The sequence below is a fragment of the Knoellia altitudinis genome (genome assembly GCF_042666355.1).
Taxonomy (GTDB): domain Bacteria; phylum Actinomycetota; class Actinomycetes; order Actinomycetales; family Dermatophilaceae; genus Knoellia; species Knoellia altitudinis.
The window spans coordinates 170,886-226,402 of sequence record NZ_JBHTDK010000001.1 but is presented as its reverse complement, the minus strand read 5'-3'; the positions used below and the strand labels follow the sequence as shown (position 1 = coordinate 226,402).

Annotated in this window: 57 protein-coding genes (1 of these 57 only partly in view); 34 read left to right on the top strand and 23 right to left on the bottom strand. The window is 69.3% G+C overall.

Translation table 11 applies throughout. From position 1 onward, the window contains the following. The 5 genes from mreB to lpdA form a co-directional block, all read left to right on the top strand. Positions 1 to 629 carry the 3' portion of a rod shape-determining protein gene (mreB, locus tag ACFQW8_RS01085; RefSeq protein WP_380085131.1) on the top strand. 403 nt of this gene lie to the left of the window's left edge, so only the last 629 of its 1,032 coding nucleotides appear in the window; its start codon lies beyond the left edge, outside the window; its stop codon occupies positions 627 to 629. Then, the gene (gene mreC, locus ACFQW8_RS01080; protein ID WP_380085130.1) at positions 626 to 1,465 is read left to right on the top strand and encodes a rod shape-determining protein MreC; all 840 of its coding nucleotides are present in this window, start codon (positions 626 to 628) and stop codon (positions 1,463 to 1,465) included. The genes mreB and mreC overlap by 4 nt, the downstream gene beginning before the upstream one ends. Beyond that, positions 1,462 to 1,950 carry a rod shape-determining protein MreD gene (gene mreD, locus ACFQW8_RS01075; protein WP_380085129.1) on the top strand — a complete coding sequence of 163 codons (489 nt, stop codon included), beginning with the start codon at positions 1,462 to 1,464 and terminating at the stop codon, positions 1,948 to 1,950. Before mreC ends, mreD begins: the two co-directional genes overlap by 4 nt. Then, positions 1,947 to 3,974: a penicillin-binding protein 2 gene (gene mrdA / locus ACFQW8_RS01070; RefSeq protein ID WP_380085128.1), complete on the top strand. Its 2,028-nt coding sequence runs from the start codon at positions 1,947 to 1,949 to the stop codon at positions 3,972 to 3,974. The genes mreD and mrdA overlap by 4 nt, the downstream gene beginning before the upstream one ends. A gap of 73 nt (positions 3,975 to 4,047) precedes the next feature. Further along, positions 4,048 to 5,445, top strand: a complete 1,398-nt coding sequence (lpdA, locus tag ACFQW8_RS01065) for a dihydrolipoyl dehydrogenase (RefSeq protein WP_380085127.1) — start codon at positions 4,048 to 4,050, stop codon at positions 5,443 to 5,445. Positions 5,446 to 5,596: 151 nt separating this feature from the next. On the opposite strand, the gene ACFQW8_RS01060 is transcribed toward lpdA, so the two are convergent. Both ACFQW8_RS01060 and ACFQW8_RS01055 read right to left on the bottom strand, forming a co-directional pair. Further along, positions 5,597 to 5,995: a VOC family protein gene (locus ACFQW8_RS01060; protein ID WP_380085126.1), complete on the bottom strand. Its 399-nt coding sequence runs from the start codon at positions 5,993 to 5,995 to the stop codon at positions 5,597 to 5,599. 138 nt (positions 5,996 to 6,133) lie between these two features. Next, on the bottom strand, positions 6,134 to 6,442 hold the full coding sequence (locus ACFQW8_RS01055; RefSeq protein ID WP_380085125.1) for a helix-turn-helix transcriptional regulator: 309 nt from the start codon (positions 6,440 to 6,442) through the stop codon (positions 6,134 to 6,136). A 64-nt stretch (positions 6,443 to 6,506) separates the two neighbouring features. Here ACFQW8_RS01055 and map point away from each other — a divergent pair, with 64 nt between their 5' ends. Next, the gene (gene map, locus ACFQW8_RS01050) at positions 6,507 to 7,280 is read left to right on the top strand and encodes a type I methionyl aminopeptidase (RefSeq protein WP_380085124.1); all 774 of its coding nucleotides are present in this window, start codon (positions 6,507 to 6,509) and stop codon (positions 7,278 to 7,280) included. Here map and ACFQW8_RS01045 read toward each other — a convergent pair. Then, the gene (locus tag ACFQW8_RS01045) at positions 7,261 to 7,722 is read right to left on the bottom strand and encodes an SRPBCC family protein (protein WP_380085123.1); all 462 of its coding nucleotides are present in this window, start codon (positions 7,720 to 7,722) and stop codon (positions 7,261 to 7,263) included. The genes map and ACFQW8_RS01045 overlap by 20 nt on opposite strands. Continuing rightward, positions 7,719 to 8,072, bottom strand: a complete 354-nt coding sequence (locus ACFQW8_RS01040) for an ArsR/SmtB family transcription factor (protein ID WP_380085122.1) — start codon at positions 8,070 to 8,072, stop codon at positions 7,719 to 7,721. Before ACFQW8_RS01040 ends, ACFQW8_RS01045 begins: the two co-directional genes overlap by 4 nt. Before the next feature lie 179 nt (positions 8,073 to 8,251). Here ACFQW8_RS01040 and ACFQW8_RS01035 point away from each other — a divergent pair, with 179 nt between their 5' ends. From ACFQW8_RS01035 to tviB, 3 genes are all read left to right on the top strand, one after another. Next, positions 8,252 to 9,766, top strand: a complete 1,515-nt coding sequence (locus ACFQW8_RS01035; RefSeq protein ID WP_380085121.1) for an amidohydrolase — start codon at positions 8,252 to 8,254, stop codon at positions 9,764 to 9,766. A 154-nt stretch (positions 9,767 to 9,920) separates the two neighbouring features. Next, complete coding sequence (locus ACFQW8_RS01030; RefSeq protein WP_380085119.1) at positions 9,921 to 11,726, top strand: polysaccharide biosynthesis protein; 1,806 nt, start codon at positions 9,921 to 9,923, stop codon at positions 11,724 to 11,726. Continuing rightward, the gene (tviB, locus tag ACFQW8_RS01025) at positions 11,723 to 13,048 is read left to right on the top strand and encodes a Vi polysaccharide biosynthesis UDP-N-acetylglucosamine C-6 dehydrogenase TviB (RefSeq protein WP_380085118.1); all 1,326 of its coding nucleotides are present in this window, start codon (positions 11,723 to 11,725) and stop codon (positions 13,046 to 13,048) included. The genes ACFQW8_RS01030 and tviB overlap by 4 nt, the downstream gene beginning before the upstream one ends. A 102-nt stretch (positions 13,049 to 13,150) precedes the next feature. Here tviB and ACFQW8_RS01020 read toward each other — a convergent pair whose 3' ends face one another. From ACFQW8_RS01020 to ACFQW8_RS01010, 3 genes are all read right to left on the bottom strand, one after another. Then, on the bottom strand, positions 13,151 to 14,239 hold the full coding sequence (locus tag ACFQW8_RS01020) for a glycosyltransferase family 2 protein (protein WP_380085117.1): 1,089 nt from the start codon (positions 14,237 to 14,239) through the stop codon (positions 13,151 to 13,153). Then, positions 14,236 to 15,195, bottom strand: coding sequence for a glycosyltransferase (locus ACFQW8_RS01015; RefSeq protein WP_380085116.1), 960 nt, complete (start codon positions 15,193 to 15,195; stop codon positions 14,236 to 14,238). The genes ACFQW8_RS01020 and ACFQW8_RS01015 overlap by 4 nt, the downstream gene beginning before the upstream one ends. A gap of 295 nt (positions 15,196 to 15,490) precedes the next feature. After that, positions 15,491 to 16,417 carry a glycosyltransferase gene (locus tag ACFQW8_RS01010; RefSeq protein ID WP_380085115.1) on the bottom strand — a complete coding sequence of 309 codons (927 nt, stop codon included), beginning with the start codon at positions 16,415 to 16,417 and terminating at the stop codon, positions 15,491 to 15,493. Between the two features lie 147 nt (positions 16,418 to 16,564). Between ACFQW8_RS01010 and ACFQW8_RS01005 the strand changes: the two genes are divergently transcribed. Beyond that, a complete protein-coding gene (locus ACFQW8_RS01005) occupies positions 16,565 to 17,347 on the top strand; it encodes a class I SAM-dependent methyltransferase (protein ID WP_380085114.1) in 783 nt (260 codons plus the stop codon). Here ACFQW8_RS01005 and ACFQW8_RS01000 read toward each other — a convergent pair. From ACFQW8_RS01000 to ACFQW8_RS00990, 3 genes are all read right to left on the bottom strand, one after another. Next, a complete protein-coding gene (locus ACFQW8_RS01000) occupies positions 17,314 to 19,059 on the bottom strand; it encodes an ABC transporter ATP-binding protein (RefSeq protein WP_380085113.1) in 1,746 nt (581 codons plus the stop codon). The genes ACFQW8_RS01005 and ACFQW8_RS01000 overlap by 34 nt on opposite strands. 213 nt (positions 19,060 to 19,272) lie before the next feature. Continuing rightward, on the bottom strand, positions 19,273 to 20,274 hold the full coding sequence (locus ACFQW8_RS00995; RefSeq protein ID WP_380085112.1) for a glycosyltransferase family 2 protein: 1,002 nt from the start codon (positions 20,272 to 20,274) through the stop codon (positions 19,273 to 19,275). After that, positions 20,271 to 21,425 carry a glycosyltransferase family 4 protein gene (locus ACFQW8_RS00990; RefSeq protein WP_380085111.1) on the bottom strand — a complete coding sequence of 385 codons (1,155 nt, stop codon included), beginning with the start codon at positions 21,423 to 21,425 and terminating at the stop codon, positions 20,271 to 20,273. The genes ACFQW8_RS00995 and ACFQW8_RS00990 overlap by 4 nt, the downstream gene beginning before the upstream one ends. 195 nt (positions 21,426 to 21,620) lie before the next feature. Here ACFQW8_RS00990 and ACFQW8_RS00985 point away from each other — a divergent pair, with 195 nt between their 5' ends. The 3 genes from ACFQW8_RS00985 to ACFQW8_RS00975 are packed head-to-tail and all read left to right on the top strand — an operon-like array spanning position 21,621 to position 25,351. Continuing rightward, on the top strand, positions 21,621 to 23,204 hold the full coding sequence (locus tag ACFQW8_RS00985) for an AAA family ATPase (RefSeq protein WP_380085110.1): 1,584 nt from the start codon (positions 21,621 to 21,623) through the stop codon (positions 23,202 to 23,204). A gap of 7 nt (positions 23,205 to 23,211) precedes the next feature. Then, a complete protein-coding gene (locus ACFQW8_RS00980) occupies positions 23,212 to 24,552 on the top strand; it encodes a hypothetical protein (RefSeq protein ID WP_380085109.1) in 1,341 nt (446 codons plus the stop codon). Next, the gene (locus tag ACFQW8_RS00975) at positions 24,539 to 25,351 is read left to right on the top strand and encodes a polysaccharide deacetylase family protein (protein WP_380085108.1); all 813 of its coding nucleotides are present in this window, start codon (positions 24,539 to 24,541) and stop codon (positions 25,349 to 25,351) included. The genes ACFQW8_RS00980 and ACFQW8_RS00975 overlap by 14 nt, the downstream gene beginning before the upstream one ends. Position 25,352: 1 nt before the next feature. On the opposite strand, the gene ACFQW8_RS00970 is transcribed toward ACFQW8_RS00975, so the two are convergent. Continuing rightward, positions 25,353 to 26,525: a glycosyltransferase gene (locus tag ACFQW8_RS00970; RefSeq protein ID WP_380085107.1), complete on the bottom strand. Its 1,173-nt coding sequence runs from the start codon at positions 26,523 to 26,525 to the stop codon at positions 25,353 to 25,355. A gap of 85 nt (positions 26,526 to 26,610) precedes the next feature. Here ACFQW8_RS00970 and ACFQW8_RS00965 point away from each other — a divergent pair, with 85 nt between their 5' ends. Further along, positions 26,611 to 27,591 (top strand): GNAT family N-acetyltransferase, encoded by a 981-nt coding sequence (locus ACFQW8_RS00965; protein ID WP_380085106.1) that lies wholly within the window; start codon positions 26,611 to 26,613, stop codon positions 27,589 to 27,591. Here the strand turns inward: ACFQW8_RS00965 and ACFQW8_RS00960 are convergent. Together ACFQW8_RS00960 and ACFQW8_RS00955 are read right to left on the bottom strand one after the other, a co-directional pair. Continuing rightward, positions 27,498 to 28,634: an O-antigen ligase family protein gene (locus ACFQW8_RS00960; protein ID WP_380085105.1), complete on the bottom strand. Its 1,137-nt coding sequence runs from the start codon at positions 28,632 to 28,634 to the stop codon at positions 27,498 to 27,500. The genes ACFQW8_RS00965 and ACFQW8_RS00960 overlap by 94 nt on opposite strands. Positions 28,635 to 28,647: 13 nt before the next feature. Then, entirely contained in the window at positions 28,648 to 29,592 is a 945-nt protein-coding gene (locus tag ACFQW8_RS00955; protein ID WP_380085104.1) for an NAD-dependent epimerase/dehydratase family protein, read from the bottom strand. Between the two features lie 103 nt (positions 29,593 to 29,695). Here ACFQW8_RS00955 and ACFQW8_RS00950 point away from each other — a divergent pair, with 103 nt between their 5' ends. The 3 genes from ACFQW8_RS00950 (at position 29,696) to ACFQW8_RS00940 (ending at position 31,672) form a co-directional block, all read left to right on the top strand. Further along, positions 29,696 to 30,571 (top strand): nucleotidyltransferase family protein, encoded by an 876-nt coding sequence (locus ACFQW8_RS00950; RefSeq protein WP_380085103.1) that lies wholly within the window; start codon positions 29,696 to 29,698, stop codon positions 30,569 to 30,571. Continuing rightward, positions 30,568 to 30,843, top strand: a complete 276-nt coding sequence (locus ACFQW8_RS00945; protein WP_380085101.1) for a hypothetical protein — start codon at positions 30,568 to 30,570, stop codon at positions 30,841 to 30,843. Before ACFQW8_RS00950 ends, ACFQW8_RS00945 begins: the two co-directional genes overlap by 4 nt. A gap of 151 nt (positions 30,844 to 30,994) precedes the next feature. Then, complete coding sequence (locus ACFQW8_RS00940) at positions 30,995 to 31,672, top strand: hypothetical protein (RefSeq protein ID WP_380085100.1); 678 nt, start codon at positions 30,995 to 30,997, stop codon at positions 31,670 to 31,672. A 6-nt stretch (positions 31,673 to 31,678) separates the two neighbouring features. On the opposite strand, the gene ACFQW8_RS00935 is transcribed toward ACFQW8_RS00940, so the two are convergent. Next, entirely contained in the window at positions 31,679 to 31,939 is a 261-nt protein-coding gene (locus ACFQW8_RS00935) for a hypothetical protein (RefSeq protein WP_380085099.1), read from the bottom strand. Beyond that, positions 31,936 to 32,700 carry a hypothetical protein gene (locus tag ACFQW8_RS00930; RefSeq protein ID WP_380085098.1) on the bottom strand — a complete coding sequence of 255 codons (765 nt, stop codon included), beginning with the start codon at positions 32,698 to 32,700 and terminating at the stop codon, positions 31,936 to 31,938. Before ACFQW8_RS00930 ends, ACFQW8_RS00935 begins: the two co-directional genes overlap by 4 nt. 108 nt (positions 32,701 to 32,808) lie before the next feature. Here ACFQW8_RS00930 and ACFQW8_RS00925 point away from each other — a divergent pair, with 108 nt between their 5' ends. After that, a complete protein-coding gene (locus ACFQW8_RS00925) occupies positions 32,809 to 33,381 on the top strand; it encodes an arsenate-mycothiol transferase ArsC (protein ID WP_380085097.1) in 573 nt (190 codons plus the stop codon). Between the two features lie 24 nt (positions 33,382 to 33,405). Here ACFQW8_RS00925 and ACFQW8_RS00920 read toward each other — a convergent pair whose 3' ends face one another. Then, entirely contained in the window at positions 33,406 to 34,860 is a 1,455-nt protein-coding gene (locus ACFQW8_RS00920; RefSeq protein ID WP_380085096.1) for a M16 family metallopeptidase, read from the bottom strand. Between the two features lie 174 nt (positions 34,861 to 35,034). Between ACFQW8_RS00920 and rpsO the strand changes: the two genes are divergently transcribed. From rpsO to ACFQW8_RS00900, 4 genes are all read left to right on the top strand, one after another. Beyond that, on the top strand, positions 35,035 to 35,304 hold the full coding sequence (gene rpsO, locus ACFQW8_RS00915) for a 30S ribosomal protein S15 (protein ID WP_380085095.1): 270 nt from the start codon (positions 35,035 to 35,037) through the stop codon (positions 35,302 to 35,304). A 153-nt stretch (positions 35,305 to 35,457) separates the two neighbouring features. Then, positions 35,458 to 37,896, top strand: coding sequence for a polyribonucleotide nucleotidyltransferase (locus ACFQW8_RS00910; RefSeq protein ID WP_380085094.1), 2,439 nt, complete (start codon positions 35,458 to 35,460; stop codon positions 37,894 to 37,896). A 119-nt stretch (positions 37,897 to 38,015) separates the two neighbouring features. Further along, entirely contained in the window at positions 38,016 to 38,858 is an 843-nt protein-coding gene (locus tag ACFQW8_RS00905; protein ID WP_380085093.1) for a glycosyltransferase family 2 protein, read from the top strand. A gap of 73 nt (positions 38,859 to 38,931) precedes the next feature. Beyond that, positions 38,932 to 40,557, top strand: coding sequence for a serine/threonine-protein kinase (locus ACFQW8_RS00900; protein ID WP_380085092.1), 1,626 nt, complete (start codon positions 38,932 to 38,934; stop codon positions 40,555 to 40,557). Positions 40,558 to 40,634: 77 nt separating this feature from the next. Here ACFQW8_RS00900 and ACFQW8_RS00895 read toward each other — a convergent pair whose 3' ends face one another. Beyond that, entirely contained in the window at positions 40,635 to 40,775 is a 141-nt protein-coding gene (locus tag ACFQW8_RS00895; protein ID WP_380085091.1) for a hypothetical protein, read from the bottom strand. A gap of 176 nt (positions 40,776 to 40,951) precedes the next feature. On the opposite strand from ACFQW8_RS00895, the gene ACFQW8_RS00890 reads away from it, so the two are divergent. Genes ACFQW8_RS00890 through dapB form a run of 5 tightly spaced genes read left to right on the top strand, consistent with a single transcriptional unit; the run spans position 40,952 to position 44,030 of the window. Continuing rightward, the gene (locus tag ACFQW8_RS00890) at positions 40,952 to 41,749 is read left to right on the top strand and encodes a hypothetical protein (RefSeq protein WP_380085090.1); all 798 of its coding nucleotides are present in this window, start codon (positions 40,952 to 40,954) and stop codon (positions 41,747 to 41,749) included. A gap of 34 nt (positions 41,750 to 41,783) precedes the next feature. Further along, positions 41,784 to 42,104 (top strand): hypothetical protein, encoded by a 321-nt coding sequence (locus tag ACFQW8_RS00885; RefSeq protein ID WP_380085089.1) that lies wholly within the window; start codon positions 41,784 to 41,786, stop codon positions 42,102 to 42,104. A gap of 10 nt (positions 42,105 to 42,114) precedes the next feature. Next, complete coding sequence (locus tag ACFQW8_RS00880) at positions 42,115 to 42,831, top strand: hypothetical protein (protein ID WP_380085088.1); 717 nt, start codon at positions 42,115 to 42,117, stop codon at positions 42,829 to 42,831. Then, positions 42,828 to 43,274 carry a hypothetical protein gene (locus tag ACFQW8_RS00875; RefSeq protein ID WP_380085087.1) on the top strand — a complete coding sequence of 149 codons (447 nt, stop codon included), beginning with the start codon at positions 42,828 to 42,830 and terminating at the stop codon, positions 43,272 to 43,274. The genes ACFQW8_RS00880 and ACFQW8_RS00875 overlap by 4 nt, the downstream gene beginning before the upstream one ends. A gap of 9 nt (positions 43,275 to 43,283) precedes the next feature. Further along, the gene (gene dapB / locus ACFQW8_RS00870) at positions 43,284 to 44,030 is read left to right on the top strand and encodes a 4-hydroxy-tetrahydrodipicolinate reductase (protein ID WP_380085086.1); all 747 of its coding nucleotides are present in this window, start codon (positions 43,284 to 43,286) and stop codon (positions 44,028 to 44,030) included. A 4-nt stretch (positions 44,031 to 44,034) separates the two neighbouring features. Here the strand turns inward: dapB and ACFQW8_RS00865 are convergent, their stop codons facing one another. Genes ACFQW8_RS00865 through ACFQW8_RS00850 form a run of 4 tightly spaced genes read right to left on the bottom strand, consistent with a single transcriptional unit; the run spans position 44,035 to position 46,461 of the window. Next, on the bottom strand, positions 44,035 to 44,349 hold the full coding sequence (locus ACFQW8_RS00865; protein ID WP_380085085.1) for an AzlD domain-containing protein: 315 nt from the start codon (positions 44,347 to 44,349) through the stop codon (positions 44,035 to 44,037). Then, positions 44,346 to 45,119, bottom strand: coding sequence for an AzlC family ABC transporter permease (locus ACFQW8_RS00860; protein ID WP_380085084.1), 774 nt, complete (start codon positions 45,117 to 45,119; stop codon positions 44,346 to 44,348). Before ACFQW8_RS00860 ends, ACFQW8_RS00865 begins: the two co-directional genes overlap by 4 nt. Continuing rightward, positions 45,116 to 45,736 carry a GNAT family N-acetyltransferase gene (locus ACFQW8_RS00855; RefSeq protein ID WP_380085083.1) on the bottom strand — a complete coding sequence of 207 codons (621 nt, stop codon included), beginning with the start codon at positions 45,734 to 45,736 and terminating at the stop codon, positions 45,116 to 45,118. Before ACFQW8_RS00855 ends, ACFQW8_RS00860 begins: the two co-directional genes overlap by 4 nt. After that, positions 45,733 to 46,461: an enoyl-CoA hydratase-related protein gene (locus ACFQW8_RS00850; RefSeq protein WP_380085082.1), complete on the bottom strand. Its 729-nt coding sequence runs from the start codon at positions 46,459 to 46,461 to the stop codon at positions 45,733 to 45,735. Before ACFQW8_RS00850 ends, ACFQW8_RS00855 begins: the two co-directional genes overlap by 4 nt. A gap of 33 nt (positions 46,462 to 46,494) precedes the next feature. Between ACFQW8_RS00850 and ACFQW8_RS00845 the strand changes: the two genes are divergently transcribed. Next, on the top strand, positions 46,495 to 47,304 hold the full coding sequence (locus tag ACFQW8_RS00845; protein ID WP_380085081.1) for an FAD-binding oxidoreductase: 810 nt from the start codon (positions 46,495 to 46,497) through the stop codon (positions 47,302 to 47,304). A gap of 74 nt (positions 47,305 to 47,378) precedes the next feature. Then, positions 47,379 to 47,762 (top strand): VOC family protein, encoded by a 384-nt coding sequence (locus ACFQW8_RS00840; RefSeq protein WP_380085080.1) that lies wholly within the window; start codon positions 47,379 to 47,381, stop codon positions 47,760 to 47,762. Between the two features lie 40 nt (positions 47,763 to 47,802). Here ACFQW8_RS00840 and ACFQW8_RS00835 read toward each other — a convergent pair whose 3' ends face one another. Further along, positions 47,803 to 48,276: a dihydrofolate reductase gene (locus ACFQW8_RS00835; RefSeq protein ID WP_380085079.1), complete on the bottom strand. Its 474-nt coding sequence runs from the start codon at positions 48,274 to 48,276 to the stop codon at positions 47,803 to 47,805. A 103-nt stretch (positions 48,277 to 48,379) separates the two neighbouring features. Continuing rightward, a complete protein-coding gene (locus ACFQW8_RS00830) occupies positions 48,380 to 49,171 on the bottom strand; it encodes a thymidylate synthase (RefSeq protein WP_380085078.1) in 792 nt (263 codons plus the stop codon). Between the two features lie 83 nt (positions 49,172 to 49,254). On the opposite strand from ACFQW8_RS00830, the gene dapA reads away from it, so the two are divergent. The 5 genes from dapA to ACFQW8_RS00805 all read left to right on the top strand — a co-directional run bounded on the left by dapA (position 49,255) and on the right by ACFQW8_RS00805 (position 55,342). Beyond that, positions 49,255 to 50,142: a 4-hydroxy-tetrahydrodipicolinate synthase gene (dapA, locus tag ACFQW8_RS00825; protein ID WP_380085077.1), complete on the top strand. Its 888-nt coding sequence runs from the start codon at positions 49,255 to 49,257 to the stop codon at positions 50,140 to 50,142. After that, positions 50,139 to 51,824: a ribonuclease J gene (locus ACFQW8_RS00820; RefSeq protein WP_380085076.1), complete on the top strand. Its 1,686-nt coding sequence runs from the start codon at positions 50,139 to 50,141 to the stop codon at positions 51,822 to 51,824. Before dapA ends, ACFQW8_RS00820 begins: the two co-directional genes overlap by 4 nt. 82 nt (positions 51,825 to 51,906) lie before the next feature. Then, positions 51,907 to 52,704, top strand: coding sequence for a hypothetical protein (locus ACFQW8_RS00815; protein ID WP_380085075.1), 798 nt, complete (start codon positions 51,907 to 51,909; stop codon positions 52,702 to 52,704). Further along, a complete protein-coding gene (locus ACFQW8_RS00810) occupies positions 52,704 to 54,569 on the top strand; it encodes a fumarate reductase/succinate dehydrogenase flavoprotein subunit (protein WP_449274528.1) in 1,866 nt (621 codons plus the stop codon). The genes ACFQW8_RS00815 and ACFQW8_RS00810 overlap by 1 nt, the downstream gene beginning before the upstream one ends. Beyond that, the gene (locus ACFQW8_RS00805) at positions 54,566 to 55,342 is read left to right on the top strand and encodes a succinate dehydrogenase/fumarate reductase iron-sulfur subunit (RefSeq protein ID WP_380085074.1); all 777 of its coding nucleotides are present in this window, start codon (positions 54,566 to 54,568) and stop codon (positions 55,340 to 55,342) included. The genes ACFQW8_RS00810 and ACFQW8_RS00805 overlap by 4 nt, the downstream gene beginning before the upstream one ends. Positions 55,343 to 55,517 lie beyond the last annotated feature (175 nt).

The following is a 55,517-nucleotide window of genomic DNA, read 5'->3' as shown; positions in this document are numbered from 1 at the left end:
TCGAGGAGCCCATGGCGGCGGCCATCGGAGCCGGACTGCCCATCGAGGAGACGATGGCCTCGATGGTCGTGGACCTCGGCGGCGGGACCACCAACGTCGCCGTCATCAGCCTCGGCGGCATCGTCACGTCGCGCTCGATCCGCACCGGCGGCGACGAGGTCGACGAGGCGATCATCGCCCACGTGAAGTCCGAGTACTCCCTGCTCCTCGGTGAGCGCAGCGCCGAGCAGATCAAGGTCGCGGTCGGGTCGGCGTTCCCGATGCGCCAGGAGCTCAGTGAGCGGGTGCGCGGTCGCGACCTCGTGACCGGCCTGCCCAAGACCGTGTCGATCTCGTCGGTCGAGGTCCGTCGCGCCATCGAGGCACCGGTCCTGCAGATGGTCGAGCTGGCCCGGGCCGTCCTCGACGTCTGCCCGCCCGAGCTCGCCGGCGACATCCTCGAGCGCGGCATCACCCTCACCGGCGGTGGGGCCCTGTTGCGCGGGCTCGCCGAACGGATGCACCACGAGCTGGGCGTCCCCGTCACCGTGGCCGACGACCCGCTGCGGGCCGTCGCCAGGGGTGCCGGCAAGTGCGTCGAGGAGTTCGACACCCTCCACCGCGTCCTCGTCGACAACCGACGGCCGTGAGGGGAGACGCGGCCGACCGCCGACGGCGTCGCCTCGTCGCGCTCGCGGTGCTCGTCACCCTGGCCCTCGTGGTCGTGGACCTCGTGGGAGGCCCCGGCACAGGGCTGCTCCGGCGCGGAGCCGCGACCGTCCTCGGTCCGCTCGAGCGGGTTCTCGCCCCGGCAGGTCGCCCCGGCGAGGACGAGCTCCGTCGCGAGAACGACCGGTTGGCGAGCGAGCTGCGTGAGGCCCGGCTGGCGCGGGAGGGTGGGGCCTCGCTCACGACCCTGCTCGCCTCCGCCTCGACCGCGGGGGCGCGGGTGGTGCCGGCCCGAGTCGTCGGAGTCGGCGCACCCGGACCGCAGGGCATCGTCCGCATCACCATCGACGTCGGCAGCCGCGACGGGGTCAGCGCCGACCGCACCGTCGTCTCGGGCGACGGGCTCGTCGGACGCGTGGAGGCCGTGGCCCCATGGACGTCCGACGTCCTCGTCGTCGGCGGGCCGGACGTCACCGTCGGTGCCACGGTCGGGACGTCGGGTGCCCTGGCGACCGTCGGTGGGTCGGCTGCCCCGGCAGCCGAGCGCGCCCCGGGCGAGCTCGGCCTCACGCTCGTCCAGAGCGGCACGCTCCGTGTCGGAGACCAGGTGCGCACCCTGGGAAGCGTCGGAGGCCGCCCGTTCGTCGCTGGTGTCCTCGTCGGGACGGTGAGCGAGGTCGAGCCCCGTCGCGGACGCCTCGCACCGACGGGCACCGTGCGACCTGCCGTGGACGTGGGTCGGCTGTCGGTCGTCGGTGTCCTCCTCACCGGGCCTCGGACCACCCCACGACCGAACGTCACCGGGGGAGCGTCATGACCGTGCCGGGCGCGGTCCTGCGTGGCGCCCTCCTGCTCGTCGGGGCCGTCCTCGTGGTGACGCTGGGCGCCCGTCACCTCGCTCCGCTGCCCGACCTCGTCCTCGTGGTCGTCGCGTCGGCGGCGCTACGCGCCGGACCACGTGCCGGCCTCCTCACCGGCCTGGCCGGCGGATGGCTCCTCGACCTGCTCCCGCCCGGTTCGGCGGTGCTCGGCACCCAGGCCCTTCTGTATGCCGTGTGCGGCTTCGCCGTCGGGCTCGCCCGTCGCCCCGGTCGGGTGTCGCTCGTCTGGGTCGTCGCCGTGATCGCGGTCGCCGGCTGCGGACTGGAAGCGGTGCGGGCCCTGCTCGCCCTGGCGCAGGGTGTCCCGGTCGATGTCGGCTCCTCGCTGGGTCGCGTGCTGGCCACCGCGACCGTCGGACTCCTGCTGGTACCCCTGTTCAACGTCGTCGAGCGGCACGCAGAGCACCGGAGGTTCGCGTGACCGACATCGGCATCCGACCCAGGGACGGGTCGGCGCACCAGGGCCGGTTCCTGGCCGCCGGCGCGGTGGTCGCGCTGCTCTTCGTCGCGCTCTTCGGTCGGCTGGGCCAGGTGCAGCTCACCGAGCACTCCGACTACACCGCCGCAGCTGCAGCTCTCAACACGCGCGAGATCATCGTCCCCGCGGTGCGTGGTCGCATCCTCGACCGCACCGGGAAACCGTTGGCGGACAACACGTCCGTCACCGTGGTGACGCTCGAGCGGCGCGTCGTCGCCGAGAGCGACGACGCGGCTCGTGGCCTGCTCACGCGGGTGGCCCAGACCCTCGGGCGCCCCCTGGACGAGCTCCTGGCCCGCACGCACCTGTGCGGCGAGGAGGGCGCTCCTCCAGCGCCGGCGTGCTGGTCCGGGTCGCCCCAGGTGCCCATCCCGATCGCGAGCGGCGTCGATGCGCAGCGCGCCCTCAGCCTCGTCGAGAGGCCGGACCTCTTCCCCGGAGTGTCCGTCGAAGCGGTGCCGGTGCGGCGCTACCCCGCGCCCCTGGGCGTCAACGCGGCCCACCTGCTCGGCTACCTCGGCCGGGCCACCGACAAGGAGGTCGCGGCGACCGAGGCAGGCGCCGGCGTGATCACCGCGGACGACCTCGTGGGGCGCGCGGGACTCGAGCAGCAGTACGACACGGCCCTGCGCGGCACCCCCGGTCGCACCACCGTGTCCGTCGACCCACGCGGTCTCGTCACGGGTGTCGTGTCGCGGGTCGACCCGGTGCCGGGGCGCGACCTGGTGACGAGCATCGACGCGTCCGTCCAGGCCGCCACCGAGAAGGCGTTGGCTCGTGAGATGGCTGCGGCGCGCACGCGCGGGCAACCTGCCGACTCGGGGGGTGCGGTCGTGCTGGACGTCACGTCCGGGCAGGTGCTGGCCTCGGCGAGCGCCCCGACCTATGACCCCAACGTGTGGACAGGGGGCATCTCGGCCAAGGAGTACGCCGCGCTCACCGCACCCACGGCCGGGACGCCGCTCCTCTCGCGGGTGACCGGGTCGGCGACTGCTCCGGCGTCGACCCTCAAGGCGCTGAGCGTGCCTGCGGCAGTGGCTGCCGGGAGGCCTTTGTCGGGGACCTACGAGTGCGGGTCGAGCTATCGGATCGGCAATCGGGAGTTCAGGAACTTCGAGTCGCGTGCCTATGGCCCGATCAGCTTCCACAGGGCCATCGAGGTCTCCTGCGACACGGTCTTCTATGACGTCGCCTACCGGTCGTGGCTCGCTCTCGGGGGACTCAGGGGGGCAGACGCCAAGGACCCGTTCATCACGACGGTCCGGGACTTCGGGCTCGGCAAGCGGTCGGGCATCGACCTCCCCGACGAGAGCGCGGGCCGTATCCCGGACCGCACCTGGAAGCGTGCCGTCTGGGACGACACCAAGGACGGGACCTGCAGGCGGGCGAAGTCCGGCTACCCCGAGGTGGCGCGCGACGATCCGGCGCGGGCGGCATACCTCAAGGCGTTAGCCGGCGAGAACTGCACCTCGGGTGCCCTGTTCCGGGCCGGTGATGCCGCGAACTTCTCGATCGGCCAGGGCGACGTCGCGACGACGCCCCTGCAGATGGGCGTGGCGTATGCCGCGGTCGCCGGGGGCGGAGTCGTGCGCACCCCGCGTGTGGGCGTGAGGGTCGTCGACCCTGTCTCCGGTGTGGCACAGGCCATTCCGCCGGGACCGGTCCATCGGGCCGCGCTTCCCGAGGCGGTGGCGACCTATGTGCACTCTGCCCTTCGCGCGGTCGTCGTGTCCGGCACCGGTGCGCCGGCGTTCACGGGCATGCCGGCGGACTGGCCTGTCTCGGGCAAGACGGGGACGGCGGAGGTCTTCGGCAAGTCGGACACGTCGTGGTTCGTGTCCTACGCCCCGACGAACAGGCCCCGGTATGCCGTGTCCGTCGCCGTGAGCCAGGGCGGCCACGGCAGCGACACGGCCGCGCCGATCTCACGCTCGATCCACGAGGCCCTGCGGCTGCTGCCCCGCTGAGCGAGTCACCGACCTGTTGCGAGTGGCGGGGGAGCGCGACGGGAGCGGACGGCATACAACTAGTCTTTGTCCCATGGCTGATTTCGATGTTGTCGTCCTTGGTGCCGGTCCCGGCGGATACGTCGCGGCGATCCGCGCCTCGCAGCTGGGTCTCAAGGCCGCTGTCGTGGAGTCCAAGTACTGGGGCGGCGTCTGCCTCAACGTCGGGTGCATCCCGTCCAAGGCGCTGATCAAGAACGCCGAGCTCGCGCACACGCTGCAGCATGACAAGGCGAAGTTCGGCATCGAGGGTGACGCGACGATGTCCTACGGCCCGACGCACAAGCGCTCGCGCCAGGTCTCGTCCGGCATCGTCAAGGGTGTCCACTTCCTCATGAAGAAGAACAAGATCGAGGAGATCGACGGCTGGGGCACGCTCACCAGCCCTACGTCGATGGACATCGCGCTCAACTCGGGTGACAAGCGCACGGTCACCTTCGACAAGCTCATCATCGCGGCTGGCGCCGTGACCCGCATGCTCCCCGGCATGGAGGTCTCCAAGAACGTCGTGACCTACGAGGAGCAGATCCTCGACGAGAACTTGCCCGGCTCGATCGTCATCGCCGGCTCGGGTGCCATCGGCGTCGAGTTCGCCTACGTCATGAAGAACTTCGGCGTCGACGTGACGATCGTGGAGTTCCTCGACCGGATGGTCCCGACCGAGGACGCCGACGTCTCCAAGGAGCTGCTCAAGCACTACAAGAAGCTCGGCGTGAAGGTGATGCTCTCGACCAAGGTCGACGGCGTCGAGGACACCGGCTCCGGGGTCAAGGTCACCGTGGCCCCGGCCGCCGGCGGCGACTCGCAGGTGCTCGAGGCCGACAAGTTCATGTCGGCGATCGGGTTCGCCCCGCGCACCGAGGGCTACGGCCTCGAAGCCATCGGGGTCAAGCTCACCGACCGCGGCGCCGTCGAGATCGACGACTACTGCCGCACCAACGTCGAGAACGTCTATGCCATCGGCGACTGCACCGCCAAGCTGATGCTCGCCCACGTCGCGGAGGCCCAGGGCATCGTCGCCGCCGAGACCATCGCCGGTGCCGAGACCATGCCGATCGAGTACGACTTCATCCCGCGAGCGACCTACTGCCACCCGCAGATCGGCTCGTTCGGCTACTCCGAGGCCCAGGCCAGGGAGAAGGGCTACGACGTCAAGACCGCGACGTTCCCCTTCAGCGCCAACGGCAAGGCGATGGGGCTCGGCGACGCCGTCGGCTTCGTCAAGATCGTCGCCGACGCCAAGCACAACGAGATCCTCGGCGCGCACATGATCGGCCCTGACGTCACCGAGCTGCTGCCCGTCCTCAACCTCGCGCAGAAGTGGGACCTCACCGCCGACGAGGTCGCCCGCAACGTCTTCGCCCACCCGACGCTGTCCGAGGCCGTCAAGGAGTCGGTCCACGGCATCGCCGGCCACATGATCAACCTCTGAGGCCACAGCAACGTGACGCACGGGCGAAAGCCTGTGTGCCGTTCGCCGCTGGCTGGGCCTGGCGGGAGCGCGGAGTGCGGTCTACGCGCGCAGCGCGGATGGGACTGCGGCGAACGGCATACAGGCGTGGAGCCGACGGCGAGGCGACAGATCAGGGCATGCCGGTGCCGAGGTTGAGGATGTTGCCGTCGGGGTCCGTGAACCACACGCTCTTGAAGGTGCTTTCGCCGTCGCCAGAGGTGGCGACTCCGTCGTCCCATTCCATGCCGTCGACGTCGAAGGTCTGGAACGTCACGCCCTTCGAGCGCAGCTCGGTCACGGCTGTGTCGAACTCGTCTTCGGGCAGCTCGAACATCATCGCCGTCGCCTTGTTCGTGCCTGCGAACTCGGACGTGTAGACGAAGAAGGCGCCGGAGCCCGACTGGTAGGTGATGCCCTGGTCCATCATCTCGGTCCCGGGTGAGAGGCCCAGAGTGCCTTCATAGAACTCGCGAGCCCGCGCAAGATCCGAGACGCCGAGGGTGGTGACGGGGGTGTGGTCGCCGATCATGTCTTCTCCCTGGGCGGACCGGACGACCCTCGCTCGATCGGCCCACTCGAGCGTAGGGGTGCTGCCCCCGCCCGGGCAATGGCCGATCCGGCCACCGCGCGGGTTTCGGGTGGGCCAACCCCCGGGCCTCGCGACGCGCTAGGACGCCAGGCGTCCGCGCGCCCGATGGGACGGTCGGCCCGGTCCCGGGGCCACCTCGGTGCCGGCCGGGTTGATCTCGGCCCACACCACGTCGAGAGAGAGGCCGAGGACCTCGGAGATGGCGGCGATGGTCGGGAAGGCGGGAGTGGCGACGCGCCCGGACTCGATCTTGCGGAGGGTCTCGGGCGAGATGCCCGCGTCGAGGGCGATGTCGAGCATCGGACGCTCGCCCCTCGCGTCGCGCAGCAAGGCGCCGAGGCGCTGTCCGCGCTCGATCTCGGCGGGGGTGAGTGGAAGCCTGACCATGCTCGCACTCTAGCCGGGATAGTCTTACCGGGATAGTTATTGGTTCCAGGCCGGGAGGCACTGCATGATCGAGATCCTGAACACCACCGAGCTGGCCCGGGCCCGAGGGGCCGGTGCCCTGGTCGCCGACATCCTGCAGTCGCTCAAGAAGCGCGCCACCGTCGGGACGAACCTCCTCGAGATCGACCAGTGGGCCAAGACGATGATGCTCGAGGCGGGAGCCGAGTCCTGCTACGTCGACTACGCGCCGTCCTTCGGGCGGGGCCCCTTCGGCCACTACATCTGCACCTCTGTGAATGACGCCGTCCTGCACGGCCTCCCGCACGACTACGCGTTGGCGGACGGCGACCTGCTCTCGCTCGACCTCGCAGTCTCCCTCCGCGGCGTCGTCGCCGACTCGGCGATCAGCTTCGTCGTGGGCGACTCACCCTCGGCCGCGGACCTCGCGATGATCGACGCGACCGAGCGGGCGTTGCGGGCCGGGATCGCTGCCGCCCGGCCGGGCGCGAGGGTGGGGGACATCTCCCACGCGATCGGCGTCGTCCTCACAGAGGCGGGCTACCCGATCAACCTCCAGTTCGGTGGCCATGGCGTCGGGTCGACGATGCACCAGGACCCGCACGTCTCCAACACGGGGCAGCCCGGGCGCGGCTACAAGCTGCGGTCGGGGCTGCTCCTCGCCCTGGAACCCTGGGTCATGGCCGACACCGACGAGCTCGTCACCGATGACGACGGCTGGACGCTGCGGAGCGCGACGGGGTGCCGGACGGCCCACAGCGAGCACACGATCGCCATCACCGACGGTGGAGCGGAGATCCTCACCCTGTCGACGGCTTGAGGGTCGCCGGGGGCAGCGGTGAGCCGGTCTCGAGCAGCGACTTGAGCGAGTCGAGGACCCAGACCCACCCGTCGCGGACGTTCTCCGACGTGCGGGGGCTGTCCTCGAGCGCGCTGTGGGTCAGGCGCAGGTGGGTCATCCCCTCGCCGGCCCGGGTCAGGACCCAGGCCACCCGGCTGGCCGGCTCTGCGGCGAGGTCATCGTCATAGACCGGGTGCCAGGTGTGGACGAGACGGTGGGGCGGCTCGACCTCCTGGACGACGCCCTCGACCGCGACGCGACCGTCGGGGAGGTGGGTCCGGAAGGCCTCGCCGACGACCGGCGGCGACGCCCAGTGCGTGGCGTGGAAGTACAGGCGCGTCGACTCCGGGTCGGTGAGGGCGTGCCAGACCTCCTCGATCTCGGCGCGGATGTAGAGCTGGTAGACGTGCTGGGTGGTCATGGCCGCTCCTCGGTGGGTGCGTGGGACGTGTGGTGGTTCTCCGCCGCGCCCTTGAGGTCGAGGAGCGTGCGGGTGAACGGTTGCGCGTACTTGCTGACCCAGCGGTCGGCGATCTGCGCGATGGGCACGGGGTTGAGGTGGTGTCGCTTCTCTCGGCCGACCTTCTCGGTGGCGACGAGGTCTGCCTCCTCGAGGAGGGTGAGGTGCTTCATCACCGCAAACCGGGTGACGCGGGGAAAGAGCGCGACGAGCTGACCGACGCTCTGGCCGTCGTCGTTGAAGAGGGCGTCGAGGATGGCTCGTCGGGTCGGGTCGGCCAGCGCCCGGAAGACGGCCTGCTCCGCGTTCACAGCTCCAGTATGTGACCAAATGGTCACATGTCAACCGTGCGAACGCCTCCTCATTCCGCACCGCCCGGTATGCCGTGACGATCGCCTCCGGGGGTCGAGTCCGCCGCTTTCCCCGACCGACGGCTGGAGCGCCAGAGGCACCGTCGGACGGGGCCCGGCCGTCCTCCTAGGATCGCCCCGTGAGCTCGTTGTGCATTCGTCAGGCCCGAGTCGTCCCCGTCGCAGGTCGGCCCGCCCCTGCCGGCGTCGTCGACCTGCGCGTCGTCGCAGACCGCGTCGTCGAGATGGCCCCGCGCCTGAGCTCGAGCGCGGACGACGAGGTGCTGGACGCCGAGGGGCGCTGGCTCCTCCCAGGTCTGTGGGACCAGCACGTCCACCTCGGCCAGTGGGCCGCGACGGCGGCTCGGCTCGACCTCTCGTCCACGACGAGTCCCGAGGACGCCGTCCGCCTCGTCGAGGCCGCTGTCGGCGCACGCCGCGGGGGAGCACCTGACACGGTGATCCAGGGCTTCGGTCACCGTGCGGCCGCTTGGGACCGCCAGCCCACCGTTGCCGAGCTAGACACAGTGAGCGGCGACATCCCGGTCGTCCTGATCAGCGGCGACGCCCACCATGGCTGGCTCAACTCGGCGGCACTGCGCCTGCTTGACGTCCCACCGCGTGACGGCGTCGTCGAGGAGAACGAGTGGTTCCCGCTCTTCGCGCGGCTCGACGAGGTGACGATGACTGCGGAAGGCAGGCGGACGGCATACGCCAAAGTTCTCGACGCCGCCGTGCGTCGCGGCGTCGTCGGCGTGCGCGAGTTCGAATGGGCCGACAACGCCACCGACTGGGTGGAGCGTTCCGACTCCGGTCTCGCCGTGGTCCGGGTGCGGACGGCGACGTATGCCGCGGGGCTGGCCGACACGATCGCCGCCGGTCGTCGCAGTGGGGACGTCCTCGACCGGGCGGGGCTCATCACGATGGGTCCGCTCAAGATCATCAGCGACGGGTCGCTCAACACGCGCACCGCGTTCTGCCACGACCCCTACCTCGGCGACGACGTCCTCGAGTTCCCACGAGGACGCGCCAACAACTCACCGGAGGAGCTCGCCGAGCTCCTCGCGCTCGCGACGGCCAACGGACTCGACGTCGCGGTGCACGCCATCGGCGACGCCGCGGTGGGGATCGCCCTGGATGCGTTCTCGCACACCGGTGCTCACGGATCGATCGAGCACGCCCAGCTGGTCGCACCGGCCGATGTCGCACGGATGGCTGGGCTCGGAGTGGTCGCCAGCGTCCAGCCGGCTCACCTGCTCGACGACCGGGACGTCACCCACCAGTGCTGGTCGGACAGGGCGGACCGGTGCTTCGCGCTCCGTTCCATGCTCGACGCCGGCGTGACGCTCGCCCTCGGGTCGGATGCCCCGGTCGCGCCGCTCGACCCCTGGGAGGCGATGGCTGCCGCAGTCCACCGCACCGGCGATGAGCGCGAGGAGTGGAACCCTGCCGAGACGATCGGCGTGGCCCAGGCACTCGCTGGCAGCCTCGACGGGGCTAGGACCGTCGGGGTGGGCAGCCTGGCCGATCTGGTGCTCCTCGACACCGACCCTCGCGCGGCGGGCAGGAGCGGTGCGGCCGCCGCCGCGCACCTGCGTTCGGTCCAGGTTGCCGCGACGGTGATCGCCGGAAAGATCGTCCAACGAGGTTACTGACTCGTAATCACTAGCCGTGACTAGTCAGTGTGGCCATGATTTTTGTCCCTTGGGCGGACTTCTCCGAGTTCGGGTCTCGCGCCGTCAAGCACCGACCTAGCGTCGTGGACGTCGTCAGGAGTTGACGAATCGTCAGGCTTTCCAGGGGTGCTAGATGTCGAGGTCGCAGATCTTCGCTCGACGGTCAGTGATGATCGGGTGGGATGCAGGGTCCTGGCTGCTGGCGCTCCTGGGCTTCCTCCTCGTCCGGCACGAGTTCTCGCTCAGCGACCGGATGTGGGTCATCGCGTGGACCTATGTCGCCCTGGCCATCGCGCTCCAGGTCGTCGGCGGTTTCTGGACCCACCTCTACCTCGGCCGGTCCAAGGTCGGCAGCTTCGACGAGGTCACCTCGCTCGGCCAGCTCGTCATTGCGATCAGCGTCGTCCTCGGTGCCACCTTCTACATCACCGCGCCGCTCTTCTCGCGTGGCATCGCGTTCGTCATGCCGGCGTTGGCCTTCCTCTTCATGACCGCCGGGCGTTGGACCCACCGCGTGTCCCGGACTCGGGGTTCCCGTCGTCAGGGCGAGACCTCGGGAGTCCCGGCACTCATCTACGGTGCCGGCGACGCGGGTCACCAGCTCGCAGGCCTCGTCGACAGCTCGCCCGACTCGCCCTACGAGATCGTCGGTTTCATCGACGACGACCCTCGGCTGCGTTTCCTGCGCGTTCGCGGATACCGAGTCGTGGGTCAGGGGAGCGACCTGGTGCGGGCGGCCCACGCCACCGGCGCCCAGACCGTCGTGCTGGCCATCAGCCAGGCAAGCCCCCAGCTCATCCAGAAGGTCTCCGACCACTGCGCCGAGGCGGGCCTCGACCTCGTCGTCGTCCCTCCGCTGCGAGAGATGATCGCCGGGCGCCTCGAGCTCGACACGCTGCGCGCCTTCAACGTGGCCGACCTCCTCGGCCGACGCCCGATCGAGACCGACCTCTCCAGCATCGCCGAGCACATCACCGGCAAGGTCGTCATGGTCACCGGCGCCGGCGGCTCGATCGGTTCGGAGCTGGCCCGGCAGGTGCGCCAGCTCGGCCCGGCCAAGCTCATCCTCCTCGATCGCGACGAGTCGGCCCTGCACGCGGCCCAGCTCTCCATCGACGGCAACGGGCTGCTCGACACCGACGACACGGTCCTCTGCGACATCCGGGACAAGGAGGCCGTCTGCGCGGTCTTCAGCCGGCTCGCTCCGGAGGTCGTCTTCCACGCCGCCGCCCTGAAGCACCTGCCCATGCTCGAGCGCTTCCCCGAGGAGGGGTGGAAGACCAACGTCCTCGGCACCCTCAACGTCCTCGAGTGCGCCGCGACCAACGGCGTCCAGCACTTCGTCAACATCTCGACCGACAAGGCCGCCGACGCGACGAGCGTTCTCGGACAGACCAAGCGCGTCGCTGAGCGACTCACTGCCTGGTATGCCGCGGAGACCGGACTCCGTTTCCTCTCGGTCCGCTTCGGCAACGTGCTCGGGTCCCGTGGGTCGGTCCTCGACACGTTCCGCGCCCAGATCGAGCGGGGCGGCCCGGTGACGGTCACGGACCCGGACGTCAGCCGCTTCTTCATGACCATCCCGGAGGCGTGCGAGCTCGTCCTCCAGGGTTCGGCCATCGGTCACCCCGGTGACGTCCTCGTCCTCGACATGGGTGAGCCGGTGCGCATCATCGACGTCGCCCGCCGCCTCATCGAGGAGTCGGGCAAGGACCTGCGCGTCAGCTTCACCGGGCTGCGCGAGGGCGAGAAGCTCCATGAGGTCCTCCTCAGCGCTGCCGAGAGCGGCAGCCCCACCGCACACCCGCTCATCACGCAGGTGTCGGTGCCCCACGTCAAGCCATCCGACGTGCTCGCCGAGCACGCCGACCACGATTTCGCCGAGTTCGGTGTCAGCGGGACCACCCGCCACGACGCCTCACAGAGGGGTTCACGATGACCACGTTCACCAAGGCCACAGCCACTTTCGCCCCGGCCTTCCCGGCGCTCCCCAGCGGCGTGCGGCTCGCCGTCGTCGGCCTCGGCTACGTCGGGCTGCCGCTCGCGGTCGAGTTCGGCAAGATCATGGACGTCGTCGGCTTCGACATCAACGGGGGCCGCGTCAAGGAGCTCAGCGCCGGCACCGACTTCACCCTCGAGGTCAGCGACGAGGAGCTTGCGTCGGCCGACGGACTGCGGTTCACCGAGGACCCCGCAGACATCGCGAGCTGCAACGTCTTCATCGTCACGACGCCGACCCCGATCGACGACGCGAAGCAGCCGGACCTCTCGCCCGTCCTCTCCGCGACCGAGACGATCGCCAAGGTCCTGCTCCCCGGTGACGTCGTCATCTATGAGTCCACGGTCTACCCCGGCGCGACCGAGGAGAAGTGCGTCCCGGTCCTCGAGGACCTGTCCGGGCTGCTCGTCAACGTCGACTTCTTCGTCGGCTACAGCCCTGAGCGGATCAACCCCGGCGACAAGGAGCACCGTCTCCCGACGATCGTCAAGGTGACCTCCGGGTCGACGCCCGAGGCAGCCGACTTCGTCGACGCGCTGTATGCCTCGATCATCACGGCGGGCACGCACCGCGCCTCGTCGATCCGCGTCGCGGAGGCGGCCAAAGTCATCGAGAACACGCAGCGCGACGTCAACATCGCCCTCATCAACGAGCTCGCCATCCTCTTCAACCGGCTCGGCATCGACACCGAGGAGGTGCTGCAGGCGGCCGGCTCCAAGTGGAACTTCCTCGGCTTCCGCCCCGGCCTCGTCGGTGGTCACTGCATCGGCGTCGATCCCTACTACCTCACCCACAAGGCGCAGGCCGTCGGCTACCACCCGGAGATCATCCTGGCCGGGCGGCGCCTCAACGACCAGATGGGCTCCTACGTCGCCTCGCAGCTCGTCAAGCGCATGACGAAGGAGAACATCCCGGTCCGCGGCGCACGCGTGCTCGTCCTCGGTCTCACCTTCAAGGAGAACACCCCGGACCTGCGCAACTCGCACGTCGTCGACATCCTCGACGAGCTCGCCGAGTACGAGGTCGCTGTCGACGTCCACGACCCCTGGGCCCGGGCCGAGGAAGCCAGCAAGCACTACGGGATCGACCTTGTGGACAAGCCCGAGCTCGGGTCGTACTCCGCGGTCATCCTCGCCGTCGCACACCAGGAGTTCGTCGAGATGGGCGCCGAGCAGATCCGCGCCTTCGGCGACCCGAACGGCCACGTGCTCTACGACCTCAAGTACATCCTCGACAAGTCCGAGTCGGACCTCCGTCTCTGACGGCGGCTGACTCCGGCTCGCGCCAATCGTTTGGCGTCAAGACTCCTGGTCGAGAAGTAGAGGAGCCACGCGTCGCGGCGCACCTAAGTCTGTGAACCCCCCTCAGACGCGTGCTTGCGATCGGTGCAGACCGGGTAAGCCTGACTGCTTGAGGCGCTTACCGACCCGAAACACGTTACTGAACATTCTCGGGGACAAGCTCGACAGTAGGAAGAGAAGTCGGTAGCCACGTCCCATCGCCCGGCTGCGCACGACATCTCCCCGGTGGGCTCGGGCAAAGTCACGGTATGCGCGCACGAAATCGCTATTGCGGCGCCAAGCACTTTCGCTTGTCATCATCTCAATGTGCTTGCTTGCATGGATTAGGTATGCGGAGGTCAGGGCATCGAACTCGTCGAAGGTTCTCGAAGTCTGCCTGGCGAAAACGATATTCTCCTCAAGAACATGCAACAGGTCTTTGGAGAACGCGGTCGCCCGCTGATGAGAGGTGATGCTGCCGTCGCGTTGTCGATGTCCGTAAAGGGCGTCGTCCGAAAACACGGAGGTGTGCGCGCGTGAGTAGGCCCGAGGCGCGAAGTGCAGATCCTCGATCACACGGCCAACCAGGAAGCGGGGCCCACCGTCAAGGACGTTGCGGTGGTAGAGCTTGGCCATAGGGCCCCATCGGGGCTTCTCGCAGACGATGCGACGTAATGTTGTGGTTGCCTCTTCGACCAGTGGTGTCGAGCCACGGCGGTAGGTCGGTTGTTCGGCGCTCTGCCCAAACGGAACGACGTCGGTAGTCACGACGTCAGCGCCGTGTGCCTGCGCCAAAGTCACGAGGTCTTCGATGAAGTCGACTGCCACGACATCATCGCTGTCGACGAATGTGACGTAGGTGCCGGTGGCAAGTTCAATGCCCGCATTCCGCGCAGCGGAGAGACCTTGATTAGAGGTGTGCGCCACGGAGACGCGCCTGTCTTGCGCCGCCCACCCGTCGCACATCTCCCCGGAGGTGTCCGTTGACCCATCGTCGATGACGATGATCTCGAGGTTTTCGTAGCTCTGGCCGACAAGTGAACCGAAGCACTCGTCGACATATGGCGACACGTTGTACACCGGTACGACGACGGAGACTAGTGGGGTTCCTGGTTTGCCCCTCTGTGTTGCGATTGCCTTTTCTGTAACGTCATCGCCAGCCGCCTCTCTCACGATGCCAACTCGGTCAATAGCGCTTCTATGAGATCTGTGACCACGGGTGCGCTTACTTCCGGTCGTTGTCCGTGGAGCCTGGCAGCAGCGACCAAGGAAGCGTAATAGCCGTCGTCGTCCCACAGACGCTGAAGAGCGTCAACCCAGGGTCCGGTGTTGGCCACAGGCATCGTTAGGCCGCCTAACCCAATTGCCTCGACGAGCGCTGGGAGGTCGCTACCCAGCACCGGAATCCCGTTGGCCTGCGCTTCAAGCACGACTCGCGGGCGACTGTCGACACGATAGGGGGCAAGCAGAACGCGGGCGTCAGAGTAGAGGTCGGGCCCGGGGGGCTGAGCGTGACGAAACTCCACGTTTGAGAGCTGGTCGCACCTCTGCGCAACCTTGGCGCGTTCCGCGGGGTCCAGAGGCCACGCTTCCTGCAGTACGAAGGGAATTGAGGGAAGCATCTCGGCCAGGCGCCATATGACGTCGGCACCCTTGATGAACGTTGGGTTGATTGCCAGCGCAGTCGTCCGGGAGGTCTCGCCGCTGACCCGAGTTAGATCAACCACCGACGGAATGAAGTCACATCGGTGACCGTCTGCCCGGAGCCGGTGTGCGAGTGAGGGGGTATTCGCGACCAGCCGCGTGGGTAGAGCGCCGGTCGCTAGGTGCTTCAAACTGCTCTCTTCACGAATGTAGAGGATAGTCGGGATGCGTTGAGCATTGCACGCATCGCTGATCCGTCGCCAGGCCCAACGATCGACGCTGCTGACGATGACGACGTCGGGAGCGAAGTCGCGTATGGCCCCTAGCAGGGCATTCTCAAGTACTGGTGCCGCTCTATGTCGAAGCCCATCGACCTCAAGAAAGCGGGTCTTGCGGCCTACTGCGTCGCGAAGCCTCACGACGATACGTCGCCATGCCCCCTCGGGCATTTGGACCGAGAGGTCGGAGAGTTTGGCGTAGGCCATCCGCTGGATGGGGGACGGTCGCTTGTCATCGACAAGGAACTGAAGGTCGTGCCCGCGTTGTTCAAGCGAGCGGGCCAGTTCTCGCTGGCTCCGTCCCGATCCGCCATCCGTGGCCCAAGAAACGAAGAGAAGGCGCATCGAGTCAACCGCCAATTTGTGCGAACATCGAGGATTTCACCGTCCTAGTGTGCCATTGCGAAGGGCAGGTTCTTGCCCCTGCCGGACCGAAGAAGTCACCACCGGAGAACACCAATCGACCAGTTTTCGGGATCCGACACTGTCGCCGACATCAGGTCTACTCCTTGGAATTGCGTCCGGGGTCAACCCGCCGTCCGAGATGGCCGGTCAGTCCATGCAAAGCACCCAGCGGAGCAAGTGCCACGTCCGACCTCGGTCGTCCGGCCCGCAGCATGGCTGCGGTGCTCTTAGCCGCACCACCCGCGGCGGTGATGAACGGTGCTACCCGGCCTCCATAACGACGGGCGAGGACCGTGGAGTTGCGGATCGAGTAGTAACGACGCCATGCGGCCTTGTCCTGCGGCGTGTGCACACGGTGAGACTCGACCCCGGCCGTCCCGGCCAGCTCGCGGGAGCGCAAAAATACCGCACCGGGAGCACATAGCCGAAATCCATGTCGCCGCATTCGGAGGCCGTACTCGCCTTCCTCGAAACCCCAGAAGAGGTCCGCGTCGAATGGGCCGACCTCGCTGACTGCACTGACGCTGTACATCGGCAAGGAACCACCGAACAGCACGTCGAGGTCCACCGTCCCGGTGAGTTCTTCGTCCGCGAGGCGGCGAAAAATCCCGAACTGGCGCCGATAGACGCTACCGCCGGCGGCTACGCCTCCGAGTCGTTCCTCGCGGGAACTCAGGTCTTGAGCAAAGACCCACAACTGCCGAAGAAGGTCGTTGTCCGCAGGCTCGTTGTCATCATCAACCAAGAGGATCCAGTCGTTTGGGTCGGCTCGGGCGAGGACCTGTGCCATCCCCAAAGCGATACCGCCCGCCGGGCCCAGGTTGTCTCCACTGTCCAAGTAGTCAGCACCGTGGGAATAGGCGATACGCGCCACTTCGGCATCTGACCCGTTGTCGACGACGAGGAGGTAGTCGACCGGGCGGGTCTGACGTGAGAGTGCGGCCAACATGGAGTTGAGGGTGTCCGGTCGCGCATAGGTGACGACGACACCCCATAGTTTCGCGCCCGCCCCATCGCTTGTCACGTCTACGATGCTAGGTCAAGGGAGGCCTAGCCGCGGAGGGTCATGAAACACAGTCGGTCTGAGGTCTTCAACAGCGCCCTCGCTGAATCCACCAGCACAACCGCACATTGGTCAGACATCGCTGAGGACCCCAACGATCCTCGCGCGATGGCCTTCCGCGCGCGCACCCTCCGTGCTGCGTGGACAGCGCCCATCGAGGACCGGATCGACTTCATCCTCGAGCGGTGCCGCGGGCGTCGGGTCCTCGACATCGGCTGCGTGGCGCACGACGTTTCACGAATGGCATCGACGGACTGGCTGCACGGTCGGGTGGCTGAGGCCGCCGACTTCTGCCTGGGCGTCGATGTGCTCGCGGAAGGGGTCGACCACCTCAACCGTGTGGGTTATCACGCCTTGGCCCACGACCTGACCACCGGGCCGGGTCCGATCGGTGAGATCGGGCCGTTCGACGTCATTGTCGCCGGTGAGCTGATCGAGCATGTGCCGGCGCTTGACATGCTCTTCACCGCTGCCCGTGACCTGCTCACTGCGGATGGGCAGCTCATCATCACCACGCCCAACCCATGGGCCCCGCACCGGGTCGCGGCCGGGCAGCGGGGTGACTGTTGGGAGAACGTGGATCACATCATGTTCGCCTTTCCCAGCGGAGTCGCCGAACTGGCCGAGCGCCACGGACTGGTGCTGGCCGAGGCAACGACAACCACTCCGTCCAGCCCCATGCCGCGCCGCCCGCGCGCAATTGCCAAGGCCGTCCGTCGCCGCCTCCGCGGAACCGGCTGGGTCCGTGCGGCATTCGCGACTCGGGGGCCCGAGTCGGTCGTCCGTGTTTCAAGCCAGCCGACCCTACGTTGGACCCCAGGAGAGCGGGCCGCGACGTTCGTGGGAGAGACCTTCGTCTACGTGGTCCGGCGACCGACTTCGGCCGGCTGATCGTCTTCGCTGTTCGCGCCATCGAGGCCGGTCGCCGTCGTGAGTGCTGGAGATGTCTCTACGTCCGCCGACAGGATGCCGGCAGTCGACAGCGCGCGGCGGTAGAACGTGCTGGACGCCTGCAGCTGGGCAGGCGCGCCCAGCGCGGTGACCCGCCCGCCTTCGACCACCATGATCCGGTCACACATGTCGATCGTCGACATGCGGTGAGCGATGACGACGACCGTCACGCGTCCCCGCAGCCCGATGATCGTGTCGCGGATCAGCGACTCACTGTGCCCGTCCAAGGCAGATGTGGGCTCGTCCAAGATGAGCAGTGACGGAGACCCAGCCAGGGCTCGCGCGATCGACAGACGCTGACGCTGCCCGCCTGACAGCCCGCCGCCCCGTTCTCCCAGATGGGTGTCGAAACCCTGGGGCAACGCTTTAACATCACTGAGGACGTTGGCCTGATCGGCAGCCCGGTGGACTGCCTCGTCGTCAATGCCGTCACGGAAGAAGCGGATGTTCTCGGCGACCGTGCCGGTGAAGAGAGCGGGGTCCTGCGGCACGAACGAGACGTGCTTGGTCCACCAGGTTCGGTCCACCTCGGTCAGGGGCACCCCTCCAACCGTGAGGTGACCGCTGCCTGGGGTGCGCAGCCCCAGGAGGAGCTGGGCCAGGGTCGACTTGCCTGCGCCTGATGGTCCGATGACGCCGAGAATCTCGCCACGGTCGATCGCCAGGTCGACGCCGCTCAAGGTAGGACGCGACTCGTCGTAGGAGAAGCCCGCGTCCATGAGCACGAGGGGCATGACGTCGCGGGGCGTGACGACGCCTCCGGCCGCGGGCTGCGACTCGTAGCGGCGGGCCGTCTCCTCCACCTCCTCCAGGGCAGGGAGGGAGGACACCACGGTCCCGTGCACCGACACCAGCTGCTGACCGTATGTCAGCGACCGCAGCATGAGCAGCGTGACCGCACCGACCGTGGTGAGGTCGTCGACATCGATGAGGCTGAGGGCGGTGACGGCGAGGAGCACCGCGCCGTAGGAGAACAGGGTGTAGGTCGGTGCCAGCGAGCCGAAGAGCACCTGCACCCTGCGCTGGTGCTCGGTGGCAACCGCGGTGAGAGCATCGACGCGGGCAAGGAACGCAGGGCGCGCGCCGAAGATCTGCATCTCGCGGCCCAAGGCCCCGAGCTCGGCCACCGATGTCGCGAAGTCGAGGTCGGCCGAGCTGGACCGGATGGCGGCCCGACGAATGGCGCTGCGCAACGGCCCCAGCAGGGCGGCGAGCACCGCGAGGAAAGCCAACACGGCGAGCGTTGCCAGCGGTTGGATGACGAGCCCGGCCCCGAGGAAGGCCACCACGCTGAGCGCGGAGGTGAGTCCTTGGATCGCGGCAGCGACAGCGACGAGGACGCGCGAGATGAAGGAGGTGAGCAGTTCCTGGAGGCGGCCGGACGGCTCCTGCTGATGCACCGACCAAGCGGCTCCAAGGTACGCGTGCGCGAGGCGTCGTCTCTGGTTCGTCCTCACCGCAGCGCTCAGGGCCGCGGACTGGCGCAGAGCCAGCATGTTCAGTGCGAAACGGAGGACGAGACCGATGGCAGCTGCCACAAGAGCGGCGTCGATCGGCAGTTCTTGCCCTGCCACTGGTCCGATGACGTCGCGTCCACTCGTCAATGCGAGGAGGAGCCCGGTGACGAGCACGAGGAAGGCTGCCTCGACCATCGCCGCACTGAAGGAAGCGACGGCCAGGAGGACGATCCGCCCGCGGAGGCCTGCCCCCAAGCTCCACAACGCGGACCAGCCGCCGCGTTCGCGGCGTTCCGTCGCCCTTTTCGCCATGGTGCTAGAAGTCCCCTGGTAGTTGAGTGACGTCCACTCCGGCCCGTCGCAAGATGAGGATATCGCCCGGGCTACAGCGATTCCGGGACTTGCCGATCAGCCCGCCGATCGGCGTCGCATGATCTCCCGCACGCGCCCCGTCGTTGTGAAGGCGCGCACGACTGCACGAGGCCGCCTCGCCGCAGCGGCACGAACCAGGCGCAGCACTCGTGGGCGTGGGAGGTCCCTCCCCGTGCTTACCGAGGCGGCCAGTGCGGCGGCCTGCTCGGCGGCGCCGCGCCGGTCGCCGTTGCGCGTGAGCAGCGCCACCAGACGCATGCGCTTGCGGAATGCCTGGTCCTGGGCCCAGGCGGTCGCCTCAAAGTGGCCGGCGGCGAGCAGGTAGTCGGCCTGTTGGTCTGCCGCCTCGATCGCGTCGAGCGATCGCTCTGGAGTCAAGACCGAGGCCGTGATCCCGTCGTCCCTCTGGCGATAGAGGTAGAGCGGCTGCGGCACGAGCACCGCCGGACCACTCAGAAGGGCCTTGTAGGTGGTGAACTCGTCCTCATGTAGTCGCCCCACGGGGAACGTCACGCCCCGCAGTGCGTCCCTGCGGAAGAGCTTCGCGCAGGCCATGGTGGCCAGGGTGTGCTGGGGGCCAGCGAAGAACGTGACGACCTCGGTCTCGGACATCAGCACCGTGTTGTCGACGTGCGCTGTCCAGGGTCGTCCGGGAACGCGCGCGAAGGCAGACATCGCCAGCGCGGCAGACGGGTACTCGTCGAGAGCCTCGGTGAGCGACTCCACGAAGCTCGGCGCCCACCAGTCGTCCCCGTCGAGGAACGTGATGAGGCTGCCCGTGCACGAGTCCATCCCGACGTTGCGCGCAGCGCTGAGGCCGGAGTTCTCCTGGTGGATGACCCGCACGCGTGAGTCAGCCTGCGCATAGGCGTCGCAGAGGTTGCTGCTGCCGTCGGTGGATCCGTCGTCGACAAGGACGATCTCAAGGTGGTCGTACGACTGGGCGAGAGCGGAGTCGACGCACTGGCTCAGGTAGGCAGCCACGTTATAGACAGGCACAACGACGCTGACGAGCGGCCGGGGGAGGGACTCGCTCACGACGACAGGGAAGCGTCCGAGCGACGTCGGCGCGCTCGCAGGGCTCGCCGACGCACCGCCCCGTAGACATCGAGCGATTTCTGCGCGACTGCCTTCTGGTCGAAATGACCCAAAGCGCGCTCGCGCGCGTTGGCGCTCAGCCGGGCACGCAGGGGAGCGTCGTCGAGAAGCTGCTCCACGGCATACCCGAGGGCTTGTGGGTCGCTGACCGGCACCAGCAGGACGTGTTCGTCGTGGGTGCCGATGTCGCGGCATCCGCGGATGTCCGTGAGCACCATGGCGACGTTGCACGCCGCCGCCTCCATCGACGCCCGCGAGAAGCCTTCGCGGTGTGAGGCGAGGACGAAGACGTCGAGCGCCGAATAGATCTCAGCCATGTCGGAGCGCTCCCCGAGGAAGCGGACGGCCGACTCATGAGGGACCGAGGTCTGCGTGTCGGTACCGTCCTCGGGGCCGACCCAGACGAACGTCGCCCGGTCACCGAGCCGCTGGGCGACCTCGGCGAACTCGGCGAGCCCCTTCTCACGCACCCGGCGCCCGATGGTGCCGACGAGCAGGTCGTCGTCGGACAGCCCGAGCTCCTGGCGAATGCGACGGCGCCCCACGGGGTCCGGCTTGAAGCGCTCGAGGTCGACGCCGTTGCCCACGACCTCGTGCCGCCCGGGCTTGAGGAAGCGGCGCATCGTGTCGCGGTCGGCAGCGTTCTGGAACAGCTCGTAGTCCGAGAACCGGATCGCCACCGCCTCCGCGCCATAGACCAACGCCCGCTTGCGCAGTCGGTCCTCAGGACGCGCCCAGAGCCCGTGGCACGTGTTGACGACGACGGGTATGCCGGCCAGTCGCCCTGCGATGCGTCCCATCACGCCCGTCTTGGGGTTGTGCGTGTGAAGGACGTCGAGGTCGAGCGAGCGCAGCGTCCGGACGAGGTCACGGAACGCCTCGGCGTCTCGGCGCACGTCCCAGGCGCGCGTCAGGGCGGTCAGCGGGACGTGGGTGACCCCGAGCGACTCGACCCTGGGGACGTATCGACCGGGCGCACTGATGCCGAAGACCTCGTGACCCGCCGCGACGTCCACCTCGAGCTCGGTCGAGAGGAGAAGGGCAAGGCTCATGTCGATGGTCGTGAGGTGGGCGATGCGCACGGACGTCACACACCTCTCCCCGAGTCCGACGATGACGAGAGGCCATCTTGGCAAACGAACCTCCCGCGCGCGACTGTTCGGCAAAGACCCGTTGCCGGACGGGTCCGGCGGATAGAGTTGAGCGCGGACTGTCCCCCCGATCGGAAGGTGTCTTCTCATGCTGACGCGGGGGGACGCACATGGCTGCAGGCAGGGAGTGACGGCGTGACGCTGCAGGACTACATCAAGGTGTTCCGGCACCGATGGATCGTGATCGTGATCTGCACTGCCGTCGCGGCAGGCGTGACGTGGTTCGTCACGCCCGCGAGCACCGACACGACCAAGAAGATCGGGTCCTACACCGCGACGGCGACCATCCTCGTGGGGTCTTCGAACTCCGAGCAGGGCGCGCCCAACCTCGGTCGGCTCGCGCTCTACCTCACCACCGGGGAGGTGCCCAAGCGTGCTGCCGCCGTCGTCGACTTCGAGGGCGACCCCGCGCTGCTCGCCTCCGGCCTGACCGTCACTCCCGACACCGTGTCCCAGGCGCTCACCGTGTCGGCCACCGCCTCCGACGGAGAGCAGGCGGCCGCCGTCGCCAACGCCTTCGCGGACGAGACCGTCAAGTTCATCGAGCAGGCCGACCGACCGGGCGCCGAGAACGCCACCCTGTCGGTCCTCCAGCCGGCCACGCCGATCCCCAGTGCAGCCTCCGACGGCGGGTTCGTGGTGCCTCCGGGTCGAGGCCCGCGCACGGCCATCGCCACGCTTCTCGGCCTGCTCGCCGGTCTGGGTGTCGCCCTCATCCTCGACCGGCTCGACTCGCGACTGCGTTCCCGCGGCGAGATCCATGCCGCCCTGCGGATGCCGATCGTCGCCGAGGTCCCCCGCCTCAAGCGCTCGCAGCGCAACCGCAACGTGCTCGCCGTCCGCGAGGACCCACTGAGCATCTACTCAGACGGCTACCGTGCAGCCCGCACCGCGCTCGCGCACACCGCCGGCCAGATCCTGCCCGGCGACTACTCGCCGCGACGGTCCGCGGTCGAGCCGCGACGGGCGGTCAACAGCGCTCGCCTGGTGCTCATCACCTCCGCGCACGCCTCCGAGGGCAAGACCACGAGCGTGGCCAACCTCGCCGCGAGCTTCGCCGAGACGGGTCAGCAGGTGCTCGTGCTCGACGCCGACCTCCGTTCACCCGACATCCACAACGTCTTCGACGTGCCGCAGGGCGCCGGGATCTCGGACTACCTCACCGACCCCGGCGACGGGTCGCTCGACGCGGTGGTGCGTCCCACGAGCGTCCCGGGCGTGCGGATCATCACGGCCGGTTCGAGCCTGGCCCACCCGGCCTCCCTGGCCAGCCGCATGGGAAGCCTTCTCGAGGAGGCTCGCGAGATGGCCGACATCGTCCTCATCGACACCGCACCCCTGCTCGAGGCCAGCGACGTCTTCGACATCCTGCCCATGGTGGACACGCTCATGCTCGTCGTGCGCAGCGGCCGCCTCACCGAGGTCGCGGGCAACCGGGTCGCCGAGCTCGTGGGCCGCTTCCAGGTCCCGGTGAGCGGCGTCATCATCGTCGGTGCCAAGGCCAAGCTCGGCGACACCTACGGCTACGGCTACGGCGACGCGCGCAAGACGAAGAAGAAGGTCAAGCGCGGCCGCAAGCTCGCCGAGCAGCGGCGTCCGGCACCCCCGCCGGCGAGCGGCCCCCAGCCCAGCGACCTCTTCGACGACACCAACGACACCACCGACGTCAGCGACGCCAGCCGCGACAGCCGTCGCGCGCGACGCGCCTCGTCCGCCTGAGCCGTCCATGACGTCCGCGTGGATGCGGCTGGCCGCGGTCTGTCTTGCGGTGCTGGCCGGGCTCGGCGTCGCAGCCGGCTTCCTGTGGGCGGTGGGCACCGAGTCCTACAACTTCTGGGGCGCGGCGATCGTCGTGCCGGTCGTCATCGCCCTCAACGTCTTCCTCATCCGGCGGGTCACCAGAGGCGCTGACGAGCCGTGGCTGGCGGGCCTTCTCGGCACGGCCTACGCCCTCAAGGTCGTGGGTGCCCTGGGCCGCTACTTCGTCGCCTACATCGTCTACTCCGGTGCCGCCGACGCCCAGCGCTACAACCTCTATGCGGCCTCTCGCTACAAGCTGTGGCGCGAGGGAGTGATCACCTTCGAGTGGGGTGGCAAGCAGGGGACGCAGTACATGGAGCTCATCACCACGGCTCTGTACACCGTCATCGGGCCCTCGCCCCTCGCGGCCTTCGTCATCTTCGCGTCGTTCGCCTTCTGGGGTCAGTACTTCCTGTTCCGTGCCTTCCGCATCGCCCTGCCCGACGGAAACCACAAGCGGTATGCCGCACTCGTCCTCCTGCTCCCGTCCCTGCTCTACTGGCCGTCGAGCATCGGCAAGGAGGCGTGGCTGATGTTCTTCGTCGGGGTCACCGCGCTGGGCGCGGCCTACCTGTTCGCCCACAGGCCCCGGGCCATCCCGCTCCTGCTCCTGGGGGCGGCGGGGACCGCGCTCCTGCGACCGCACCTGGCCGTCCTGCTCTTCGCCGCGCTCTTCGTTGCCCAGCTCTTCCGCCCCACGGCGGCACGCAGCACCGGGATCCTCAGCAAGGTCGCCGGCGTGGTCGTCCTCGGTGCTGCGGCGTTCGTGCTTACGTCCCAGTCGGCGAGCTTCCTCGGCATCGACGACCTCTCGGTGCAGGCCGTCTCCGAGAGGGTCGACTCCGCCAGCGAGCAGGCGAGTGAGGGGAACTCGTCGTTCGAGTCGAGTCCGATCCAGTCGCCCGTGGACATCCCGAGCGCCGTCGTCACGGTCCTGTTCAGACCGTTCCCCTTCGAGGCGCGCAACGCCCAGATGCTCATGCAGTCACTTGAGGGACTGCTTCTGCTCGTGCTGCTCGTGCGCGCCTGGCCCCGGATCCGCCGCCTGCCCCACCTGCTCCGACGCAACCCCTATGTAACGTTCTGCCTGGTCTATGCAGCGACCTTCATTTGGGCCTTCTCGGGCTTCGGCAACTTCGGCATCCTCGCGCGACAGCGGGTGCTGATGATCCCGTTCTTCCTCATCCTCCTGGCCCTGCCCGAGGTCAGCCGGTGGCGCGCGCCGGACGACCGCACCGTGAGGGAGCTTGCCCGTGCCCGCCGCTGACGGCCCAGGACCCCGCCGCCACTTCAAGAAGGCCCTGGCCAGGGCTGGGCGCAGCACGCCTGCCAGCGGGGCGAGCCTGCTCATCTACCACCGCATCGGCGGCGGCACACCCGACGAGCTCGACCTGCCGACGGCGGACTTCGAGCGCCAGCTCGACGTCCTCGCCTCCCACGGCGTCCTCTCGCTCGACGCCGCCCTCGACCGACTGGACGCCGGCGACACCCGGCCCAGCGTCGTCCTCACGTTCGACGACGGCTTCGACGACGTCCACGCCAACGCCTGGCCGCTCCTGCGGGAGCGCCGGCTGCCTTTCACCGTCTATCTCGCCTCGGGCTATGTCGCGAGCTCGATGCTGTGGGAGGGCTCCACAGCCAAGGGGGCCACGGGGCGCGGCATGACCTGGGACCAGCTGGGCGAGCTCATGGAGTCGGGCCTGTGCACCATCGGCAACCACACCCACGGACACGTCCGGCCCGAGGTGCTGACCGAGCAGGAGCTCGACGCCTGCACCGAGGCCATTGAGCGCCATCTGGGTGCCACTCCCGCCCACTTCACCTATCCGTGGGGGATCCCGGTGCCCGCCATGGAGGCCCGGCTGCGCGCTCGCTTCCGCAGTGCCTCGACCGGCGAGCTCGGCCGCAACCTGCCGGACACCAACCGCATGAGGCTCGTGCGGGTGCCGGTGCGCCAGTCGGACCCGGAGTCGTTCTTTGCGGCCAAGCTCACCGGTGCCCTTGGGCCGGAGCGGGCGTATGCCGCAGCCGTGCGTCTGGGGAAGGCCGCCGGTCTGCGCGGTTGAGTCAGCTGCCGTGCCGGCGAGGTGGGCCGCCAGGTGAAGGTGCGGTCAGGGCGGCATACACGTGCTCCTGCTCGGCCACCGCGTGCCTGATGTCGTAGTCCGAGACGCGCTCGCGGGCGGCCGCGCCCATGCGCTGGCGCAGGTCGTCGTCACGGGCCACAGCGACGAGGGCAGCGGCGAGGGCGTCCGAGTCGCCCGGGGGGACGAGGAGTCCCTCCACGTCGGCAGTGACCTGGTGGGGGAGGCCACCGACCTCCGTGGCCACCACGGGCAGCCCAGCCGCGAACGCCTCCATCACCGCGACTGGCAGGCCCTCGTGCGCGGAGGCGAGCGTGAAGACATCGGCCGCTGCCATGAGGTCGTGGACGTCGCGACGGAAGCCGAGCAGCAGGAACCGGTCGCCCAGTCCGAGCGATGCGTGGAGGGCGGCGACCTCCTCGACGAGGGGTCCCTGCCCCACCGCCGCGAAGCGGAGCCGGGGTTCGGTGTCGAGCGCCGTTCTCGCCGCCTGCAGGAGGTTGGGGTAGTCCTTGTTGTGACGCAGGTTGGCGACGGTGAGTGACAGGACCTCCTCACTGGCGACATCGAGCTCTGACCGGAGGCGCTCGCGGGCGCCCGGCGACGGACTCACGGCGTCCGGGTCGATGCCGTGGATGAGGACCTCGTAGCCCTCCCGCCGTGACGTCCACACGGTCTCCCTGACCTGTTCCGACACGGCCCAGTGGTGGGCGTCCAGCGGTGCGGTCAGGCCGTTGAGCAGCCGGGTCGGCGGCCGGTGGCTCGCCCACTCGTTGTGCTCGGTCGTGACGACGGCTGGTCGCTTCGAGGCCGGCAGGGTGCGGGCGACGAGTCGTGCGGCCGAGGCGAGGACGGGGGAGTGGACGTGGACGACGTCGACGTCGGCCATGGCGCGGCGGAGGTCGGCGACCCAGGCGACGCGCAGAGCCGGACCCGAGGCGTTGGCGCCAAGTCGTTGTGGGACAAGGCCTTTGGCCTCGAACTCTGGAACGAGGTGGGTCTTGTCGGCGCGCACATAGGCGATCCGGTAGTCGAAGCGGGAACGGTCGACGACGCCGGCGGCCAGCAGCAGCAGCTGTTCGGCCCCGCCGGGGCCCAGACCCTTGACGAGCCACAGGACGCGCGGACGATCACCAGCTGGTGGTGCAGACCCCATCTCGTCCCTCCCGGGTGTCCGGACAGCGTGGAGAGGACGCGGCCCTAAACTCGCTCGAGGGTACCAACGACGAAGGGGAGCAGGGATGAGCTCGGTCACCGCGCAGGACCTCGTCATCAGGGTCGCCGAACCCGCGGACGACGCCACGGCTCTGCCGATGCTCCGTGCCTCCCTAGGGAAGGTCGACGACCCCCACTACGAGGCCTTCCTGCGGTGGAAGCACCGCGACAACCCGTTCGGTGTCTCGCCCGCGTGGGTGGCGCTGCACGACGGGGTCGTCGTCGGCTACCGCACCTTCCTCCGCTGGGAGTTCCTCACCGACGCCGGCCGCACGCTGCGGGCCGTGCGCGCCGTCGACACGGCGACGGACCCGGCATACCGAGGGCTCGGAATCTTCCGCACACTCACGTTGCAGGGAGTGAGCGAGCTGACCCTCGCCGGTGACGGCATCGTCTTCAACACCCCCAACGACCAGAGCCGGCCGGGCTATCTCAAGATGGGCTGGAGCCTGGCGCGCCAGCTCCCGGTCGGAGTGATGCCTCGTGGCCCACGGTCGCTGGTCTCCATGGTGACCTCGCGCGTGCCGGCGTCACTGTGGTCGGAGGAGACCGACGTCGGGCTCGACGCCGCGGTGGCTCTGGCCGACCGGTCCGTGGCGGAGCAGCTCATCGCGCACGCACCGTCGGCGGGCGTCCGGACGCACCGCACACCCGACTACCTCGCGTGGCGCACGGCGTTCGGCCCGCTGCGCTATCGCCTGCTGCTGGCGGACGACGCCGACCCGAGCCGCGGTGGTGTGGTCTTCCGGCTGCGTCGCCGGGGTGACGCGGTCGAGGCCGCGATCGTCGAGCAGCTGGCACCCGATCGCCGCACCGGGGCGTGGCTCGTGCGTCGGGTCCTGCGCGAGACCGGGGCCGACTACGCCATCGGGCTGCGGACCGGGCCGTCGGCGGGCCTCGTGCCGCTGCCCCGTCAAGGACCGCTGCTCACGACGCGCCCGCTCGCCGCCTCGCCGCCGGCGCCCGGCGACTGGGCGCTCACGCTGGGTGACGTCGAGCTCTTCTGAGGGCGCGGGACCGAGACGCGGGTCGCAGCGGCCCAGCCGATGACCATGCCGGCCGTGAGGACGACGGGCGCGAACTCCAAGAGGTGGTCCGCGTAGGAGTGCACGAGCAGCGCGGTCCAGGCCGCCGCCGCAACCACCGCCTCGGGTGCTCTCCCACGGGCAGCCCACAGCAGCCCGGCGAGCCCGGTGAGCGCCAGGAAAGCCACACCCACCCAGCCGGTCTCGGCCCCGATCTGCAGCACCGATGAGTGAGCGCTCGACGTGTCGGGGTCGACCGCCAGCGCGGTGGCGTCCTGGAACGAACCCGGTCCGGAGCCGGTGAGGGGACGCGTTCGCCAGAGAGTCACGGCGTCGCTCCAGAGCTGCTCCCGGACGGTGTCGAAGATCCCGCGTGCCCATGGCGGGAAGCCCGGTCCTTGCCCGAGGCGCAGGATCACCGCTGCACCGGCAGCTGCCACGACTGCCCCCAGGGCCACCGCCCACCAGCGATGCACCGGCCGCCGTCCCAGCACGGCGCCGATGACCAGCACGAGCGGCACGCACACCGCGAGCCCGGCGGCGGACCGGTTGAGAGCCACCGCGACCACGGCGAGTCCCAGTGCGACCATCAGGGTTCGCCGCTCACCGCGCTCACCGCGCTCGCCGCACTCACCGCGCTCGCCGCGCTGACCGGGCTGACCGCGCCCGGTCGCGAGCAGCGCCAGGCCGCAGAGCGCCACGACCTGCACGGCGAGCGCCGCGTTGGCGTTGGCATAGCCGAGGGGCCGCTTCCCGGGTTCTGTGGTGAGCAGGACACCGAGGACGAGGACACCACCCGCGAAGGCGAGGGCGAGGTGCAGACGCCGGTCGGCGGCATACCTCTCCAGCACCTGGCCGGCGCCGACACCGGCGACGAGCACGACCGGAGCGAGTACATAGGGAGACGTCGGCGAGATCCCTTGGTCCAGGCGGATCCCGACGAGCACCGACCACGAAACCCAGGCCGCCAGGAGGGCGAGGCCGAGGAAGCCGGGCCACCCGACGGAGGCATGGGGCCGTCGCACGGCAGCCGCGGGGTCAGGCGCGGTAGTCGGGCAGGGTGCGGAACCAGTCGACGGTCGCCTCCAGCCCGGTGCGCAGAGGCACGGGCGACACGTCGGGGAAGTGCGCCAGCAGGCGGGAGTTGTCGGCCTGCGAGTCGCGCACGTCCCCGGCCCGGGTCTCGACGTGCTCGACCGCAGGGCGCTCGCCGAGGATCTCGGCGAGCTCGTCGACGACGGCGTTGAGGGACGTGCGGCTGCCGAAGGCGAGGTTGACCGGCTCGAGGTCGGTCACCTTGCGGACGACCGCGTCGGCGATGACGCGGGTCACGGTGCCGACGTAGGTGAAGTCGCGGGTCTGCTCGCCGTCACCGTGGACGGTGAGCGGGACCCCACGCAGCGCGGAGTCGATGAAGGCCGGCAGCACGGCGGCATACGCGTGCCCGGCGGGCTGGAGCGGACCGTAGACGTTGAAGAAGCGGAAGGCGAGCGTCGGCAGGCCGTAGGTGTGGGCGAAGGACACGGTGTAGGCCTCGGTCGCCTGCTTGCTCACGGCATACGGAGAGATCGGGGCCGTCCGCATGCTCTCCCGTTTGGGCAGCTCACGGTTGGCGCCGTAGACCGACGACGAGGAGGCGACGACGACGTGGAGGTCGCCTGCCCGACGAGCCGCCTGGAGCACCTCGAGAGTGCCAGTGGCGTTGGCGTGGTGCGAGGCCACGGGGTCGAGCACCGAGCGCGGAACGGACGGCAATGCGCCCAGGTGCACGATGGCACTCGCGCCGGCGCAGGCCTCGTCCAGGGCGGCAGTGTCGAGGACGCTCGCCTCGTGCAGCCGGACGTCGGTGCCCTCGAGGTTGGCCCGCGACCCCGTGGACAGGTCGTCGAGGGCGACGACCTCGTCGACGTCGGGTCGGGCGAGGAGCTCGCGCCCGAGGTTGGAGCCGATGAACCCGGCCCCGCCGGTCACCACGACCTTCACGTGTGTTCCCCCATGTCGAGGTGGTGGCGCAGCGAACGGCGCCCGGTTTCGGCACGCTACCACCGGGCCGGACAGGGCCTTCGCGACTGGGTAAGGTCGGGCTGTGGATGCCGCGACGATGCCCTGGTCCGTGGGTATCCGCTTCTCGCACGCCGCGCTGCAGGCGCTCGCCGAGGACCACGGGGTCGACCTCCTGCACATCAAGGGGCCCGCGGTCGACGAGAGCCTCGGTGGGGGGACCAGGCGGAGCATCGACGCCGACGTGCTGGTCCGCCCGGCGCACGTCGACACTCTCCTGGCGGCGATGCACGAACACGGTTGGTCCACGCGCTATCTCTTCGAGGACGGTTCTGCCTTCGAGCACGCCGCCACCCTCGGCCACCCCTTCCTCGCCCCCGTCGACGTGCACCGCAGCTTCCCGGGGATCGGCGGCGACGCGGCAGCAGCCTTCGAGCGCCTCTGGGCGGACCGGCACGACACGGACATTGCCGGTATGCCGTGTCCGGTCCCGTCCGTTGCTGCGCAACGCCTCATCCTCATCGTCCACGCCACGCGAGGGGGCAGGCTCGACCACCCGGACATCGAGCGGAGCTGGACGAGTGCCACCTCCGCCGAACGGGAGGCGGTGATCCGGCTGGCCGACGACCTCGGCGCCGGCGTGGCCCTGGCGGCAGGGACGGGGAGGCTCGACGAGTTCGTCGGCCAGCGCGGTCACGAGCTGTGGCGCGTGCTCTCCACGGGTGAGCAGTCCCGGGCCAGGATCTGGGCGGCCCGAGTGAGAGCGGCGCCGACGAGACGAGCGGCGCTGCGGGTTGCCGTGCGGCTCGTGGTGCCCAACCGGCACCGGATGGAGGCCCGGCTCGGTCGCCGTCCCACAGCGCGTGAGGTGGCCACGGCCTACGTCACGAGCGCCCGGGCCGGGACCGGGGAGCTGGTCGGATTCGTCCGCGACGCGGCGGTCGGCCGGCGAGGCCGATGACGACCTACCACCTGCCGCCACGTCTCGCCGTCGTCATCCCGGAGGACGTCGACGCCCAGCTGGTCTACCTCATGAGGGCACCGGACGGGCCTCCCGTCGTGCTGCAGGACGTCTCAGCGGTGATCTGGCTGCTTGCGGCTGACGGCGAGGACGATGTGGCAGCCGCAGTGGGCGAGGTCGTGGGCAGAGATCGGGGGCAGGTCGAGACCGAGGTGGAGAAGCTTCTCGATGATCTAATCGTTCGGGGGCTGCTTACCATCCGGAATGACTAGGCCGTCCCTGACCCGTCCGTGCTGGTCACGACCCATTTATCGACCGTGCGACGCCTGAGGTGGGCATCTTCGCCCAATCGGGGGTTCGCGCTGTTGACGCGGTGCTAACTTGACGTCGAACCCACCATGACCAAATACAGGGGAGCATGCCATGACTGAACAGCGCGAGGATCGCCGCGTTTCGCGTCGCACCATCGCCAAGGGAGCGGCATGGGCCATTCCTGCCGTGCCACTCGTGGTGGCCACGCCGGCCTATGCCGAGTCGGGCGGCGGCCCCACCGGCCTGTTCCTCGGGGCGTGCAAGCAGCCAGGCAACAGCTGCTTCAGCCGGTTCGGCTTCCGCAAGGGCTACACCTTCACGTTCAGGATCACGAACACCACGGACCAGACGATCTACGTCTATCCGACCCTGAACAACGTGGACAACCCGGACAGCGCGAACCCGTCCCACACCCTCAACCCCGTCTTCTCCCTGGTCTCGAACCCGGCGAAGACCTTCAGCTACAACACCGCCCGCCGATTCACCGGCGGAGCCATCGGCGTGCCGCTCCAACCAGCTGAGGCCATCCTGCCGGGGCAGAGCCTGGACATCATCGTCAACGCCGACGCGAGCGGGAACAGCGCGAACATCTCCGCCCTGGGATCGGTCTACATCGCTTGGGGGCACACGCCGGTGATCGGCGGCGACCCCGACCACCCGTACGTCCCCGTGCCCCCGGCGAACCCCGCCGGAGAGGGATGGATCAGGATTCCCATCCAGTTCGGCTCGACCCCGCCGTGTGGCACCGACTGCGGCCCGGGTGGCGACGAGAGCGAGACAGGAAACTGACGGAAGTCAGAGCTCCTTGAGGACGCCGTGACGGACAAGGTCCGTCACGGCGTCCTTCGTCGCATCCAGGGGTGAGGACCCGTCAGGTGCGCCGAAACGGAGGGCCAACGCACGGGCCAGCACGTCTTCCTCCACGGGGTGCTCGGCCAGCTCGAAGATCGCGGCGCTGAGAGCACTCAGTCTGAAGACGGTGCCGTTGTCGAGCATCAGGACCATCTCGCCGTCACGCCTCAGCGCATCCGCGGGCTCGATTCGCTGGACGATCATGCCGTCTCCTGGACGAGGGCGAGCAGCGACTCCTCGGGGTGCGTCGCCTCGCTGTAGCGCAGTCGGATCACCGGTCCGCTCTCGTCGATGAGCTCGGCAAGTCGCTGGAGTGGTCGGGGCAGCCTGGTCAGCGCCGACGACTGCTCCACCAGTGTCATGACGGCATCGAGGAGGGGGACCTCATCCAGGTGCGCCGAGGTCATCCCGGGCCGCCGGTCGAGGAGCACCAGCCTGCCGACGCGCGGAGGGGCCGCGCCACGCAGCAGGCCGAGGGCGTCGGGCGAGACCTCGTCCTTGAGCGCGGGCGTCTCCGTGCGCCGGACGGACAGCGGCTTGGGATAGGGATGGATGGTTCCGTCGGAGTCGATGCCGACCGTCTCGTCGGTGAGGTAGCCCATCCGCTGCGCGAGCAGGCAGCTGAGCGTGGTCTTGCCGGTGCCCCCGCGGGCGACGTAGACGAGGCTGCGACCTGTCGCCAGGTCGCTCACCGCGCCGGCGTGAAACATGACCAGGTCCCCGGCGCGCGCGGCGATGAGGTGCTTGGTGACCTTACGGGTGGTGAGCATCAGTCGCTGGGGGAGATCCTGCACGTCGTCGAGACGCACCTCCAGGGCCTGGGCGTCAACAGGGGAGGTGGTCGGCACCTCGAGACACCGGGACCACGCCGTGCGCATCGCGGACTCGAGGGCCCGGCCCGCGGTCCCGACGCAGCGCACCTCGACGACGGCGCCGAGCCCGTGCAGCCGAAGCCCATCGCTCACCGACGACGCCTTCCTCGTGGATGCGGAACCCGAGCGCCCGCTGACCTGTTCGCACCCTATCCAGCGGATCGACCGGATGCGCCCGGTCCGCGCCGTTAGCCTGAGCCGGTGAGACCCCGTCCTGAGCGAGTCGACGAGCCGCTGCGTGTGCTCTTCGTGTGCACGGCCAACATCTCCAGATCCCCCTACGCCGAGCGCATGGCCGCACACCTGGCGACGCATGACGAGGCGCCCCTCGTACGCTTCGCGAGCGCCGGGGTGCCCGGCTTCCCAGGTCGCGGCATGGACCCCGAGATGTCGGCGCAGCTGAGAGGCCGCGGCGTGGAGCCCAACGGCCACGTGAGCAGGTCGGTCTCGACGGCGGACCTCGCCGAGGCCGACGTCGTCGTCACGGTCGAGCTGGCCCATCGCTGGCGGATCGCCGAGGGGTGGCCGGAGCACGCGCCCAAGGTCTTCGGACTGAACCAGCTGGCCGACGCCCTCGATCGCAGCGCCCCCTCGGCCGGGGGGCTCGAGGCCCTCGACGGCGCGCTGGCCGTCGCCCGCCCGGACAGCCTGTCGTGGGACGTCGCTGACCCCTACCGGCGCGGCACCGCGGCCGCGCGCCTCTGCGCCGTCGAGATCGACGAGGCACTGTCCGTCATCGTCCCAGCGCTGACGGGCGTGCCTGTACCTCGATGACGGGGTCGGCCAGCCCTCGCGCAGCTAGTCGAGCTCGAGGGCGGCTTCCTCCGTCGTCTCCCAAGAGACGTGGCTCGTGTGCTCGTCGATGAGCGCCAGGAGCCGGTCACCGTCCCTGACGTGCTTGGCCCACAGCGGCCCGCTCGCGCCGTCGGCGAAGTGAAGGAAGCGGAATCCGTCTGTCCGACCGACCCCCACCACGTCGGCCCACTCGCCCCCGATCGTCGTCCCGGCGGCGGTCACCGTGATTCCCTCATGTCCCGCGTGCACCGCGAGGTCTCGTGGGGGCACGATCGCAGTGAGGCGTCGCTTGTGGACCTGCCCGGCGATGGGTTCACGGCTGGGGAACTCCCATTCGGTCCGGTCGACGACGTCAGGGAGCGGGTCCTTCGGCAGCTCCGGCACGCCGATGACGGCGCTGCCCCTCGCCGCGCGCGCCCAGTCGCGGACCTGCTCCACGGTCACCGCCTCGAAGCGCTCCCGCAGCTCCTCCCGGCTCGGAGCCGCACCTAGGCGCCAGTAGCGCAAGGCGGCGCCCTCAAGGACCGACATCACCGTGCGTGGGTCCTCAAGGTAGGCCGCGAAGCCGGCCTTCTCGTGCGCGAGCTCCTCCTGGGTCGGGCCGTGAGCAGCCAGATCCGTCAGCTCCGCCCAGAGTGCGTGGACGATCTCATCACTGTCCTCCTCCGCACCATCGGTCGCGAGGCTGACCAGTCCCTGCTCCGTGTCGACGAAGCACCCGTCCATCGAGACCTCGTAGGCCAGGCCGAGGTCGTGGCGCACCTTCTCCTCGATCCGCCGCAGAAGGACAAGGTCGACGAGCTGGGACTCGGTCGCCCTCGGGCTCAGGTAGGACAGGGCCACGACGGGGGTTCCTCCCGCCATCAGCGCGGGGGTCTCGAACGGCGAGGGACGCCACGAGATGTCGGATGCCCGAGTACCACTCGGCAGATTGAGGCGGAGCTCGTCCGGCACGGGCCCAGAGAGCACCAGCACCGCGTTGGAGGCCACACAGAAGGTGCGGGCGAACTCGGTGACGTGGGTAGCGGTCGGCGCACGTCCCTCCCGCTGGAGCTCACCGAGCAGCCCCGGACCCACCGGTCCGGACCGGACAAACATGGCCCACCCGAGGTGGGGCTCGCACGAGCGGCCGTCCTCGGCCGCGAGAACCTTGAGCTCACGCTCGAGGCGATCCAGGGGCAGGGAGGTGAGCGCACGGCATACACCGTGTAGGAAGGCGACCACCTCGTCACGTGGGCCGGTCGCATAGAAGCGCATCGTGTCGACGTCCACGGAGGCGTTTTTGTCGAGATGGTCGCGGGGGAGGGTCGACATGACGAGATGCTCGACGAGGTGGGCCACGCCGCGGCTGCGGAAGGTCTCGTGGCGGTCCCCCGCGAAGAACATCAGGGTGGCGCTGAACGGTTCGGGTCCCTGCTCCCAGAAGGTGGGAACAGCGTCGACCTCGGTCTGCTGCATGATGCGGGACTGTAGTGGACCGCCGTGCCGGCTCGGGCGAGGTCGTGGATTAGGGGCGAACGGGAGCCCGCTGCTAATCTTGCCTCGCCGTGAACTTCGGCCGCGGATTCAGAGTGCCCCGGTGAACCAGCCCGGAAGCGCCGCGCAACCACATCAGAAGGAGTCTCCTCGCCCATGCCTTTGGACGCAGACGTCAAGCAGAAGATCATGACCGAGTACGGCACGACCGAGGGTGACACCGGTTCCCCCGAGGTCCAGATCGCGCTCCTCACGCAGCGCATCCTCGACCTCACGGAGCACTCCCGTCAGCACAAGCACGACCACCACTCCCGTCGTGGTCTGCTGCTCCTCGTCGGCAAGCGCCGTCGCCTCCTCCGCTACCTGGAGGACATCGACATCGAGCGCTACCGCTCGTTGATCAAGCGCCTCGGCCTGCGACGCTGACCCCCACGACTTCCGTCGGAGCGGCTCTCCACTTGGAGGGCCGCTCTTTCGGATGTGTCGGCAGGTCCACATCGGACTCGACCGACACGAAGCACGCCCGTGCACAACGACGATGCACGTGGACAGAAGACACTCGAGAAAAGGAGGACCTTCATGGAGGGTCCTGAGATCACTTTCGCCGAAGCCACCATCGACAACGGCTCACACGGCACCCGCACTGTCCGGTTCGAGACCGGACGCCTGGCCAAGCAGGCCGCAGGCGCAGTCAGCGCCTACCTGGATGAGGACACGATGCTCCTCTCCACCACCACCGCAGGAAAGCACCCGCGCGAGGGCTTTGACTTCTTCCCGTTGACCGTGGACGTGGAAGAGCGCATGTATGCCGCCGGCAAGATCCCCGGTTCGTTCTTCCGTCGCGAGGGTCGTCCCTCCACCGAGGCCATCCTCACTTGCCGCCTCATCGACCGCCCGCTGCGCCCGACCTTCAAGAAGGGTCTGCGCAACGAGGTCCAGGTCGTCATCTCGGTGCTCGCGCTGAACCCGGACGTCCAGTACGACGTCCTCGCGATCAACGCCGCCTCCGCGTCCACCCAGATCTCCGGCCTGCCGTTCTCGGGCCCGATCGGTGCCGTTCGCGTCTCGCTCATCGACGACCAGTGGGTCGCGTTCCCCCAGTTCTCCGACATCGAGCGTTCGACCTTCGACATGGTCGTCGCCGGTCGCGTTGCCGGTGACGACGTCGCGATCATGATGGTCGAGGCCGAGGCCACCGAGCAGACCTGGAACCTCGTCAAGAACGAGGGCAAGACCGCTCCCACCGAGGACGTCGTCGCCCAGGGCCTCGAGGCCGCCAAGGGCTTCATCAAGGTCCTCTGCGAGGCACAGGCCGAGCTGGCTGCCAAGGCCGCCAAGCCGGTCCAGGAGTTCCCCGTCTTCCTCGACTACGAGGACGACGTGTATGCCGCAGTCGAGGCCGCCGCTTCCGGTGACGCCGCCGCTGCGCTCCAGATCGCCGGCAAGGCCGAGCGTGAGGACCGCCTCGACGAGATCAAGTCGGCGCTGCACCTCAAGCTCGTGGGCGACTTCAACCCCGAGTCCTCCGACGGCACGGCCGGCGACTTCGCCGGACGCGAGAAGGAGGTCTCCGCGGCATACCGCACGGTGCAGAAGAAGCTCATCCGTGAGCGGATCATCACCGACAAGGTCCGCATCGACGGCCGTGGCCTCGCCGACATCCGCGCGCTCAGCGCCGAGGTCGAGGTCCTGCCGCGCGTGCACGGCTCCGCGATCTTCGAGCGTGGCGAGACCCAGATCATGGGTGTCACGACGCTCAACATGCTCCGCATGGAGCAGCAGCTCGACACGTTGTCGCCGGTGACGCGCAAGCGCTACATGCACAACTACAACTTCCCGCCCTACTCCACCGGTGAGACCGGTCGTGTGGGTTCGCCGAAGCGTCGCGAGATCGGCCACGGAGCGCTCGCCGAGCGCGCGCTCATGCCCGTGCTGCCGACGCGTGAGGAGTTCCCCTACGCGATCCGTCAGGTGTCCGAGGCCCTCAGCTCCAACGGGTCGACGTCCATGGGCTCGGTCTGTGCCTCGACCCTGTCGCTCCTCAACGCCGGTGTGCCGCTGCGCGCCCCGGTCGCGGGCATCGCGATGGGTCTCGTCACGGCCGAGGTCGACGGCAAGACGCAGTACGCCGCCCTCACCGACATCCTCGGTGCCGAGGACGCGTTCGGCGACATGGACTTCAAGGTCGCCGGCACGCGCGAGTTCGTCACGGCCATCCAGCTCGACACCAAGCTCGACGGCATCCCCGCCGACGTGCTCGGTGGTGCGCTGACCCAGGCTCGTGAGGCTCGCCTGCACATCCTCGATGTCATGAACGAGGCCATCGACGTCCCCGACGAGATGAGCCCGTTCGCTCCTCGCGTCATCTCGGTGCAGGTCCCCGTCGACAAGATCGGTGAGGTCATCGGCCCGAAGGGCAAGATGATCAACCAGATCCAGGACGACACCGGCGCCCAGATCTCCATCGAGGACGACGGCACCATCTACATCGGTGCGACCGACGGTCCCTCGGCCGAAGCGGCTCGCGCGGCGATCAACGCCATCGCGAACCCGCAGATGCCCGAGCTCGGTGAGCGCTTCCTCGGGACCGTCGTCAAGACGACGACCTTCGGCGCGTTCATCTCCCTGCTCCCCGGCAAGGACGGTCTGCTCCACATCTCCGAGGTGCGCAAGCTCGTCGGTGGCAAGCGGATCGACGCCGTCGAGGACGTCCTCGCCGTGGGCCAGAAGGTCCAGGTCGAGCTCAAGGAGATCGACCCGCGCGGCAAGCTCTCGCTCGGTGCGGTGCTCGCCGAGGGCGACTCCGGAGCCTCGGCCTCGGACAGCTCGTCGGCCGACGACGCGGATGACGCGGACGACGTCGACCACGACGAGTCGACCGACTCGGACGAGTCGGGCGAGTCCGGCGAGTCCTCCGAGGCTGGCGAGGGTGGCGAGCGCCGTCAGCGCAGTCGCCGTCGTGGTGGCCGCGGTCGCGGTCAGCGCTCGGACGCGGGAGACGCGTCCGGCGACGCGTGACCTGAGTCAGGCACCAACGCACCAACGTGACGGGGCGGCATACCTTTTCGGTATGCCGCCCCGTCCCCTTTGCGGGTGCGCCATGATGAGGTTCGGCCGGGTCGAAGGGACGAAGAGCCGTGGACGTTCAGCAGGTGAAGCGGGCGATGCGGGGGCGCTTCGGTGGTCCGCTGCGCCTGGCCTACCGGGTCGCCGAGCGGGCTCAGGTCGCCGTCCTGCGACGCGTCGACCACGTCCAGTTCGGCCAGGCCACGGCGCAGGAGCGGGCCGAGGTGGCCCGCCGGGTGACGATGACCGTCAAGACCTTCGAGCGTCCGGCGGTGCTCGCCCGGTGCCTCGCCAGTGCCCGCACGGTCTTCGACGGTCGCATCGTCGTCGCAGACGACTCCCGGGTGCCGGTGAGCGATCTCGGGGACGACATCCACGTCATCCCCCTGCCGTTCAACAGCGGGGTCCCTGCAGGTCGCAACGCCGCGCTCGACGCGGTCGAGACCGAGCTCGTCTTCGTCACGGACGACGACGTGGTCTTCACCGCCGCGAGCGACATCGTGGCGGCGATGAACTTCCTCGACGACCACGCCGAGGTCGACCTCGTGGCGCTCGCCCGGGTCGACCTCCCTCGCTGGCGGGTCGTGGCCGCCGGGGCGGAGGCGCTCTTCCCGGGGGCCGCAGCGCCTCTGCTGCCCTTCGGGACACTCATCGGCGAGCTGCCCGTCGTGCCCAAGACACCACAGCTGTACCTCGCCCGCACGGCGTCGATCCGGGCCGTGAGGTGGGACGAGCGGCTGCGGATGGTGGACCACCGCGACTTCTTCTCACGAGCGAGCGGCACGATCGTGTCGGTGCAGGCGCTCACGATCCGCGGCTACCACCTGCGGACGCCGTTCGACCCCTTCTACAACGCCTACCGCGAGGACGTCGCCGAGGACCTGCGCACGCTTGCCACGATCTGGAGCGGTTGAGCCCCCGCCTGAGACCCGGCTGGCCCCTCCAGCGGACGTAGGGTGAGGGCGCCAAGAACGACGAGAGGACACCGTGGAGCCGCAGGTCATCGCTGGACGCTACGAGGTGGTGCGCGCCGTCGGGCAGGGAGGCATGGGGACTGTCTGGCTCTGCCTCGACCTCACCCTGGAGCGCGAGGTCGCCGTGAAGCGGATCGGCGCGCTCCCCGGGGACTCGGCAGCGGCGCTGCGGGCGATGCGTGAGGCACGGATCGCGGCTTCCCTCAACCACCCCAATGCCGTGGCCGTCTACGACATCATCGACCAGGACGAGGCGCACTGGCTCGTCATGGAGTACGTCGACGGGGCGAGCCTGTCGGAGCTGGTGCGAGACGAGGGCCCGCTGTCACCGACCCGAGCGGCGGAGATCGGGGCGGCGATCGCCAGGGTGCTCGACCGCGCCCACGACCGGGGCATCGTGCACCGCGACATCAAGCCGAGCAACATCCTCGTGCACCGGTCCGGCACCCCGAAGCTGAGCGACTTCGGCATCGCCCGCAGCGGGGCCGACGCCCAGCTGACCCTCACCGGACAGATGACGGGAACGCCCGGGTTCCTCTCGCCCGAGCTCGCTCGCGGCGAGGACCCGACGCCCGCGTCGGACACCTGGGCCCTCGGGGCGACGCTCTTCCACGCCGTCGAGGGCCGGGCGCCGTTCGAGGAGCGGGACAACCCCCTCGCGGTGCTGCAGGACGTCCTCGCCGGGCGAATGCGTCCGCTCGTCGCAGCGGGCCCGCTCGGTCGGGCGATCGAGGCCATGATGGAGCCTGATCCAGCTCGGCGCTGGACCATGGCCGAGGCCGCCGCCGAGCTCGACGACATCGCCGCCGGACGGGTGCCGACGTCCGTCCTGCCGGCCGCCATGGCACCGGTGGACCGCCCCACGAGCGGGTTGGACGAGCTCGACGACTTCCTCGGTGCCCAGTCCGGAGCCGACACGCGATCCGACGGGGCGTGGGCTGCGGGCGTGGGCGCGACGGCTCCCGCGCTCGGGGGCGCCGACGGTGAGCGTGAGGACGGGTCCGGGCAGAGAGCGGATCGGCGGCGTTCACGCTGGCCCCTCGTCCTGCTGCTGGCCATCCTGCTCGGCGGGGGGGCGTATGCCCTCGCCAACCGGGACGGCGTCGACGAGCCCGACTCGGCGCAGGGCACGCGCACGAGCAGCGCCCCGCAGACGACACCCCCCACGTCGTCGACCCCTCCGCCGTCGTCGACCCCGTCGAGCACGCCTCAGGGGACAACCAGCTCCTCCCCGACGCGCACGCCGAGCAGGACGCCCTCGAGCCCGACTCGCACCCCGACCCCGACCCCGACGAGATCTCCGTCCCCGACTGCCGCGAGCAGCGACGCTGCCCTCGGAGCGTTCGTGCGGGACTACTACGCCGGGGTCACCGACTCGGCCCGCCGGGACGACACGTTCGCCCAGCTCACGCCGGCGATGCAGCGCGAGGCCGGCGGGCGTCAGGGGTATGAGGGGTTCTGGAGGACGATCGAGTCGGTGAGCGTGACCGCGCTCGACCCGGATGCGGAGGCGAGAACCGTGGACATGCGACTCACCTTCCGCCCCAGGAGCGGCGGCCCCATCACGGAGTCGCACCGATGGACCGTCGAGCGCGATGGCGGTCGATGGCTCGTCGGCAGTGACGACGCGGTCGGCTGAGCCCACGTCGCACGAAGTCGCCCACCCGGCCTGTGGCTGGATGGGCGACTCGAGTGGGTCAGGGCTGAAGAGCCCGGTCAGGCGACCTTGGGGATGCGGCGAACCGTTGCGGGTGCGCTCCAGCGCATCTCCATCCGAGTGCGTCCATCCCGGGTGACCGGCACCCAACGCATCGTCAGGCAGGCCGGACCCGTGACGGTCGTGGCGACCTTCTTCATGGGTGTCTCCTCTCGAGGACCGGCGGAGGTGGGCGACACCGTTGGAGGGCACGGGCGGTCGTTCACCTTCTGTTCACCCAAAGGTACACCAAAGATGAACAGAAGGTGAACGACATACGCCAAGGCGTGTCCCGGAAGCAGGGGAGTGCTCCCCATTGCGCAGAGTGCGGCCCGCCGTGAGACTCGGTGCAGCGCGCAGGGGCGCCGACGCCGGACGCCGACGAGAGGGGTATGCCGTGCCGAAGGACTTCCGAGAAGAGCTTCACGAGCTGCGTGAGCAGAACGACCGCGAGATCCAGGCTCTGGAGGCTGCTGCGCCGGAGCGCATCGAGCGCGAGGGGAACGACGAGCTCGACATCGTCACGGTCCGCATCGGTCCCGACGGCGACGTCCGTGATGTCAGGATCTCTCCGCACTGGCGCACCCGGGCCGACGAGGTGTCCCTCTCGGACGTCATCCTCGAGGCCCTGGTCCGCACGCAGGGCAGCGTGCTGGACGAGTTCGCGACCAAGGTCGAGGCCATCGACGCCCAGCCCCTCCCGCCGGCGCGCCCGATGCCCATGCCGCAGGACAGCGGCGAGATCTTCGGTCGCACCGAGCCGGTGAGCCGGGAGGAGGCCGAGCGGCTGCTGGGAGAGATCTTCGGGGAGGCCGAGCAGGCGCTCGCGGCGCTCGAGTCCTCCTTGGACTCCGCCTCGGCCCACACGGCATCAGCGCGGAGCAGACGCGGTGAGGTCCACGTCGAGATCGACTCGAGCGGCGAGATCTCGCGGCTCGAGCTCGACCCCCGGTGGCTCGCCGGCGCACACCCCGCCAACATCGGCCGCCTCGTCGGTGACACCCTGCAGGACGCGCAGAGGCAGATGATGGCGGGCTTCGCCACGGTGAGCGAGACCGCCCGATCCACGCAGGAGGCCATGCGCCGCCTGGGCGACCCTCACACCCTGAGCCGCCGGTTCGGGCTCCAGCCATGAACGCTGACGCACACACCACGCACGGGAGGACGACATGAGCTACGAAGTCGAACGGCAGGCACTTCTCGACGCAGCCTCGACCTGGAGCTCGGCCGAGACCGACATGACCACTGCCCAGACCAACGCGAATGCGATCAACGTGACGACCAACGGCGCGTCCGTCATCGGCGACATGACCGGGTTCGTGTCGACGTACGACGACGTCCGCGACCGGGTCGCCACCCTGCTCGGCCAGGGGGCAGCCGCGATGACGCTCATCGACGACACGCTCAAGGGCATCGAGCGGCAGTACGCCACCGACGACGACGCCGCCCTGGCGCAGATCGGTGCCATCTGGTCACCGACGAACCCGTGAGGACGAGGACATGACCGCCGAAGAGCTGATGGAGAAGATCCGCGCCAAGTACGAGGAGTTCCAGCGCAAGATGGACGAGTGCCTCGAGAACTTCAACTCGGTCGTGCGCAAGATCGGCCGCTTCTTCGGGTGGGCTGCCGACCGGGCCGTCGACCTGTGGAACAACCTCGTGGTCCCTCTGTGGAACAAGTTCACCGCGTGGTTCGCGGACCACTGGAACGTGTTCGGTGCGCCGTGGATCCTGTACGACGCCGCGACCTCGTGGCGCAAGGACGTGGGCCAGGTGGTCACGCCGTGGGCCGGAACGGTCACCCAGGAGACGACCGACGTCGATGTCTACTGGAAGGGCACGGCCTCGGACATCTATGTCTCCAGGTCCAAGGACCAGATCGCCGCCTTCAAGGCGGTCGGCCCGATCGCCGAGAAGATCGCCGGGGCACTCGACAACGTCGCGCTGGCCATCATCGTCTGGTGGGGGTCCATCGTCACCGCGATCATGGCGGCCATCGCCGGGATCCTCGTGGCCGCAGCCTCGACGGCCACCGGTCCGGGGGCGGTCGTGGGCATCCCGCTCGGCGTGAAGCTCGCGATAGCCGGATTCTTCGTGGCGTTGCTCGTGGGGACGGGGATCCTGACGGGGACCTGCCTGGTGCAGAAGGGCAACCTCAACGGCTCGCTCACGGACATGTCGGCGTTCCCGGGCAGCAGCTGGCCGACTTTCGCATGAGCGACCCCACGCCTCGCCGGCCGCCGTTGGCCCGCAACGTCAGCCTCCTCGTCGCAGGTGTCGTCGTGGTGGAGCTGGTCTTCGCCGCCTTCCTGTTCTCCATGGGCCAGCTGGCGTCAGCGAGCTCGGAGGAGACGGGCCAGGCGCTCGTCCTCGGCGCCGGGACCTCGGTCGTCGCGGCCCTCGTGGGGGTATGGCTCTGGGTGACGGCACGGGCGCCCGAACGCCCCATCGCCTTGCCGGTGTGGGTCGCGCGGGCCCTGCCCCTCGTCGCCGCCGGTGTTGCGGGCCTCGTCGCCGTGGCCGGTCTGGTGCCGTGGCTCGCGGTCCCCCTCGGGCTGTTCGCGGCCGCCCCGGTCTCCGTCGTCGCCCTCGTCGTCCCGCAGCTCCTCGCTGCCACGCGCGTGGGCGGCGCCGGGGCAGGGCATCGCGAGCGGCACTAGAGTTCGGGCGTGAGCATCACCAGGGTCTCGGTCATCGGCGCATCCGGTCGCATGGGCTCGGAGGTGTGTCGGGCCGTCGACGCGGCCGACGACCTCGAGCTGGTGGGTTGCTTCGACGTCGATGACGACCTCGGTGACCTCGGGGGAGCCGACGTCGTCGTCGAGTTCTCGGTCCCTGACGCGTCGGCCACCAACGTCGCCCACTGCCTCGACCAGGGTGTCCACGTCGTCGTGGGCACGACCGGTTGGAGCGAGAGCAAGCTGGCCGAGCTCGGCACCCGGCTCGAGCAGCACCCGGAGGTCGGAGTGCTCATCGCACCGAACTTCGCGATCGGTGCCGTGCTGATGATGGCCTTCGCGCAGAAGGCTGCCGAGTTCTATGAGTCCGTCGAGATCATCGAGCTCCACCACCCGGACAAGGTCGACGCGCCATCAGGCACGGCCGCCCGCACCGCCGAGCTCATCGGCGCCGCCCGCGATCGAGCCGGCCTGGCCGCAGTGCAGGACGCCACCACGAGCGATCCGGACGGTGCCCGCGGAGCGCGGGCACACGGCATACCCGTGCACTCGGTTCGGTTGCGTGGACTCGTGGCGCACCAGGAGGTCCTGTTCGGCCAGACCGGTGAGATGCTCACGATCCGTCACGACTCCTTCGACCGGGTCTCCTTCATGCCCGGAGTCCTCGCCGCCGTTCGCAAGGTGGGCGATCACCCCGGGCTCACCGTCGGCCTCGAGCACTACCTCGGCATCGCCTGACGCGTCAGCCCCAGCCGAGCGCGCGGAGCCCGGCAGCGACGGCAGCCGCGCCAATGACGACGACGAGGAAGTTCGCGCGCAGGAGCAGGAGCCCGATCGCAGCGGCCACGCCGGCCAGCCGCGCGTCGACGTGCAGCGAGCCGCCGTCGCCACCAAAGGTCTGGATGGCCACCAGCCCCGCGAGCAGGGCGACCGGGAGCAGGGTCAGCACACGGCTGCGCCTGGGGCCCTCGACCCACGACTCCGGCACGAGGTAGCCCGCGAGCTTGGTCGCATAGGCCAGCCCCGACGCGAGCAGCACGATGGTCCAGGAGCTCATGACGCGACCTCGGGGTCCTCGGTGGCTCGCTCGTGCCGGCCGCCGCCGCTCAGCCCGATGACGACGGCGGCGAGCACCGTGAGGATGACCGGCACCCCCACGGGCAGCACGGGGGAGGTGAGGAGCGCGATCGCGACGGCGAGGACCATGGTCGCGGCGGCGTCGCGGCTGCGCAGACGCGGCCAGAGGAGCGCGGTGAACGCCGCGGCCGCCGCCGCGTCGAGGCCATAGCGCTCGGGGTCGCCGAGGGCGTTGCCGACGAGGGCGCCACCCAGAGTCATGAGGTTCCAGAAGACGAACACGGCGATGCCGGTGACCCAGAAGCCGAGTCGTCCGGCGCGCCGGTCCTCCTGTGCCACACCGACCGCCGTCGACTCGTCGATGGTCAGCTGGGCCGCGAGCAGGCGCCGCAACCCGCGCACGTCGAGGATCCGCGAGGTCTGGAGGGCATAGAGCCCGTTGCGCACTCCGAGCAGGGTCGACGTGGCGACGGCGGCAGACCCGGTGCCGCCGGCGCCGAGGATCCCGACGACCGCGAACTGTGACCCACCGCTGAACAGCAGCACCGACAGGGCCACCGTCTGGAGGACGCTCAGGCCCGACGCGACACCGAGCGCGCCGAAGCTGATGCCATAGGCGCCGGTCGCGATGCCGACCGAGAGCGACTGTCGCAGAACGGCTTTGCGCTTCGATCCGTCAAGCGGCGGGTATGCCGCCGGCTCGCCGTGGGCGAGCCCCTCACCTCTCGGATCGGCCGCCGACGTCGTCAACGCGCCGGCTCCGTCTCCTCGGGGTCGGGGTCCTGAGGGGCGAGCGAGGCGACGAGGCGGACCTCGCGCAGGGTGTCGCCGTCCGCCGAGACGACCCGGTCGCGGTAGGCGCCATCGGGACCGAGACCTGAGGCGACGAGGAAGGCGCGGGTGGCCTCGTCGTCGGCGAGGACCCAGGTCGCGAGCTCCTCGGCGCCTGCTCCACGAAGGGTGTCGACGCAGGCGTTGAGCAGGCGGGAGCCGTGGCCCATGCGGCGAGCGCCCGGGTGCACGCCCATCGCGGTGACCTCTCCGCAGGCCTGACCGGCGTCGGGGTCCTGGCTCGGGCCGATGGCGGCGAAGCCGACGACCTGCTCCCCGGCTCTCGCGACGAGCAGGCGGTGCACCCCTTCGGGCGGGTTCTCGAGCGACTGCCGCCAGGCCTTGGCGAAGGCGGGCGCCTCGAAGAGGGCGACGACGTCGTCGGGCAGGCGGCCGGCATACGCCTGCGTCCAGACGGCAGCCTGGACGACACCGACGGCTGGAGCGTCGGTGGGCTTGGCGGTGCGCACGCTCGCATCAGCCGTCGGACCCATGGCGTGCGAGTGGTCGGCGCCGTCGCCGTGGTCGTGGCTCATCTGCCCTGGAACTGTGGGGTGCGTCGTTCGCGGAAGGCCGAGCGGCCCTCGGTCAGGTCGTCGCTGGACCAGGCCTCGGCGAAGGCCGCCTCGTAGCGCGCGACCTCGGTGTGGTTGCCGCCGTGGGCGTCGAACCCGAGCTTGGAACCCGCCTGGGTCATGGGAGCGAGGTCGGCTGCGCTCGCGGCCAGCTCGAGGGCGGCGTCGAGGTCGCCGCGCACCTGGGCGAAGCCGAGCCGCCACGCGTCGTCGGCGGTGAGCACCGCGCCGGTGAGGACCATGTGACGGGCCGCGCCCTCGCCCCAGAAGCGGGTCACCCGCTCGAGGGTCCAGTGGTCGACCATGAGCCCGAGCCGGGCCACGGGCACCGCGAAGCGGGCGTCGTCGGTGACCACGCGCAGGTCGCACCCGACCGCCAGCTGCATCCCGAGACCCATGCACAAGCCCGAGATCGCTGCGACCGTCGTGATCGGCGCCTGCGAGAGACGGTCCAGGACCTCGGCGAGCCGGTCGGTGAAGCCCACGTCCTCGAGCTCGGTGAGGTCGGCACCGGCGCAGAAGTGTCCGCCCTCACCGGTGACGACGATGGCGCGCGAGACCGCGATCGCTGCCTCGACCGCCTCGTCCAGCTCGTCGAGGGCGTCAAGGTTCAGCGCATTGCGTCGGTCCGGCCGGTCGATCGTGAGGACGGTGACCCGGTCGGAGGTACGTGAGGAAATCGTCACGCGGTCGAGCCTAACCGGGAGGCGTTTGTGAGGATGGAGGGCGTGTCCCTGCTGCGTCGTCCCTCGAAGCCACACCCGGTCTTCCGCCCCCTCGCCGTGGCCGAGGTCGATCCCGTGGCTGAGCACGCCGTGTCCATCGGTTTCGACGTCAGCGACATGCCGATGTTCCTCGACTACCGCGCCGGTCAGTACGTGACGCTGCGGGCGCTCATCAACGACGAGGACGTGCGGCAGTCCTACTCGATCTGGGTGCCGCCGAGTCGTGCCCGCCGCGACGGCATCATCCGCGTGGCGGCCGCGGCCGTGCAGGGCGGGCGCATGTCACCGTGGCTGGCGTCCGAGGTCGCCGCGGGCGAGGTCATGGGCGTGCTCCCACCGCTGGGGGAGTTCGTCCTCGACGACGTGACGGGTCCACGCCACCACGTCGGCGTCGTCGGGGGCTCGGGCATCACGCCCGTCCTCGCGATCGCCGCGGCGGCCCTGGAGCAGGACGACGCCTCGACCGTCGACCTCATCATCGCGAACCGGACCCGCGAGTCGACCGTGCTCGGGCATGAGGCGGCTGCCCTCGAGGCGGACTCGGGCGGCCGACTGCGCATCGAGCACGTCCTCAGCCGGGAGCGGGTGGACGGCGTGCGGCACGGACGCATCGACCCGCTCGTCATCCGGGCCGTGCTCGACGACGTCGGTGGGATCGAAGGTGTCGACGACTGGTGGCTGTGCGGACCCGAAGGACTCATCGCCGACGTCGAGGCCTGGCTCACGGGCTCCGGCATCGGGGTCGAGCACATCCACCGCGAGCGGTTCACCTCCACCGGTCCGGTCGACCCGCGCAAGCCCTGACGCACAGGTCGTCATCGACGCGGGCAGGATGATCCGGACGCAGATCGTCCACAACGAGTCGTAGTCTGCGGCCCATGGCGATCCACTGGACCTTGGGCGGCGACGCGAGCGATCCGCTGCTGGTGGCTGCGTTCTGGGCCAAGGCCCTGGGGTACGTCATGGAGCCGGGATACGACGATCCGGACGGCGCGTCGATCATCGACCCGGACGGTCGTGGCGCCGCCATGAGCTGGTTGCGTGTCCCGGAGGGGAAGTCGAGCAAGAACCGGCTCCACATCGACGTCCGGGTCGCGGGGGAGGGGCCCTGGGACATGGGGGAACGGGAGCGGATGATCCGGGCGAAGGTGCCCGAGCTCGTCGCTCTCGGGGCGCGCGTCGTCCGAGAGCAGCGGGTCGGCGACGTCCTCGGCCATGTCGTCATGGAGGACCCCGAGGGGAACGAGTTCTGCGTCGCATGATCGCAATCTTGGCGCGCCCGTCGGGCTCGAGGGACGCTCGTCAGGCCAGCGAACGCTCGTAGGTCACCCAGGCGAAGCCGTCACGCTGCTCACGAGCCGTCTCGCGCCAGTGCACCGGGTCGATCTCGGGGAAGCGCACGTCACCGTCGGGCTCCTGGTCGACCTCGGTGATGAGCAGCCGGTGCGCGAACGGCATCGCCTGCGCATAGATCTCGCCGCCACCGGCGACGAACACCTCACCCACCGGACCCGCCAGCCCGAGTGCGTCGTCGAGGGAGTGGACGGTCTCGACGTCGGCGTGGCGCCAGTCGCTCTGGCGCGTGATGACGATGCTCCGGCGTCCGGGAAGTGCCCGCCCGATCGAGTCGAAGGTCTTGCGCCCCATGACCATGGCGTGCCCCATGGTCGTCCGCTTGAAGAAGGCGAAGTCCTCGGGCAGGTGCCAGGGCATGTCGTTGTCCGCGCCGATGACGCCGTTGCGCCCGACGGCCGCGATGAGGGTCACCTGGGTCATGCCGCTCACCCTATTGCCGGCGGAACCACGACGTCAGGTATGCCGGCCGCGCATCGTGAGGGGGCGGCATACCTGATCGTTGGATCGACGGAAAGGACCTGTCTCAGACCGCGATCGGCGCCTTGATCGCCGGGTGCGGGTCGTAGCCGACGAGCTCGAAGTCGTCGAGGTCGAAGTCGTCGATGGCGGTCTTGGGTGCGATCCGCATGGTCGGGAGGGCGCGTGGCTCGCGGGCCAGCTGGAGCCGGGCCTGCTCGAGGTGGTTGGAGTAGAGGTGCGCGTCGCCGAGCGTGTGGACGAACTCGCCGGGCTCGAGGTCGGTGAGTTGGGCGACCATCATCGTGAGCAGGGCATAGGAGGCGATGTTGAACGGCACGCCGAGGAAGACGTCGGCCGAGCGCTGGTAGAGCTGGCAGGAGAGCTTGCCGTTGCTCACGTAGAACTGGAAGAGCGCGTGGCAGGGCGGCAGCGCCATGTCGTCGACGTCGGCGACGTTCCAGGCGCTGACGATGTGGCGGCGGCTGTCGGGGTTGGTGCGGATGCCCTCGATGACCTTGGCGATCTGGTCGACCTGACGGCCGTCGGGAGTGGGCCACGAGCGCCACTGGTGGCCGTAGACGGGGCCGAGGTCACCGTGCTCGTCGGCCCACTCGTCCCAGATCGAGATGCCGCGCTCCTGGAGCCAGCGGACGTTGGTGTCGCCGCGCAGGAACCAGAGGAGCTCGCCGATGATCGACTTCAGGTGCAGCCTCTTGGTCGTGATGACGGGGAAGCCCTCAGCGAGGTCGAAGCGCATCTGGTGCCCGAAGACCGAGCGCGTGCCCGTGCCCGTGCGGTCGGACTTGTCGACGCCCTCGTCGAGGATGCGGTCGAGGAGGTCGAGGTACTGGCGCATGGGTGCGAGCGTAGCCGTGAGCACCGACCGTGCCGCGACTGTGGCGGGCAGGTGCTCGCTCGACAACGACTACCCTGAGGGTCATGACGACGAACCCCTTCGGCCGGGTCATCACGGCCATGGTCACCCCGATGCACCCGGACGGATCCGTCGACGAGGCAGGCGTGCGAGCCGTCGTCGAGCACCTCGTCGCGAACGGTCACGACGGCATCGTCGTCAACGGCACGACGGGGGAGGCCTCGACCCTCACCGACGACGAGAGCATCGACGTCGTCCGCCTCGCGGTCGAGGTGGCGGGGGGCCGTGCGGCCATCACAGCGGGTGTCGGTTCCAACGACACGGCCCACTGCATCCACATGGCGGGTCGCGTCGCCGAGGTCGGGGCGGACGCGCTGCTGCTCGTCTCGCCGTACTACAACAAGCCGACCCAGGCCGGGCTGGTCGCGCACTGCCGCGCCGTGGCCGACTCGACCGAGCTGCCGATCATGCTCTACGACATCCCCGGCCGCACCGGGGTCGAGTTCACCACGCAGACGCTCGTCGAGCTGGCCGAGCACCCGCGCATCGCCGCGGTCAAGGACGCCAAGGCCGACCTCTGGGCCTCGAGCCACGTCATGGCCGCGACCGACCTGCTCTGGTTCAGCGGGGACGACGTGCTCACCCTGGCCCTTCTCGCCCAGGGCGCGGTCGGCTGCGTCTCGGTCGTCGGGCACGTGGCCGGCCAGGAGTATGCCGCGATGGTCGCGGCCGCCGACTCCGGCGACCTCACCACCGCGCGCTCGATCCATCAGAGGCTCATTCCGGCCGTCGACGCCATCATGACGACCTCGCAGGGCGCCATCATGGCCAAGGCCGCGCTCGTCGAGCTGGGCGTCATCGAGTCGGCCTTCGTCCGGCTGCCGCTGGTCGAGTCCCCGCCGGAGCACCTCGAGATCCTTCGGAAGGGTCTGGCGGAAGCAGGCCTGCGGTGAGTCATCCGCACCCCGAGCTCTCCCTGCCCGGCCCTCTCGCGGACGGTGGCGTGCGCGTCGTCGCCCTCGGTGGTCTCGGTGAGGTCGGCCGCAACATGGCCGTCGTCGAGCACAAGGGCCAGCTGCTCATCATCGACTGCGGCGTCCTCTTCCCCGACGACCACCACCCGGGCATCGACCTCATCCTCCCGGACTTCAGCTACATCGCCGACCGGCTCGACGACGTCCAGGCCATCGTCCTCACGCACGGTCACGAGGACCACATCGGCGCGGTGCCCTATCTCCTGCGCCTGAAGTCCGACATCCCGCTGGTGGGCTCCAACCTCACGCTGGCTCTCATCGAGGCCAAGCTCAAGGAACACCGGATCAAGCCCTACACGCTCGCCGTCAAGGAGGGTGGACGCGAGAGCTTCGGGGTCTTCGACTGCGAGTTCGTGGCCGTGAACCACTCGATCCCCGACGCGCTGGCCGTCTTCGTGCGCACCTCCGGCGGCACGATCCTGCACACCGGCGACTTCAAGATGGACCAGTTGCCCCTCGACGGGCGACTCACCGACCTGCGTGCCTTCGCTCGGCTCGGTGAGGAGGGCGTCGACCTCTTCATGACCGACTCGACGAACGCCGAGGTCCCGGGCTTCACCACGCCCGAGAAGGACATCGCCCCGGCGATCGACCGCGTCTTCCGGGACGCGCGCCGCCGAGTCATCGTCGCCTGCTTCTCCTCGCACGTGCACCGCGTCCAGCAGGTCCTCGACGCCGCCGAGAAGTCCGGCCGCAAGGTCGCCATGGTCGGCCGCTCGATGGTGCGCAACATGGGCATCGCCGCCGACCTCGGCTACCTCCACGTCCCCGACGGCATCCTCGTCGACTTCAAGAAGCTCGGGGTCCTGCCGGACGACAAGGTCACGCTCATCTGCACCGGCTCGCAGGGTGAGCCCATGGCGGCGTTGTCGCGGATGGCCAACCGTGACCACCAGATCGAGGTGGGGGAGGGCGACACCGTGCTCATGGCCTCCTCGCTCATCCCCGGCAACGAGAACGCCGTCTACCGCGTCATCAACGGGCTCATGCGGCTCGGCGCCGACGTCGTCCACAAGGGCAACGCCAAGGTCCACGTCTCGGGCCACGCGAGCGCCGGCGAGCTCCTCTACTGCTACAACATCGTCAAACCGCGCAACGTCATGCCGGTGCACGGCGAGTGGCGCCACCTGCGCGCCAACGCCGACCTCGCGCTCGCGACCGGTGTGCACCCCAGGGGTGTCGTCGTGGTCGAGGACGGCGTCGTGGTGGACCTCGTCGACAGCAAGGTGCGAGTGGCTGGTGCGGTTCCGTGTGGCTACGTCTACGTCGACGGGTCGTCGGTCGGAGAGGCCGACGAGGGTCTGCTCAAGGACCGCCGGATCCTGCGCGACGAGGGGTTCATCTCCGTCATCGTCGTCATGGACTCGACGACCGGCAAGATTGTCGCCGGCCCCGAGATCACCGCCCGCGGCTTCGTCGAGGGGGACGTGGTCTTCGACGACGTCATGCCGAGCCTGGTCAAGGCGCTCGACGACGCGACGGCCGGAGGCATGAACGACAGCTACCAGCTCGAGCAGGTCATGCGCCGCTCGGTCGGTGGCTGGGTCGGTCGCAAGATCCGCCGTCGCCCCATGATCATTCCCGTCGTCATCGAGGCCTGAGGCACAGTCGGTCGCCCGCGCGCCCCCTTCCCTTGTGGGGGCTTTTCCACCATGGTGTAGCCAACACAGGGAGGTGTTGGCGGTGGCGACTCAGGACCGGACCGGCGTCCGAGGACCGACGCGGGCGGGGATCGAGGCGCGCACCCTGCGTGAGGACCGCTGGTGGCTCTCGCCACTGGTGACCTTCGTGGTGTTCGGCGCCTTCGTGGTCTACGCGACGATCCGCGCGTTCATGGGGCGCGACTACTACGCCTCGCCCTACCTCTCGCCGTTCTACTCGCCCTGCCTCGGTGACTGCGTCGAGGGCGCCTCCGACTTCGGGCAGCCCTTCAGGGCGTTCCCGTTGTCCGCGGCGCTGATCATCCTGATCTTCCCCCTGGGCTTCCGGATGACCTGCTACTACTACCGCAAGGCCTACTACCGGGCGTTCTGGCTCTCGCCGCCTGCCTGCGCGGTCGCCGAGCCGCACTCGGCCTACTCCGGTGAGACGCGCTTCCCGCTCATCCTGCAGAACGTCCACCGCTGGTTCTGGTATGCCGCGGTGCTCGTCGCGATGGTCCTCACCTTCGACGTGGTGCTGGCCTTCCGCAACGCCGAGCACGAGTGGGGCCACGTGGGCCTCGGCACGGTGCTCATGCTCGTCAACGTCGTCTTCATCTGGCTCTACACCCTCTCGTGCCACTCGTGCCGGCACGCGGTCGGCGGTCGGTTGCGGCACTTCTCCAAGCATCCCGTGCGCTACCGGCTGTGGACCTGGGTCTCGAAGCAGAACGTCCACCACGGTCGCTACGCGTGGGTGTCCCTGTTCTCCGTCGCCCTGGTCGACCTCTACATCTGGTTGCTGGCGGCTGGCGTCATCGACGACGTGAGGTTCTTCTGATGACCCAGGCCTCGGCGCCCGGCGAGGGCCGGCACCCGATGACAGGCAACGCCATGTCCGGTGACGCCCCGGGAGGCATGGAGCGCCACAGCTACGACGTGGTGGTCGTGGGGGCCGGCGGTGCCGGGCTGCGCGCGGCGATCGCCGCCCACGACTCGGGCGCCAGGGTCGCGGTCGTCTGCAAGTCCCTCCTCGGCAAGGCCCACACGGTGATGGCCGAGGGTGGGATCGCGGCGTCGATGGGCAACTCCTACCCCGAGGACAACTGGGAGGTGCACTTCCGCGACACGATGCGTGGCGGCAAGATGCTCAACAACTGGCGGATGGCGCAGCTGCACGCCCAGGAGGCGCCCGAGCGGGTCATGGAGCTCGAGGACTGGGGAGCGCTGTTCGACCGCACCGAGGACGGGCTGATCAGCCAGCGCGACTTCGGCGGCCACAAGTACGCCCGGCTCGCCCACGTCGGCGACCGCACCGGACTCGAGATGATCCGCACCCTGCAGCAGCGAGCCGTGGCACTGGGCATCGACGTCTTCATGGAGTGCACGGTCACGGACCTGTTCAAGGCCGACGACAGGATCGCCGGCGCCTTCGCCTACTGGCGCGAGTCCGGTCGCTTCATCGTCTTCGACGCCCCCAGTGTCATCCTCGCCACCGGCGGCATCGGCAAGTCCTTCAAGGTGACCTCCAACTCCTGGGAGTACACCGGCGACGGCCACGCCCTGGCCATGCGGGCCGGCGCCAGCCTCATCAACATGGAGTTCGTGCAGTTCCACCCGACGGGCATGGTGTGGCCACCCTCGGTCAAGGGCCTCCTCGTGACCGAGTCGGTGCGCGGCGACGGCGGCATCCTCACGAACTCCGAGGGCAAGCGCTTCATGTTCGACTACATCCCGGACTTCTTCAAGACCGAGACCGCGGACACGGTCGAGGAGGCCGACCGCTGGTACGACGACAAGAAGAACAACCGGCGCCCACCCGAGCTGCTGCCCCGCGACGAGGTCGCGCGCGCCATCAACTCCGAGATCAAGGCGGGTCGAGGGACCCCGCACGGCGGCATCTACCTCGACATCGCCTCGCGGCGCTCACCCGAGTTCATCCGCAAGCGGCTGCCATCGATGTACCACCAGTTCAAGGAGCTGGCCGACGTCGACATCACCGCCGAGCCGATGGAGATCGGCCCGACCTGCCACTACGTCATGGGCGGGGTCGAGGTCGACGCCGACACCCAGGAGAGCGCGGTCACGGGGTTGTATGCCGTGGGCGAGTGCTCGGGCGGCATGCACGGCTCCAACCGGCTCGGGGGCAACTCCCTGGGTGACCTGCTCGTCTTCGGCAAGCGCGCGGGGGAGGCCGCGACGGCATACGCCAGGTCTCTCGGCGACAGTCGACCGCAGGTCGACGAGAAGGACGTGAAGTCGGCCCAGACGAGCGCCCTGGCTCCGTTCGAGGTCGAGGGTGGGGAGAACCCCTACACGATCCAGTCCGACCTCCAGCAGTCGATGAACGACCTCGTGGGGATCATCCGCACGGCGCCCGAGCTGGAGGAGTCGCTCAGTGCGATCGAGGCGTTCAAGGCACGGGCCAGCACGATGGTCGTCGAGGGGCACCGGCAGTACAACCCGGGCTGGCACCTGGCTCTCGACCTGCGCAACATGCTCATCGTCAGCGAGTGCATCGCCAAGGCGGCGCTCGCCCGCGAGGAGTCGCGCGGCGGCCACACCCGGGACGACTTCCCCGGGCCTGACGAGGAGTGGGGGACCAAGAACCTCGTGGTCACCCTCAACCCCGAGGGGACGGGCGTCAGCCTCCACGAGAAGCCGCTGCCCGAGATGCCCGACGAGCTGAAGGGGTACTTCGCATGAGCTACATGTTGAAGCTGCGGATCTGGCGAGGGGACGCCTCCGGCGGGGAGATCAAGGACTATCCCGTCGAGGTCTCCGACGGCGAGGTCGTGCTCGATGCGATCCACCGCGTGCAGGCCTCGCAGGCAGGGGACCTCGCGGTGCGCTGGAACTGCAAGGCCGGCAAGTGCGGCTCGTGCAGCGCCGAGGTCAACGGCAGGCCGCGCCTCATGTGCATGTGCCGGCTCTCCGACTTCGAGGAGGACGAGGTCATCACGGTCACGCCGATGCGGGCCTTCCCGGTGATCCGCGACCTGGTCACCGACGTCTCCTACAACTACGAGAAGGCCAAGGAGCTGCCGGCCTTCGCGCCACCGGAGCGTGACCCGGACGGCAAGCGCCGGATGCAGCAGATCGACGTGGAGCGGGGCCAGGAGTGCCGCAAGTGCATCGAGTGCTTCCTCTGCCAGAACACCTGCCACGTCGTGCGTGACCACGAGGACAACAAGCCGGCGTTCGCCGGTCCGCGCTTCTTCCTGCGCTATGCCGAGCTCGACATGCATCCGCTGGACACCCACGACCGACGGGCTCTCGCGCAGGACGCAGCCGGCCTCGGCATGTGCAACATCACCAAGTGCTGCACCGAGGTGTGCCCGGAGGGCATCAAGATCACCGACAACGCGATCATCCCCCTCAAGGAGCGGGTCGTGGACCGCAAGTTCGACCCGCTGGTGTGGCTGGGCAGCAAGATCGGCGTCCGCAACAAGGACAACGACGGCCGCACCGAAGTCTGAGACCCCCGACTCCCGACTCCCGACTTCCCACCTCGCACCCAGACCCCTCGCCGCATCATCGGGTCACCCGATAATGGGGCGCTCCACCCGATCTGGCAACTCGGGTGGAGCGGGACATCATCGGGTCACCCGATAATGCGGCCGGTGGGAAAGGCGAGCGGGCCTGTGGCGCGTG

Coding starts and splice junctions, on each gene's coding strand:
- mreD (WP_380085129.1), top strand. CDS start 1,462: ATGACCGTGCCGGGCGCGGTCCTGCGTGGCGCCCTCCTGCTCGTCGGG.
- lpdA (WP_380085127.1), top strand. CDS start 4,048: ATGGCTGATTTCGATGTTGTCGTCCTTGGTGCCGGTCCCGGCGGATAC.
- ACFQW8_RS01060 (WP_380085126.1), bottom strand. CDS start 5,995: ATGATCGGCGACCACACCCCCGTCACCACCCTCGGCGTCTCGGATCTT.
- ACFQW8_RS01055 (WP_380085125.1), bottom strand. CDS start 6,442: ATGGTCAGGCTTCCACTCACCCCCGCCGAGATCGAGCGCGGACAGCGC.
- map (WP_380085124.1), top strand. CDS start 6,507: ATGATCGAGATCCTGAACACCACCGAGCTGGCCCGGGCCCGAGGGGCC.
- ACFQW8_RS01045 (WP_380085123.1), bottom strand. CDS start 7,722: ATGACCACCCAGCACGTCTACCAGCTCTACATCCGCGCCGAGATCGAG.
- ACFQW8_RS01030 (WP_380085119.1), top strand. CDS start 9,921: ATGTCGAGGTCGCAGATCTTCGCTCGACGGTCAGTGATGATCGGGTGG.
- tviB (WP_380085118.1), top strand. CDS start 11,723: ATGACCACGTTCACCAAGGCCACAGCCACTTTCGCCCCGGCCTTCCCG.
- ACFQW8_RS01015 (WP_380085116.1), bottom strand. CDS start 15,195: ATGGCCTACGCCAAACTCTCCGACCTCTCGGTCCAAATGCCCGAGGGG.
- ACFQW8_RS01005 (WP_380085114.1), top strand. CDS start 16,565: ATGGCCTTCCGCGCGCGCACCCTCCGTGCTGCGTGGACAGCGCCCATC.
- ACFQW8_RS01000 (WP_380085113.1), bottom strand. CDS start 19,059: ATGGTCGAGGCAGCCTTCCTCGTGCTCGTCACCGGGCTCCTCCTCGCA.
- ACFQW8_RS00980 (WP_380085109.1), top strand. CDS start 23,212: ATGACGTCCGCGTGGATGCGGCTGGCCGCGGTCTGTCTTGCGGTGCTG.
- ACFQW8_RS00970 (WP_380085107.1), bottom strand. CDS start 26,525: ATGGGGTCTGCACCACCAGCTGGTGATCGTCCGCGCGTCCTGTGGCTC.
- ACFQW8_RS00965 (WP_380085106.1), top strand. CDS start 26,611: ATGAGCTCGGTCACCGCGCAGGACCTCGTCATCAGGGTCGCCGAACCC.
- ACFQW8_RS00945 (WP_380085101.1), top strand. CDS start 30,568: ATGACGACCTACCACCTGCCGCCACGTCTCGCCGTCGTCATCCCGGAG.
- ACFQW8_RS00940 (WP_380085100.1), top strand. CDS start 30,995: ATGACTGAACAGCGCGAGGATCGCCGCGTTTCGCGTCGCACCATCGCC.
- ACFQW8_RS00935 (WP_380085099.1), bottom strand. CDS start 31,939: ATGATCGTCCAGCGAATCGAGCCCGCGGATGCGCTGAGGCGTGACGGC.
- ACFQW8_RS00920 (WP_380085096.1), bottom strand. CDS start 34,860: ATGCAGCAGACCGAGGTCGACGCTGTTCCCACCTTCTGGGAGCAGGGA.
- rpsO (WP_380085095.1), top strand. CDS start 35,035: ATGCCTTTGGACGCAGACGTCAAGCAGAAGATCATGACCGAGTACGGC.
- ACFQW8_RS00910 (WP_380085094.1), top strand. CDS start 35,458: ATGGAGGGTCCTGAGATCACTTTCGCCGAAGCCACCATCGACAACGGC.
- ACFQW8_RS00895 (WP_380085091.1), bottom strand. CDS start 40,775: ATGAAGAAGGTCGCCACGACCGTCACGGGTCCGGCCTGCCTGACGATG.
- ACFQW8_RS00885 (WP_380085089.1), top strand. CDS start 41,784: ATGAGCTACGAAGTCGAACGGCAGGCACTTCTCGACGCAGCCTCGACC.
- ACFQW8_RS00880 (WP_380085088.1), top strand. CDS start 42,115: ATGACCGCCGAAGAGCTGATGGAGAAGATCCGCGCCAAGTACGAGGAG.
- ACFQW8_RS00875 (WP_380085087.1), top strand. CDS start 42,828: ATGAGCGACCCCACGCCTCGCCGGCCGCCGTTGGCCCGCAACGTCAGC.
- ACFQW8_RS00865 (WP_380085085.1), bottom strand. CDS start 44,349: ATGAGCTCCTGGACCATCGTGCTGCTCGCGTCGGGGCTGGCCTATGCG.
- ACFQW8_RS00855 (WP_380085083.1), bottom strand. CDS start 45,736: ATGAGCCACGACCACGGCGACGGCGCCGACCACTCGCACGCCATGGGT.
- ACFQW8_RS00845 (WP_380085081.1), top strand. CDS start 46,495: ATGGAGGGCGTGTCCCTGCTGCGTCGTCCCTCGAAGCCACACCCGGTC.
- ACFQW8_RS00840 (WP_380085080.1), top strand. CDS start 47,379: ATGGCGATCCACTGGACCTTGGGCGGCGACGCGAGCGATCCGCTGCTG.
- ACFQW8_RS00835 (WP_380085079.1), bottom strand. CDS start 48,276: ATGACCCAGGTGACCCTCATCGCGGCCGTCGGGCGCAACGGCGTCATC.
- ACFQW8_RS00830 (WP_380085078.1), bottom strand. CDS start 49,171: ATGCGCCAGTACCTCGACCTCCTCGACCGCATCCTCGACGAGGGCGTC.
- dapA (WP_380085077.1), top strand. CDS start 49,255: ATGACGACGAACCCCTTCGGCCGGGTCATCACGGCCATGGTCACCCCG.
- ACFQW8_RS00810 (WP_449274528.1), top strand. CDS start 52,704: ATGACCCAGGCCTCGGCGCCCGGCGAGGGCCGGCACCCGATGACAGGC.
- ACFQW8_RS00805 (WP_380085074.1), top strand. CDS start 54,566: ATGAGCTACATGTTGAAGCTGCGGATCTGGCGAGGGGACGCCTCCGGC.